The sequence below is a fragment of the Bacillus sp. RC242 genome, assembly GCF_044908245.1.
Taxonomy (GTDB): Bacteria; Bacillota; Bacilli; order Bacillales; family Bacillaceae_G; genus Bacillus_A; species Bacillus_A mycoides.
The window spans coordinates 115,344-173,014 of the sequence record NZ_JBIYCZ010000007.1; the positions used below are offsets into that span (position 1 = coordinate 115,344).

Consider the following 57,671-nt stretch of genomic DNA (forward strand, 5'->3'; position numbering starts at 1 on the left):
GGAGTTAAACTAGGTAGACCTCAACTCGATAATGACAAAATAAGGGTGGCTTTACAGATGTACGACTCTGGGGATTACTCCATTAAGGACATCGTTAGTCAAGTTGGCATCTCACAAGGGAAACTCTATAAGGAGATTAATAAAAGGAAACTACAAGGAGACAGCTAACTAGTCGGCTACTCCTCTTTTTTTTGTTTGCCGAGGAAGCGAGCTATATAGATATAGGTCTGTTTGCACCTTACTCAAAAATGAGTCCATCGAGGGGAGTGTAAGCTATTTAGTACCTACCTCCTCTGTTTTGACCTGCACTAAACATTATTGAGACCAGCTTTTCGTCTTCATCTACACTTGAGAGTACCTACTCAAAAGTATTTCTGTGGAGGTTGTTGCAAAAAGGACTTGACCAATGGATATAACTCCTTTAGTATTTTCCGTAAGAAACTCTAATTGAAGTAGTTCTCAATGAGAATAATAACTTGAGAGCCTTAATACATATAAGTTTATTGACTCCCTTTCTTTCATCTGTTAAGAAAATTGTCTTGACAGGGTGGAGGTCGTGAGTTCGAGCCTCTCCGGGGTCATACATTGGTCGTAAGCTGCGCCAAATTAACGTTTGATGCGGTTTTTTATTTTCCGTTGACTTAACGCTGACTTGGCACAGGGTGGCGGTCAGCTAAGACGGACAGTTATACGTCTCTCATCTCGTTTTCAAAAACGAAATAGGAGGCGTTTTTTGTATGGCATCTAATAATGAAGGAACAGTTTCAAAACGTAAAGGGAAACGTATAAAGAAGGATTCACGAACATTTACTACACCAACGATTGACGATTTGTTCGAGAAATTTTACCACGCTAAGGTTGCTGAAGGACGCGCTGAACGTACTTTGCATCAGTATAAAGAAAATTTCCGATACTTTACGTATTTTCTCGACCACAAAGGTCTTAACAGGAATATCGATACAATTACAACTGATGTGATCCGTAATTACGTAGTATTTATGAAGAACGAGAAGATACAGTTCGAGGACCATAACTACAAGCCAAATAATTGTAAAAAGGTTGGTCTCTCCCCTTCCACTATTAATACACGGCTGAAAACATTACGGGTGATGTTCCGTTTCTTTGTTGATGAGGAGTTGCTTGAGAATAACCCAATGAAGCAAGTGAAAGACGTAAATGAACCGCAAGAAGAAATTGTCGTGCTTACAGTGGATGAATTACGACGTTTACTTGATGCTCCAAATAAACGAAGCTATAGCGATTTTCGAGATTACGTTATTATGAATCTTTTATTAGACACATTTTTGCGTATTAGCGAAGCACTATCGCTTACCAACAATGATATTGATTTCTCTACCAAAGTTATTACAGTTCGTGCAACTGTTTCCAAAAGTCGTAAAGCACGTATTGTCCCGATTAAGAATACGACTGCAAGCTTACTGAAAGATTTGATAAAAGAGAACGAAGAGTTTGAAACGGATTACGTCTTTGTTACGAACTATGGAGAACAGATGGATCGTAATCATTTTCGGAAACGACTGAAGAAGTATGCGAAAGAGACTGGCATTACGAAGAACGTACATCCCCACTTATTCCGACATACTGGCGCTACGATGTTTTTAGAAGCCGGCGGAGATATACGTCATTTGCAGATGTTACTCGGTCATGCTGATTTGCGTATGGTGATGCGGTATACACATTTATCGAAACAGGCTTTAATTAATCAGCATGATAAGTTTTCACCGTTGAATGCTGTGATTGGAAAGTTGAATAAGGAACGCAAAATATTACGTTAGACGTCATCTGAGTGTGCCGTGGATATATAGTGCATCTTAACGACCATGTTCATTATTACAATACACTATGACATCGTATATATATCGACTAATTTTAAAAAAAGCCGACGTATTAAACGCCGACTTAGGATGCGTAAAATAACGTCCTTGACGCAGATTTACGCTATCTTATAATTACTTTAAGAGCGAGAAAATGTATGCTAACTGTTTTGCCTCTACTTCACTTAGATTCAAATCAAATCGTTTATTGTCCAGATAAACGACATAGTGATCTCCAATCATGCTTTGTGAAAAGTCGAGGTTAGGACTTAAAGGTAGGGATGTTGGTGCATCTCTATCTTCTTTCTTTTTTAAACCCTCGAACAGTTCTTGAATCGACTTAATACCTCTAGCTATCTGTTTTTTTTCATTTTCAAATCCAACTGCTTTACCTTTTGAGAGTTTCCGAAAGTTTATTGCACGCAAATCAGTAACATCATCATTGAAAAATATAACTTCTTCAAGGTCACTAGCTTCCATTAATAACCGATGTAGTTGTTTCTCTTTTCCATCTTGGCATACAGCTATTACTACATATCTTCCACTCCATTTGCCATACCTGATTTTTTCTAAATGAACTACTTTTTCCTGAAAATATTCTAAATCACAAAATACATCAATTTCGCCATTTCTGCTGAATGCCTTGACGACAACTAGCTGTAACTCATGATATATTTCATATTGATTTTTCAAATTCACTTTCTCCATGGTCTTCACCTCCTCAAGGGAAGATTTTACTACGGAGATTTCGACATAGATAGCGTTAAAATATTACATTTCATCTACTTTGGATAGCTAATCATAAAACAACGGACTATCTTGCATAGTAAGCCTATACACTTTCCCATGTTTACAAGTACTTCCGCTAAGTCTCTCTTATATAGCTTTAGGAAGAAACTCGTCAGAAGACGTGCCCGGCGTCCTGGCCGCCAACCGACGAGTGGTACGACTACTACTTCAGCAAACCTTTCAGATGTACGACCGTGTCGACTAAATATTCCGGATGATTCATTACCGTTACCCCAATAAACACCGATAACACGACAGTTGCGACTCCCCAAACACTGATTTCCCATCCGTCTTTCGTCTTCTTAATTTTTAAAAATTTCATATGTAAATACCTCGCTTAACGTATTCACCCGTACTTCTTTTCCGAGTGTACACCTATATGTCTAAAGTTTTTTAAATACCCTTTTTTCGTTAGCGAAGTTTTTCGTAAAAATTTTTAATTTTTTTTGCGGCATACGTTATTGCATTGATCGGCCGTTTGCAGCTGGGGTGGCACCCATGGTACCAGACGCAGTCGCCGTCGACGTTCGAGATTTTTGGCGTGAACATGCGTCATACACCAGGCGTAGCGCTTTTGCGGTGTCGGTCGGCTCTTGTGCTAGGGTGGCGGTAGCGTTCGTTCCCGTTGTGGTGCGGTTTCTATCCGTTTTCAAGTCGCTTTTCTTCCTATATCGTTCACAAGCCGAACGGTTCATGGACTTTCGGTGGTTTGGTTGTTCTTTCTGCTTGTGTACATAAGTTCATTTAGTCACCGCTACTCATCTATGCTAATTATTTGTCTTTACCAATCAGAACCAGCTTTTTCGTCAACACCCACTTTATGGTCGATGTCATACTGTTAAGTGTTTTCCCTTTACAATTAGTTCGACTTGATTAGCAGAACCCTTGGTACACCTAGATTTTTAAATGTAAATTAACAATCGAATGTACTCCTCGATATTTTTGAAAGTGACGTTTTCAGACGAGTTGCACCAAGTTAATTGAAACAATACTCATAGCGCTTCAGCTTCCTCTTGATCCGACCTAAACTCCTTCTTACCTGCTCCATATGAATGCCGAGTATATCGCTAATTTTCCTATAACCAAGATTCGGATTCTTATATATAATTTCTAAAATCTTCCGTTCCTGCACACTTACTAATTCATCATGTAGTATCTGCTGAACCAATATTCTATCAGTAGCCTGCTTCTCAATATCTTCATCGCTAGGGTACAAATTATTAGCTTTACTTAATAACGGTAAAGAATCCGCGTTTATTGCTTGTTTTTTTGTCTTTGTGTATTTCCGTATAACATCAATGCTCTTACGCTCCAACGCTAGCAATAGTGTCTCGTATAAATAGAAATCTTGATAGTGATTATATTTTTCTATGCAGAGCGTCCAAGCCGTAATCCAAAATTCATGCTCAAGGTCTTCGGCTGAAATCTTTTTGTTTATCCATTTCTTTGCTAGCGCCTCTGCTTTCGTTTGAATGGTAAAGCGTAATTCTTCTAGTAACCTTTCTAATCGTTGCTCTCGTGCTTCTTGATTAAACTCCATAGCAAATTCTTCCCATAACTTCTCAATCCTTAAGATGTATTCTGCCTTTTGTGGGTTTCGTTCCAATAGCTTCAGTTGTTTATGTTCCGTAAATGATAGCTGTTCTTGTTCTACAGTTAAATCTTCTAATGTTAGTAACATGATTTCTGCTCTCCTACAAAAATATTTTTAATTTTTTATCAAAAAGTGTGTCAGTTATCTACGAAATTACGAATAAATATATGTATAGGACGGGGATAATACTCTTTTAAAACTTAGTAATACGAACCAATGATACGCGTATATTAAGAACGTAATAACATATATAACGGCATTAATCGTAACTATAGATATGAACTTCTGAAGAAAACACTATAGACGGCTCTCCGTTTAATCTCTGTAAATGACAACGGAAAATCGCCCGTTCATTAATTCTTTAGTGCCACTGCTTTCTTGAGCGATTTCTTTTTCTTTTTATATGGATTAGATGTACGGAAAAATATTCGCACTTCCTTGATAACAGCTGTCACATGCTGTTCATTACGTCCACGTGGTAAAAATACATCATAAATCTGTTCATCCGTACATTTCCCGTTTACCACCATGTCAGCAATCTTAGCGTGCAAATTTAGCTTGACGTCGTAATCAAACGTGCCGTAATGTACTCCATTAACCTCAAGCCGAAACCAAAAATATCTGTCGTGCAATTTCTTATTCCTCTCCGCTTTAGTCAGAAGATGAACTTTCACACCCTTACTTGGATCTCCGACAATTGGTTCTTTAGAACGCTTCTTACACCTATGTTCACTGCGTGTCAGCACTTCCAAGTTTTCTCGGATATTATTCAATCCGTTTCCGTCTATATGGTGGACTTCCATTCCCTCAGGTTCACCTTTCAGTAACCGATGTACATACTTACCATTACTACGAGCGTAAAAAGTACGACTACCCTTGTCATAATGAATACAAATGTTATAACCACGGTTTTCCAGGATAAGAAAGTCTTCCGTACTAATACGCATCTCAAGAATGCGATCAAGACTTTCAATATAAATGGACGTAGTACCGTGCGCATGGTGGATATACGCATTTTTCATAGTTTTTCGTTTTTCAACTCCCTTCACGTATTTGCCGATTGTATCTTTGGATACACCAACCTTCCCGGCTAATTGCTCCTGTGACCATTCGCCTGTTGCGTATAACTCGCGAACCTGTTGTATTTGCTCCTCTGTTAACTTCCTCTTACATTGTTTACTCATCTCAATTCCCTTTCTATCAATGACTTAGTAGATTTCTAACACTTAATTAACGTTTAAAAAGGAGAAGTAGCGTCTCTTATTCCCCTAACTTACTCTGTAGACATACGATATCCATTAAAACGGAATCATTTATACCAACAGCTCGCTTAAATCGTTTGATGAAATTGGATGTGATTCGTTTGCTCCTTTTCTCAATTGCAGAAACTAAACTTGCGCTAACGCCCATTCGTTTTGCTAATTCTGACTGATTAATGTCTAGAAACGCCCGTACAATTTTAACTGTTGTCGCTGTGGCCATCGAATATCCACCTCCAATCGTTTATCAAGTTGCCTTGCACAATATTAAATCCGACCCTAATTCGTTTTTGTAACGGAGAAATCAAAAAAAGTGCACAAAAAAAAGAGCTGCACGAATGCAACTCCTCTCCCTTACTTAGAAAATATTTATCTCTCATCCTCATATACATGCCTCACAAAATTGTATATCAAAGTCAGTAATTTTTACTTCCCCATATCCAGTATTGAATCCCATTACCTTTATATTAGAATTCTTTTTTAACGTGCTTATAAAAATGCTGTTTCTGTTCTTTAACTCGCTTATAATCCTCTAACTCACTATAATCTGATTGAATATATATTAAAGGGTTATAATTTATCTTTAATAAGCCTAAACGACATAAATTATCTAAATATAAAAATAATAAATCTGAGTACATGCAATTAGCTTTAAGAGGAATAATCCAAAAATCAGATATAACTGGCACTTCCAATTCCTTATCACTTGTAGGGTTAACCTCACGCATGTCTATCTTCACTTAGTGGTATTTCTTTTAAAAAATTCTTATTATGTACTTTAATACAATTTATAAGTGCTTCGCCATTTAAGTTTTGTGCCTTAAATGTATTTATAACTTTCTCAACAAATGAATTATACGTATCTATTTTTTCAAAAGTCGCCGTTTTCCATCTCATAACGCCCAATACTCTCTATAAAACTCCATTTTTAGAATATGTATTCAATATTGTTTTTAATTAATTACATCACAATCTATCTTATTTTGACCAGTTGACTTTTCTAAATCATAACAAACTGATTGACCACCTGAGTTTTTCTTATTAAAGATTAATTGATTATTGGAAGTAAGGGTAACTTGAAATATTCTATTTGTTACCACTTCCTTTATTTTCTTCCCTTTAGCATCATATCGATACTCCATATCGGTCTTAACGTTATATGTACTAGAATTCCCTATTCTTTCAGGCGCTTCTTTAAGTGTAATATCATAAAGCTCTACTTTGAATTCCTTAGTATAACGCTTTATGTAATCTTTTGTAGATACATATGGAGTAGTTCCCTCATCATAAAATTTCTTAACTAATGAAAAATCTCCCTTATTATGTGCTTGCATATACTCCTTTGAATAATCTTTAAGTTGTTCCTTAACAAGTTCGTAGCTATTCGTAGCCGTTTCTTCTTTCTCTGAAATGGTTAAATTCTTAATAAACGGAAGATTTGGAGCGATAACAAGTGCTAAAGGTATAAGCATAAGTGTACCTATAGATTTAGCTGTTCCATACAACACTTTTTTAAAATTGGACAATTCGAACCCCCCTAAAATTATAATTGCAGAAAGAATTATAACATTTAATCTCCATATATATAAAAAACTTTCAAAAAACACCAAATATATATATCAACCTTTTTATAATTACATACTGCAAAATTAGAGTTACTAACATCCCGTCCAATTTGTAACCATCGCCGATAAGTGGTAGGTTGTAGAAAGGTTATTTCTTTTTCTTAGAACTACCTCTTTTACGTTTATTACTTAATTTTGAAACTATATGGTTTGCCGACGCAGATGCAATTATCGCTAAAAACACCTTAGCAGCAGATAGACGCTACATTATATCCATTTATACGAAATTTAAAATTAAATAGATACTTTAAATTAACTTGGGCTTCACATTCATCTTACAGTTAAATTAACATCTGATAATACACTGCAAAATTCGATATGAAAATTAATCAAAAAAGGCAGCAGTATTGCGCCCTAACGACTTGCAGTGTGGCGGTGCTACACGCTATAATTAATAATAGAAAACGAGACGGACGTATAACTATTCAGCCACAAACGTTGATATGACTGCATTCGTGACTAGCGTTGACTTGCGGTTTGATTTACGTAAAACTAACGATCCTTAGTGACACCTTGACAGGGTGGAGGTCATGAGCCCGAGCCACCGGAGTCATACAACTACTTTCAAAACAGTTTATATCTTATAAAAATCTGTCTCATTATTTCTTATTTCAGACCTTAATTTTTAAACTTCAAACATAAAACTCCCACGGTTGGAAGATCCGCCGGGGCCCACTTTAACTCCAATAAATTATTAACATGAACCCATATCAACTCGGCATGCTCAAGCGCTTTAGGTATACCGGACTCTATGTGTGCCTTATAAGTAGCAAGATGAACTATAATATTCTCATACTCATGATCCACTTCTTCTATTTTTTCACCAACAGTAATTAAACATCCTAATTCTTCTTTGATCTCACGTATCAATGCATCTTGCGGCATTTCCCCTTCATTAATTTTTCCACCTGGAAATTCCCAATAGTTCGGTAATGACATTGTAGGAGAACGTAATGCACATAATATTTCATTCTTCTCATTAAAAATGACCGCACCAACAACCGATACTTTCTTCTTCATGAACCATCACTTCTTTCACATCTTATTTAATACATATACTCTCTATATCTCGTCTTTTTGCTTATATCGCGCCAGCTTTTTCTCTAATTTCACAACATCTTCATGTAGATTTAAAACATGTAGCTTCCGATGACAATTCGCACATACTCCAACAGTATTATAAATCGTATCTTCTCCATCCTCTGATAGCCATTTCACATGATGTGCTTCTAAGTATGGATTCCCTTTTTTATCTTGGAAAGGAGCATGCTATTCACATAACCCCCATATACCTTGCGCACGTCTTTTAGCTAGCTCAGCTACATACTCATTACGTTGATATACTGTATATTTTGTAAAGCACCTATTATAACCATGAAATACTACCTTTGTAGCTCGATCCTTTAATTTGTTTTAACTTATTACTCCTAACAATTTTTTAGCCACTTAAGCCTGAAATTCAATCTCTCTATGCCATTTCATATATTGACGCTGCATTTCATTCATTTGGATCTGTAACTTATCATGTATATTCAAGAAGATTTTTAAAGTTTCGTCTAAACTGTTCGAAATTAAAATTCTCCCGTCATCTCCAAAGCTAATATAACCTTTATCAAATAAAGCATCATGGTTAGGACAAAGTAGTAGTCCATTGTTTAAATCTAACCTTTCCCTATGATTAGATTGGCTCCAAGGCTTAATATGACTTGCTATTAGAAAACGTTTATCAGAGACTCCACATAGTTTACATTTCTCTTCATTCTTCAACAAATTCTTTTTAAAAATGGATTGTCCAATTCTAGATTTTATAACTTGTTCTTTTTCAGTTTGATCTAATACATACGACAAATCCTTCTCTATTTCTTCCAGAATAGTTTCTTCATCACTACTTCCTATGTTTGATAGCTTGTTCCAAGTATCCCTATTTTTTTCTTTAACTATTGTTAATAAATAATCAGCAAGTTCTAGAGTTACTCTAAACAGGTAACCAGTATTACCACGCCCAACCTTATTAAATGGAGCGTATTTTTCACCCTGTAGCTTTAATATGTTTTCTATGAAATCTTTATATATAATAGGAATCTCCAAATCATGGTATTCCACATTTACAATCCATCCTTCTTTTTCCCAGAGCTCAGTCTGTTCCAATCCAATTGGCTTATCATGAACCTTATAATCTTCTTTTGCAACCAAAATTGATACTAGCCTTCCTTTAAAACTATTAAAAATGATGTCACCTTTTCTTATCATTTTCATATCTGTCCAGTGATGAAATGTTTGTCCCTTGTTATTTTTTTGTGGCGCCCAGAGAAATCCTCCCTCCCTCTCTTCCTTATAACTTTTATTTTGAAATACAAGAAAATAATTCATTTTTCTACTCCCCATATATTAGATTGGAAACTTATCTTATCAATATTTAAGTAACTGTTTATATTCAAATAAAATATTATCAAATCTAGTACTCTTTTTCACATGAAACATCTAAATTATTCCTTATTGCTTTTTATGGTACTTCATTTCATGCACAAAATAATTTACATCATCTTGTCATTGACAATAACGAAGTAGCAAATTTGAAATTAGATCTTAGTGAAGCAATTGCTGTGAATGGAAATGTAGATTCTTTTAAAGTTACCAATAACAAAGTATATGATAACAACAACATCGGAATTGTTTTGATTGGACATGAAGGAGTATCTCCAATAGCTGCTTTAGATCAAGCGCGGAATGGAATTGTTCGTAACAATATCGTCCATCACAATTCATCTTTCAATAATACTAGCTATAATGAATATTCAGCTGATGGTATATACGTGGATGGTGGGAAAGAAATTATCATTGAGCAAAATCAAAGCTATGAAAACGACCTGGGTATTGAAGTAGCAAGCGAACACGTAGGAAAAAGCGCAAGCCAAATTACAGTTAGATACAATACAATATCCAATAATATAATGAGCGGAATTACAATTGGTGGATATGACAGTCAGCAAGGATATGCTGAAAATAACACAATTATAAATAACATTATTTATAAAAATGATACAAATGATCAAGAGAGTGGCCAAATCGAATTGAATTACGATATTCGAAACAATGTGATTACCAATAACCACATCTATGTAAGTAATAGCCGCATCTTTATTAGCAATAATTTCAATAAAAACACAGGAAACAAACTCGATTACAATCATTACTATGGTGAATTCGATCAAAGTAATGGCTTTTGGCAATGGAAAAGAAAAACGTATAAGGGATTTTCATCTTATCAAGCAAGTATGAATCGAGAAGGAATTGAACAACATAGTGAGTTTAGCAAACTCCTCCTTGATTCAAAGTAAATCTAAAATAGAGGAAATTAACTAAAACATCTCTACCTTAGTTCAATTCGCCTCCCTATTAAAGGTAAAGAAAAATTAAAAGTTGTATTTTCAATTGAAACTACAACTTTTCTATTCATATACCTGTACATGTGAAATAATATATTTCTTAGCTTATTAGGAACTTACTTTAAAATCCACTAACAGTACAATATAAACTCTTATGATAATAAAAGGGTTTTTATTTTAGAAAAACATAAATCCCTTTTTCAAATGGACGATATTTTTTCCTATTCCAATTCTTTTCCTAATTTTTCTGCATCAGACTTCAAGCATAAACGCATATTTTTTGTCAGCTTCAATGGAATAATCCGTCCATTTTTAACTAATACATTTAATCTAGAACGAGTCATATTCATTACTTCCATTGCTTTTGAAGTTGTTAAAATAAAACTCATTATATATAGAATCACCTCTAATTAACCTTAATCCATATATAGTCATCCTCATATTTAACATTTAATTTTAATCGAATCCCCTTCATATAAACCTCTAATTGCTTTATAAGATCCTCATCATCAGGGCTTTCATATCTATCTAAATCTAAATCTAACTTAAACATATTTCCCTTCGTTAACTCAAACTCCCATTTTAGAAAGTTATGTAGCATATTTTCTTTATTCATATAATTGTTTGCTTCCATATAATCTAGTAATTCATATAAATTATAGTATACTAAGCTACTTGGTTTAAGACCTTCGCATCTTGGGCAAAATTCTCTATATCTGTCTTGTAATTGCATAATCATTTCTGTTCCACATTGATTACAGTTATACATATAACAACCTCCTCTACTAGATAACTCAATTTCTCTCCCTTATTTCCTGTCCTTGAAATTATAAATTATACTATTTTGTTTAACAAATATTTTTCTTATGCAACTGAAAGTATAATTTATTCTCCAGGTGAATTTCTATCTTAGTTTTTGGTTTTAATCCAAATATCAATACCTTTTTGAGGTTTAGGTTACTGTGATGTATAATTATCTAAAAATCTAGGGAGTTATATATATGGTTAATATAAAAATAATAGCTGAGGTTTTTAGGATAGGCTTACAAATTGGTTTATTTTCAAAAACTGAAGTAATCGAGTGGGCTTATCATACAATTGAAACATTTGATAGTCCTTCTATTGAAATTATAGAAGTTTCTTTATCCAGTAATGATAAGTTAGTTGATATTGTATCTAAATTAAAAAACATAAAAGGAACGTATGATAAAAAATTACCCGTAAAAATTATACTGGGACTGTTATGGGAGAAATTTATGAAAATGAAGAAAATGTATTGAAAATAAAACCATTTATATCTAATTTGGTACATAATAATTGCTGTGAGGGATTCGATTATGTAGATGAACAGCTGTATAATTTTAATGAAGAAATTAATTTAGCCGCAGATAATATATATGGGAATCTAGAAGATATTAGTCAAGAAATAAAAAGCTTTTTATCGATTTATAAAGATTTTAGTATGTAGTTTCGTTTACCTTATGGTGGGCTGGATGATGAATAAAAACAACAGGTCTCAAAGACTCTTAAAACTTCTTGAAGCAAATAGAAAAAAGCATAAACCTACTCCTTCACCATTTTCAAAAATGTATCCAACGGCATAACTACCAACCACGGTTTTCTATCCGCTTTTATCGCTAGTGCATCTGGCTGTTCACGCTCATCCTCCAACCAGTTATATAACGTCTTGAATCCTTCTTTCCTCGCTTTTATATCCCATTCAAAACCTAAAACCCTTCACATCATTTGAATACCCGTCCATTGCACCAGAAAGCGGTACACGAGCACCACCTATCAAACTAGCAAATTCCCTCTCCCGTCTCATTCCTTTATCTCTTTGACTTTTCCCCATTTATTAATCTCCATTTCTTTAAAAGGTTTATTTTATTAAAATCTTCATAAGCCATAACTTCGAATTCTTAGATCCAAATGAACCTCTAGACGAATACACCATATGCTAATTTAAATACTTTCTAGGAAAGCAGGTGAATACTATGCCAACAGTTGTAGCAAACCTTGTCGTACAAAATAGTGCTGGTTCTTTCAACTTAGGCGATTTTTATAACGTTTCTCCAAAAGAGAATACAAAATCTTATAATGGTTCAGGGGCATCAAATGTTGGTTTTGTTGTCAATACTTTTAGCGGTGTTAGTGCAACAAACACATTTGATGCTGATGTTGCAGACCAAAATCAAGTTGGGACAGCTTAAATTTATTCACTTCCTTCTCCCTCCTGAATAAAATTTAATAATTCGCAAATACTATACACAGGCGATAAGCCAGAACTCATTTAACTGTCCCTGTAGTTCTTCTCTTCTCTTCTCTGTATTAAGCAGTTAGCTTTTGCTAGCTGCTCTTTTTCTGCAATTGGTTACATTTACCTGATGTTTTCAACGTAATATTACGTTAAAATATAAAAGAATAAAATATATTGAGCTGTTATACCATTACCCTAGGAAACTAGGGTTTTTATTTCTACAAAATGAAATTTTTATTGAGTTTCTTCATTCTGAATAATATTTCCAAGCCCGTTTATACTAAAACGGTAACCTTAAGTTACAGATTATGAAACATTGCTTGTAGGGCCTAATTTTCTTTTGTACAACAAGTGGTTAGCTGATTAAGTTGGCTACTTTGTTGTGCCATGTGATTTTTTCTCAACATCTAACATATAGAAATCAAATTCCATTTTTGGTAATATATACATAATCTCTATATGCTTAGCTTTATTAAAAGGACCCACCCCCTCAATGTGGGTCCTTCTTTTTAAATGTTTTCTACTAAAATAGCGCTTTTGTTCGAAATGATGCCACATATATTTGGACACATTTACCAGTGTTTTTACCAAAAAATTCATGATATGGTTAATTAGTCGAGTACGTCATTACTTGACGATTACCCTTAGAGGCCCCGCAGACAATCGGGGTTTCTTTTATTTAAATAACGATTTTGTTCACTTTTATAGCTTACTATTCCTCATAGTTGTGTTTTTCTTCTAGGACTTTTATAAAGTTAAAGTGTCCATCGAGATAACAATCATTGATATAACCCCCAAAATATATTTCATTAACTTCGCTTAAAGTAAAATTTTCATTTTTTCATTCAACCAAGTTCATAACATATTCTTTTCCTCCGATAAAATAATGATTAGGTGCCCCACGCGCATTTTATCCACTGGAAATAACACCTTTTACGTACTTAACTATTAGAAACTTCATTTCTGCTATTTCTGCAATAGCAATTTTGTTCACTTTTTCGATACATTTATGAAACATTCATATGTTATCTTCAGCATGTTCAATCCTTTTTATAAAACCGTGTGAGATATACCAAAACAAGAATCCCTAGAGCCCTAACTCTAGGGACTCTTGTTTTTAAATAAGGATTTTGTTTAATTACTTCTAGATTCTACTTGACCATTTTCTTCAGTGACAGGCTCAATAGATCCAAGTAAGGAATACAATATTAAAAATTTAATCATAAAAATCTGATTACAATTTTTATGATTCTTTCTTTTTCATGAGACATTCACCTACCTTACTAAGAGTGCATATAAAAATGTGCTCTTTTTATTAACCATTTCTATTACTTCGAATACATTATTATCAAACCAAGAAATATATAGGTTTCTCTGGACCAGTTACCTTGTATTCCTTGTACACAGAATCCGTTTATAACAAACGGGTTCTTTTATTTATTCAAAATAAAAGAACCCTTTTATAAAAATACATGTAAGCCCCACTACCAATTTTCATATATGAAGTAATTCCTCCATATATTAAGAGGAGCTTAAAGAAAAATGAACGGAGGATACGAATGACCACCACAAATATTTATGACATCATGGTTAAACATGGACGTATGCCTCACTTTAACGCTGATTTTCCCTTGGTCCTTTTCTGGAGCCAAAAAGGTGGCTGCACTTCATTAGCACATTGGTTCTTTTACCAAATTGGATTATTTAAAGAAGCCATTAAATACAACTCATTTATTCATAACTATGAATACGATATTTATAAGAATTCAGTTCCATACTTCATACAAGTGGCTACTGAATTACAATTAAAAGAAAAGCACACTTATAAACTTGTAAGAAATCCCTATAAAAGAGCAGTAAGTTCATTTCTCTCACTAATCCCCCCACCACATATCGAGCATCCAGAGTGGCAGCCAATTAGACAATTTTTATATCATGATGAAAACTGTAATAAAAAAATCTCCTTTAAACTTTTCTTATATTACTTAAAAGCACATATGAGAAATTTAGATGCTGTGAATCCGCACTATGCGCAACAATATGTTCAAGATGAAGAAGAATTTGTTACCAACTATATTTACCTTGAAAATTTCTCTTCTGAAATTTCAAATTTGATTAATATCCATTATCCTGTCTCTCGAAGTTTTCCGCATTCTTCTCCTTATACGAATCAATTACATCCTCATAAGTAAATCCATACAAATAACAAATACGAAAGAAGATGCCAAACGCTCTTCTCAAATACCCCATCGTTGTAGTTAAATCTCTGTACTGACACCATGCCCTTTTTGCAGTCAACACATCTTGCATATACCATTCGAACAGCATATTTACATTGCTTGTATCTTTCCTCATAATTGATTGCATACTGAACGATGGAATAAGTTCATGTCTCCATGTACATTTATCTAGCTCAGATTATTTTGTTAAGTTTCGATATGCAATATTACATATTCTGTATGTCAGATTTATAAACATGTAATAATTGGTTTATAAAAATATTTAAAATTAATATCGAAAGGAGAATACTAAATGTCTTTCTTTTCTTGGTCTCCTCTTATTTTCTTAATAGTTGTTGCAATCATCATTTCTATTAAAAAGGCTACGAAACAATAACTTTATATAGTTACAACAATTTATTATTAGGAGGTGTAGTTATGTCATTTGCAGCATGGAGTGCAATTTTTATGACTTTAATCGGAGCAATGTCCGGGGCAATCTTTGGTACAATTTCCTCTAGAAATAAAAGCAAAAATACCAACTAAAAAACCTAATAATAAAAATTAATATCTATTTTAGTGACAGCTGATACGATCTTAATATTTCAGCTGTCATTTTCTATTCAAATAACTATTTTGTAGTAATTCTTTATAAATCGCTCTTAAACTTATATAATCTTTATATAAAAATATTAAAAATCATTTAATTATAGGGGGAGCTTCGTATGCTATAAGGAATTAATCATATTTGTTTTTCTGTTTCAAACTTGGAAAAATCTATTGAATTCTATCAAAAAATACTTCAAGCAAAATTATTAGTAACAGGTAGAAAATTAGCGTATTTTGATTTAAATGGATTATGGATTGCTTTAAATGTTGAAGAAGATATACCAAGAAATGAAATTAAGCAATCTTATACACATATAGCTTTTACTGTAACAAATGAAAAATTAGATCATTTAAAAGAAATATTAATTTAAAATGAAGTTAATATTTTACATGGTCGAGAAAGAGACGAGAGAGACCAAAGATCTCCTTACTTTACAGACCCGGATGGCCATAAGTTTGAATTCCACACTGGTACTTTGCAAAACCGCTTAGAGTACTATAAAGAGGATAAAAAACATATGACCTTTTACAAATAACGCTTTTGTTATAATTTATGAACATATTTTAGACCTAAAAATCCTACCGAATATTTTCAGGATAAATTTACCGGGTGAGTTAACAGAAATTTCGTGTTATTCTAAACGTGTTGAATAACCCAATACATTCAACAATGCTCCTGATTGCATACTTAGTATGCATCACCTATACAGATACCTTAGCTAATACGTCCCCCTAATCGTCGTTATTGCTAAGGTATCTTTTTATACGCCCTGTGTGCAGGGCTTTTTTATTTCAGTGATGATGCTCTTTTTCCCATCTTATTATCGATGCTTTTAGTCCGATTTTTTATAAAATTCAAATTTGATTTATATCCTTTATCCTGCCTATCAAAGTTTTCCGCATTCTTCTCCTTATAAGAATCAATAACTTCCTCATAAGTAAATCCATACAAATAGCAAATACGAAAGAAAATGCCAAACGCTCTTCTCAAATGCCCCATTGTTGTAGTTAAATCTCTGTACTGACACCATGCCCTTTTTGCAGTCAACACATCTTGCATGTACCATTCGAACAGCATATTTACATTGCTCGTATCTTTTCTCATAACTGATTGCATACTGAACGATGGAATAAGTTCATGTCTCCATGTACATTTATCTAATTCAATTACAATGTTCATGAGAAAATGGAGACCATCAATTAACTCTTCTAATAGTCCATTCTTAGGAACTCCAAATCCTGTGCTCCACATCTTAAACGCTCGAGTTTCATTCCATGCTTCACTGATTTCTACCAGTAATGCACGAAATAACATATCCATTTTGTCATTTCCTTTATATCCAATTCGTTTATCCAGTTCTTTTTGCATTTCAAATAGTCACGTAATATCAAAGTTTTGTTTCTTCTCTTCAGATGTAATTGTGTGTAACTGAATCATTATAAGTTCACTCCAAGTTTGTATTTTAATAAGAATATAGTCACACCGATTAAAAGCCAGCTGACTAAAATAATTGCCATTTCCTTTTTAAAGCTCACTCTGCTCCCTCCAACATTTCCACTAACTCCTCAAACGAGCATTCGAACAAATCTCGAAGCCCGTCCTTGGATTTATAAATACCTCTATCAATCAGTTGATCTATGATGTGTTGATGCAAAATTACCCCACCATGTCCTCGACACAAAATTGTAGTTCCATACTTTTTGTAGGAAAGTAATTTACTGGAGCATCTTTCTCATTAATTGTTACACAGCCTAAAACACCCTCAAATTTATTATCTTCAGTCTGAACAGAAACGAATGTAAAGAATGGAAATGCACACGGTATAGCTGTCTATGATACTTCTTCTCATGCACAAAATAATTTAAATCATATTGTCTTAGATAATAACGAAGTAGCAAATTTGAAATTAGGACTAAGTGAAGCAATTGCTGTGAACGGTAATGTAGATTCTTTTGAAGTTACCAATAACAAAGTACATGATAACAACATTGGAATTGTTCGTAACAATATTGGCCATCACAATTCATCCATCAATAATCCTAGTTATAATGAATATTCAGCTGATGGTATTTACGTGGATGGTGGGAAAGACATTATCATTGAGCAAAATCAAAGCTATGAAAACGACCTCGGTATTGAAGTAGCTAGCGAACATGCAGGAAAAGGAGCAAGTCAAATTACTGTTAGAGGAAATACAATATCCAACAATATAATGAGCGGCATTGCAATTGGTGGATATGACAGCCAGCAAGGATATGCTGAAAATAACACAATTACGAACAATACTATTTATAAAAATGACACAATAGATCAAGAGAGTGGCCAAATCGAATTAAATTAAGATATCCGGAACAATGTAATTACTAATTACCACATTTATGCAAGTAATAGCCGTATTTTTATTAGCAATAATTTTAATAAAAACACTGGGAACAAACTTGATTACAATCATTACTATGGTGAATTCGATCAAAATAATGGTTTTTGGCAATGGAAAAGAAAAACGTATAAAGAATTTTCATCTTATCAAGCAAGTATGAATCAAGAAGGAAATGAGCAACATAGTGAATTTAGCAAATCCCCCCCTTCATTCAAACTAATTTCAAAATAAAACAAATCTACTAAAACTTCTCTATTTCCGCCCAGTATCTCTCCCCTATAAGACAGAAATTAAATATAAGCCAAAATCAAATGAGTAATTATGTAACTGGTAAGTCTTATCCTCCAGTAGACAAGCATTTGAGTTAGCAAAATCATTCGATTGTAGGGTCAATGATTTATACGAGGTACAAGATAAAGACCCTGCTTATTAATTACTAGCAGGGTTAAGCACGTATTGAGGTAACGGTTGTCCCTCAATAGATTCCATATACATTTCAGCCAATCTCGATCCATCAATTAGCTGTACATTCAGTTCTTCAGCATAGTGCTTTGCATTTTTTGAAAAACCACCAGTTGATACTACATAACCGCCTTTTGCCCCTTTTTTCGTGATATTACTATGCACCAGGGCAATTGCTTTATAGGACATGTCGCTACACATACACTTCACCTGACCAAGATATAATTCACCGTTTACCGTATGTTCAAAGTCTACACCATAATCACCTGTAGCTACCGTTACTAATGCAGAACCACCATAATACTTTTCAATTACATCAGCAACAAATACTTCAAATTCCAATGGTGTTTGACGTATAAATACTGATGAGCACTTTTCATTTTCTAATGGCTTCATAAATCGATAATAAAGCCCCATTGCTAAAGTACGTTTAAACTCTTCATCTTTATTAAAACGCGCGATGAGCTGGTATAAATGATGGTCTTTTCTTCTTTTGTAGACATACCATGAAATGTAAAGTAATCCTGTTATGATTAGAAAAACATATAACATAGACACACCTCCATAGAGATAGTGTTTCTTACAAAAGTTACTTTTATCAATAAACTTTATGTAAAATTACCTTTCAATATCTAAATATACTAAATGTTGAATTTACAGTACATAGGGGGATAAAAATGGCAAAGTCAGCAAATGAGAAAGAAGAGAAAAAACGCCGAGGGTGCGGATGCTTTGGGTGTTTAGGTATTATTATTTTATTAATTATTTTAATAGGTTCTTGTGCTAAAGGTTCAGATGATGATAAAACTGAAAAAGCCACTACTGTTACTAAGCAAGAGGAATCCAAAAAATCAGAGGAAGTAAAAGAAGAAGAGAAAAAACAACAAGAAGAGCAAAAGAAACAGCAAGAATTTCAGAAGCAACAAGAAGAACAAAAGAAACAAGAAGCTGAACAAAAAAGACAACAAGAACTTCAGAAGCAACAAGAGTTAAAGAAACAACAAGAGCAACAAAATCAAAATAAACAAAAAGAAGCAACTCCTCAACAAAAAACTAATCAAGCATCAGAACAGAATGGTACTTGTAATATTAAAGGTAATAAAAATAGTAAAGGCGAGAAGATTTATCATATGCCTGGTCAACAGTTTTATGATAAAACGAATGCTGAAGAAATGTTTTGTTCAGCAGCTGAAGCACAAGCTGCAGGATATAGAGCATCAAAAAGATAACACTAAAAAAGCCGTCTCTATTTGAGATGGTTTTTTCTATTCACTTTTTTTCTATTCACTTCTTTCCTCCTCACTATCTACACAAACCCCATGTTACTGTCAAATCATGCCTCCCACTCTTCACATAACATGTACTAAAAAGGAGGTACATGCTTAATATCTCAAACTATTATTACGATTGGTCACATAAGTACTACCGGAAGACGCATAAAAAATACGACTGTGAATGTCAATGTGAGCCTCGCTACCAAACGTATACATCAGGCCCTTTATTCCGTAATGCGGACACGGGCTTCATTCAAGTTTCTGCACTTAATCAAACAGACAAACCACAAACTGTAACTATAGCGGTACAGCATTACCAAGATACTTGCGATGGTGACGTATACCCTTCTTATGGATGTCTTTGCGGAGAACTAGTTAACGACGGAGGTTCGGACAATCGAGTACGCAATGTTGACGACGGTGGATGCATTTATTGCGAGTCGGAAGGAGCCAATTGGTTTGTTGGACCGGTTACTGTTTGATTAAAAAATTGTTCTAGACTGAGTATCGCTGGTTTAATAGGATTTCTTTGGTTTTATTTTCCTGTTTTAATTAAATAAGGATTTAGACTAATGAATAGTTTTTATTTAGAGAAAAGAAATTTTATTAAAATAAAGTATTAGACTAGATAGTAGGGTTTATTCTATCAAACGTATGAAAACGCATCTCACGATAAAAGCGGACGCACTTTGTAATTTTGAAATAAAATAAAATAAATATTTCAAAATTATATTGATTGCACATTCCATATATTGTATTTTAAAAGTGATCTTACTTTTGCTAACTGAAAAAAGGGGGCTTATTCATGCCAATTATTAAAACAAAAAACGGTGAATTTCACTACGAGTCTTTTGGACAAGGGGAACCAATCCTTTTTTTACATGGAAGCGGGGCATCTTGGAAGATGTGGAAACCACAAATCGAATCATTCTCTAAAGAATATCAAATAATTCTTCTCGATTATCGTGGTCATGGAGAATCAATAAAAACCTTTCCTGATAATGTATATGATTACGACTTAATCGTATCTGATATCATTTCATTTTTAGATACACTAGGCCACACACCTCTTCATGTAATCGGCGTTTCACAAGGAGCAGTTCTTGCGACATTAGTAGCCATTCATCATCCTTCATATGTAAAAAAATTGGTCATTTCTAATAGCTATAGTGAATTCCCAACTAAAACTTCTAAATGGGTACTTCAACTTTCCAATTGCATCTTTAGCTTGCTATCATATTCAACAATTATTGATTTGATGATGAAAATTTACAAACACGAACCGTACACGCAACAAATACTACGCGATTCATTTTCAATAGACAAAAAAATGTTATTAATGATGAAAAAAGCAAAATTTCCTGTTCATACTTCTTTATTACATCTCATTCAATCCCCTACTCTAATTCTATCTGGAGCAGGAAAAGTTGTAACAGGTGTTGATGAAGGAAAAGCAGCTAAAACAATTCACCAGCATATCCCAAATAGCACACTTGCTTTATTCCAAGATGCATTCGATCCACTCAATGTAATGAGAAAAGATATTTTCAATGAGATGGTCCTCGATTTTCTTAGAGACTCTTCTCTACATGAGTATGAGGAAGTTTCGTACGGATAATAGTTAGATTCTATCTAACAAATAAACTTCTATATGTTTTGTAGAGTAATTATCTACATATGTATCGTTAAGCATACTAGATATGAAACAGCTATATCCTAAAGAATAGGGATTTGGATGGTTCTAATTCACGTTCTATCACATGGTCAAAAAAGTCTCGGTTTGGTCACCAAGACTTTTTTCTTGTTCTTCCATATGTTATTGAATTGGTTTTATGTTAACAAAAGGTTCATTTCTGGACAGAAAACACCTTTTTAGTCTACAACTATTTTTTAATAGTCTAATACTTTATTCTATAGTCTAAAACATTTTTTTAATAAAACAGTTACATTTATGCTTCCACCTCGGCAGTTGTTTAGCGTAAGGATGTTTCTCCTAACTGACCCACATATCCCTACCGCTCCTGGATTCCCCGTCAAAATAAACACATGGGGCATTAACTTTGCTGGCGTGATTCAGCAAGGAAATACAGTGCTTCATCGAGATTTTACAAGGCATCCAGGTGACCCCATTTAACCTATAAAAAATAAGAACTGCCTAATTAAGGACAGCTCTTATTTTACTTCACATACACAAAAGCTTCATTTGCTGTTACATAGTATGTTTTTTCCTTTGCTATTGTGAACTTTATATTGTGTTGACCCATTTACACTTACTTTAGCATCAACAGTAAACCCTAAACCTGCATCTACAAAACAGCCACGTCTTTATACTGTCAAGATGGAGCATTGTAGAAACGTAGATTGTTAACTTTAGAAACAACGCGCCTTCCAACAATCGAAGAGTCCACTGTGCTTTTCTTATCGATTAGCAACAGATACTTCCGAAAGATATGAACTAAATCGTAGTAGGGGTTATATTCACAGCTGTAATTTTACAAGTTGAAATAGCAAACCTAACGGTTGTAGTTGGATTTATAGGTAATGTCCCTAGTACTATACCAAGTCCTGTTTGTTCCACGCTAAAATCTGCTGCAATAGAACCATTACTTGCTAAAAGACTTACTGTAGATCCGATAAACGCATCCAGTAATTGTCTAATTGGTCGTTCACGACATTCACACTCGCATCCTACATCGACGGGTGGAAGTAATGTTATAGGTGGTCCTGGTAGTAAAAAGCCTACCCCTGTTACATCAGAAATATTAACCACGAAGGTTGTGGTGCCATCTGTAACTGTAACTAAAAAATCATTCACGGAAGTGATAGTAAATAGAAAGAAAAGTGGGGGCGTGTTGGGTGTGTCTGCAATAGTGCCAAGAATCACAGTTTCTCCAATAAGTTGTGGTAAGACGCTTTGCATAGGGAAAACACAACAATCACAAAGACAACCTTCAGCTGCTCCTGTCGGACCAGTCATCCCTGTTGGGCCTGTCTCTCCTGTTGGACCAGTTCCTCCCGTTGGGCCTGTCCCTCCTGTTGGACCCGTTCCTCCCGTTGGGCCTGTCTCTCCTGTTGGACCCGTTCCTCCCGTTGGGCCTGTCTCTCCTGTTGGACCCGTTCCTCCCGTTGGGCCTGTCTCTCCTGTTGGACCCGTGGGACCGGTTGGTAAAGTAAATGGTGGGATTGGGGGAAGTGTAGGGCCAATTAAATTTGGATTTAATGCATTAGCTTGAAGTATCCCATTTATTTTTTGTATTTCATTTTTATCAAACACATAACTACCTCCTATGAGTGTACTATACTGTAGTAATACAGTTATCTTACATATACATAAACTTCATTTATCTTAATATAATATGTTTTCCCTATACTATTGTGCACCTTAAATTGTAGTGAACCATCTACATTTAACTTCCCATCAATTGTAAATCCCTCACCTGCATCTACGAGACCAGCAACATCTTTATCCTTCCAAGATGGAGCATCATAAAAACGTAGATTGTTAACTTTAAAAACAACACGCTTCCCTACAATAGAAGAATCCACTGTGCTTTTCTCTTCAAACTTCACATAAGATCGATCGTTCTTAATCCATTGTTCTCCACCAAGATTTAACCAAACATCCTTTTCGCCCCATACAACATAGGCTGCTGGCTGATTTAGTTGACGAATATTAGAATAGCTTGTACCTGGCCCTTTACGTAAATTAAAGTTGTAGCCTTCAATATAAGCGATGTCATCTGTGATAGCCGTTGGAACTTCTGCTGGTTTAGATGGCTTCTCAGGAACAGAAACATCCACACTAGAATTAGTGTATGCTCGTTGTACATCAGCGTGGAATTGAGCTTCTGATACACCATGAGATTTTAAATAATCAAGTGAGTCTTCATGATCTGTTCCACCAAATTTATAGGTAACATCCTTATGTGTCCATAATCCCTTAGAAGGATGAATATTTCGTTCTCGCAAGATTTCTCCGATTAACTCTATATATCGTTCATAAGAGCGTTTGAATTTCAATAAATCACTTATCTCACACAGTTCAACATGAACGAATCTTGCATTTGCTGCTGGACCTGTGCCCCATGCCCTATATTTTGTAGATGCTATTTGAACCTTTTTATCCCAATCAACTGCATAGTGAACAAATGCTGACCGAAAAAAAGAGCACGCCCCAGGGATAAGCAAGAACAAAAAAAGATGTCCTAGTAACACCCCTAAGACATCTCCTTCATTTTATTTATCTTATACATAACTTATCTAAATCTCTAGACCCTATACAGCTCTAACAATTAAACAATCATTAAAAATATCTTCTACCTAAAACATCGTATTATCATTAGCCGCCTCACTTGTGATCTCCTGAATTATATCCCAGTGTTCAACAATCTTACCATTCTTTATAAGAAATATATCGACTATAGCAACTCCCTCATCTTGAGAATTAGCTCGAGAATGTACATGAAGAGCAACTGTATCTCCTTCAGCTACTACTCGTTTGATCTCTGCAGAGGAATTAGGATTTTTAACAAAATCCTAATTAAAGAAATCCATGAAGGCTTTTCGTCCATCAGCAACAAAAGGATTATGTTGCTGATAATCTTCGCTTACATATTTAGGGATAATATCGATATTATGTTTGTTAAAAGCTTCATTATAGAAATCAACTACCATCTTTTTATTCTTTTCATTTTCTGTCGCTTCTTTTGATACTGAGGCAACATTCTCACTCTTTATTGAGTTAGCTTTGCTATTACCGGTGGAAGCTTGAAATATCAAAGTCGACACAATTCCTAAAATAAACACAGAAATAATTATTACTAGTGAACTACCCGCCACTTAACGTCCTAACGGACTGTTTGAAGTGGGGGCTTGTCGTTACTTTTGATAGCTAACGAATTCGTCCTAAGACGGCCGAGCTAACTCCCTTGTTCCAAGGGTTGTTTTATTGCTATTTATGCTAACGCCAATAGGCGTATTGCTTCATTTTTGATATTGATAGCTGCGTTATAATCTCTATCGAGATTTACACCGCATGTACAAGAATATACTCGCTCAGACAAAGATATATTTTTCACATTTCCACAACTGCTACATGCTTTTGTGGAAGGAAACCATTTGTCTATTTTCACAAGCTGTTTTCCTTGTTCATTTAGTTTATAAGCTAATAAAGAAGTGAACATACCCCAACCATTATCAGCGACACTTTTTCCAAAATGAAGTGCCTGCGACATTCCTTTCATATTTAGATCTTCAATAGCTACAACATCAAAATGAGTAGCTAACTCTTTAGACTTATGATGAAGGAAGTTTTTACGTTGATTCGCTACTTTTTCATGTAACTTAGCTACACGGATACGTTGTTTATTCCAACGAATAGAACCTTTTGTTCTTCTTGATAATACTCGTTGTACTTTTGCTAATCGGTCTAATATTTCACGGTAGAACTTGGGGTAATTGGCTTTCTTATCCTCAGAACTGACGTATAATCCATCCATCGCAAAGTCTAATCCAACAACTGTTTCTACTTCTTTTTGTACAATCTCTTTTTCGTATTCAGTCAAGATGGACACATAGTATTTACCAGTAGGTGTCATAGAAATCGTACATGACTTGATTATATGGTCTTGTGGTATTTCTCTATGCTGTTTGATACGTACCATTTTCAGTTTTGGCAATTTGATATGACCGTTAAGCAACATAATATTTCCGTTCACTACATTCGTTGTATAAGACTTTCTGTCTTTTTTGCTTTTGAATGTTGGGAAGTCATTTTGACCACTAAAGAAATTCTTATAGGCAGTTTGCAAGTTTAGCTGAGCATTTGCCAAAGCTAATGAATCAACTTCTTTTAACCACTCAAATTCTGCTTTATATTTCGCAGGAGTTGGTGGCTTTTGTTTCTTTAGTTGTTCCTTTTCACCTTTGTATTTTTCGTACGCTTCTTTCCGTTCAGCTAACATTCTGTTATACACGAAACGTACACAGCCGAAGGTTTTACGCATAAGATGTGCTTGGTCTTCTGTTGGATACAAACGGAATTTATATGCTTTATTATGCTTTGTCATATCATTTCACCTCACTTTTCATCTTGATTTTCAATATATTTTTTTACTGCGTCTATTGGTGAACCACCAGTAGTTAGTAAACAAAAACTTCTTGACCAAAACATCTCTTTCCAAAGTTTCTTTTTTACTTGTGGAAAGTCTCTCTTGATTAGTCGAGAGCTTGCACTTTTATAAGCATTGATGAATTTAGTCATTTCTGTATTAGGGTGTGCCTTGAAGAAAATATTAACATGGTCTACATCATGATTCCATTCAACTAATGTGATGTTATAGTTTTCAGATAGTCGAACAAACATATCTTTTGCATAGTCTGACATATCATCATCAAACACATTTCTTCTGTATTTCACGACCAACACAAGGTGATAATACAACAAGAATACTGAATGGTTATTACTATCTAATTTCATTGATATACCAACCTTTATAATTTATAAGACTGATTATATTAGAGACAAAATAAAAAGGAAAACCTTTTGGCTCGCCAAACCGAAATTCATCTCCCACCTACCGTTGGGCTACGCCCTTCACACGTTTGAGGAAGGAGAATTCTTTCGGGGAATTCGTTAAATTTTTCTCTAATTTCATATATACCTACCTCTTCTAATCATATAAATTATCTTCCATAACACGCTTGAGAAGTAGAAACCTTCCCAAAAATGTAATGTGAGGGGTAATGTTAGGAAATTTAGTTTATCCTAACACTACCCCTTATACAAGGCATGTTAAAAACTAATAACTCTAACTCAATACCTCATTAACAGTTGCACTGTCCACAATTTGAATAAACTTCTTAACCTTATCGTTCTCATCAAACTCATACAGATGACAAAAATCTGCTATGAACGATTTCCCTGTATCTTTATATGTTCCACTATATTTTCCATAAACGATAACAGTATTATTATTAAATGCATAAACTTCATCCTTTGCACTATAGTTATCCCATTCCGTGCCAAGGCGTTCATGTACATTTTTCACTACTTCATCTGGACCTATATAAGTCCCCGCATATGGAAACCCAGCAGCTTCTGTCCAAGATACATTTTCGCTTAAATACGTTTTGAAAGCATCTAATTTTCCTTCGCCAGTTAACACATACGTTTCATGTAATAGTTTTTGATATTTGTTCATAGCATTAACCCCAAGGCATTTCTTTTGTTACAACTTTTGCACTTAATTCTAATACACCTTTATTTGCATAGCCTGGATATGCTGCATCAAGTTTCGCTACAAAATCTTTTGAAGTTTTACTTTCCTCAGAAGCTTGAATCGCAGTTCTTAGATAATCCATTGTCGCAGTAAGGGATTGATTATTTAAGGATTTTTCGATTGATCCATGGCTAGGTACAATTATGTCAGCATTTAATGCTTGTAATACTTTCAAGTTCTCAATCCATGCCTCCATAGCCGCTTTTGAGCTAGTATCCGCTAAGAATACATGTATTTCGTTAAATACATCAATACCACCAATTAATAATTTTAGCTCTTTATTAAATAAGCTAGTTCTGTAATGATCTAAGCCTACTAGTTCAAATGTTAACCCCTGAAAATCAATCGTTTTTTCTTTAAACACTTGAGGTAATACTACGTTGCTTGGCGCGTTTTCTCCTAGGGCGCCTTTCCAAACTTTTAATTTACCTAAGACAGAATGAACAATATGTTCAACAGTAGACTCTGTAGCATACGCTATGGCTTCTGGGTAAATAGCCTTTATACTTTCCAATCCAAAGTAGTAATCCGGATCCCCATGAATAATAAAGATTTTATCTAAAGATAAGTCGTTTTTTTTCAGATACTCAACAATTTCTTTCGAATTCATTTTAAAAGTCCCTTCTTCCACCAATTTTTGATATGAAGGACCAAATTCTGCACCTGTAAGTTGATTAATTCTTTTATTCCCCTCTTCTATATATGAGAAATTTTTTATTGGTAAATCATCTAAAAATAATCCTCCACATAAAACTGTTAACGGCACTTCAGTGTGGTTTTTGTAAAATCCTTTAATACTTTCTGAAAAGCCATAGCACCATCCACAATAGGCGTCCCATACGTAAATAAGGTTATCTTGTTTTGTCTCCATTTAAATTTCCTACCTTTATTTTTATTATCTAGCTCAGCTAACTTTTTGGTTTATATAAGTACATCTTTTTATACCTTGTTCTTTTTGGGATACCTTACTATATTCTCCAAAAACTAATATTTCCAAAGAAAGATTAACCAAGGTTTTTAACAAAAGATTACGTTGCACATTATTGCCCCGTATCAGAAAATACTAAAGTTGGGATTATACATTAATTTCAATGCATTAGTAACTTTCTACACCGGGTGGCAACGTGTGGACCACCATCCTTAATTAAATATATAAATCATATTTTTATTTTAAGCAGCAATTAGTTGTAACTAATTCGATTACAACCTTTTGTAACTATATTAGTTACAACTATAGTAGAAGTCAATTCTTTTTTAACAAAAACAATAAATTTCTACCCTAACGCTTTTAGAATTCTATTATTAAAAACTGGCTTCTTGTTCTTAAATTTGTTAAAAAGCTTAGTAAAGCCCTTAAAAAATATATGCTACTGAGTTGATAAGAAGCTATGTTATCCATTAACCCTGTATCCGGCCCTGTATTTTCTATAGGGTCTTTATTTATTAGTTTTATTTTTAGATTGTTTATAACTAACAATAAATTCCCAAAAAAAAGATTTTAAAGTATTCTATGCCAAACAAGATAGTTAACAACATAAAAATGGTGTTTACTACCTTAATTGAATATTAGTAATAGTGTAACGCGTTTTATATAAATAAAAAGGTACTCTGCGCTTATGTTGTATATCACACTCTCGGAATAGCAAAAACCCTTATAAAATTACTTACACCCCTAATATAGATAGTAGTGCTCCTTTTAATATTTAATATTTAATATTTTGATTCTATAACAATTTAAATTTTGTTTATAAATTACATATTTTCTAAAAAATATGTAATATCGAGATATTTTGGTATATAATAGTAAAAAAGGGAAAAGGGGTAATTTATGTATGAGTGAATTAACAATTAATAAACATTTTTCTAACCTTCCAGATGAATTTCCAACCAGTGGCCAGGATTGGGCCAATCATATTGCGGGTTTTTATAATTCAGACACTCCAATTAAAGTAGTATTAGAATTTGAAAGTCACTTAGATTTATATATAATGAAAAAAGCAATTAGATTCTCTATTGATGCTGTACCAGTCCTAGGTTGTAGCTTTGAAGAAAGAGACTCAGCACCTGTTTGGAAACGATTTATAAATATTGACGCTATGGAATGGTGTTTATTCGAAGAATCTCAAAATCAGCAAGCTTCTTTAGAAAACTTCCTTATTTCATCCTTTCTTCCAAATAACCGGCAATTCCAAACAAAATTAATTCGCACAGATTCTAATGATATACTTTGTCTAGTTTTCAATCATGCTTGTACTGACGCAGCTGGTATTAAAGACTATTTAAATATACTATCAGAAATTTATAATAACTTTTTAGAAAATAAGGATTATTATCCGGTATCGAATGACTTTGAAAACATGGATACTCAAAAAATTTTCAACAATTTAGGTATATCTAATTTAAGCCAGGCTTGGAATCCTAAACAAGAAGCCTCAACACCAACGTGGGCATTTCCCTATAACAAAGAAAAAAAACAATCTCTAAAAGTAGCTATCCATAAATTGAATCAAAAAGAGTTTAAGTCACTGTATTTATATGCTAAAGAAAGAGATGCGACAATTAATGATCTGATAATGACCGCTTTTTATCGAGCCTTGTTTGCTCTTATTAAAACTAATGATTTGGAACCAATGGAGATTACGACGACTGCTGATTTACGCCGATTCCTCCCTACAAAAAAAGCTCAATCTATTTGTAATCTATCTGGGAAAATAAATATGAAATTAATGAAAATAAATAATGAGACATTTGATGGCACATTAAATCGAATTTCACTCATGATGAAGAACCTTAAGAAAAATAATCCTGGTATAAATAATGCAATTGCTATGGAGCTATTGAGAGGAATGGGATATAAAAATGTTTCTTTATTTTTAGAGAATTCCTCAAAAAAGGCGATAGCTAACGAAAAATCGTCTCCCCTTTTCTCTAATATGGGAATTATCGCTAAATATCCTTTAAAAATGGGAAATACGCTTGTTAAAGATGCATATATTGTATCACCAGCGGGATATCCTCCTAATTTTATTTTTGCCTTTGGAAGTTACAATGATATACTTACAATGACTGTAAGCTATTACGAACCTACAACAAGTACAGAGGATATTACTCATTTTTTCAACTTATTAACTAATGAACTTTCTTCACGACTATAAAATAATATATATAAATATATATTATAGTAATTCAAAAAATGCGAATCATCTTACTTAATTAATCTCTAAGAAAGTTGATTCGCATTTTACTAAAATTAATTATATTTGAGTAAATGTTTCTTCTATATTATCCACATAGTTTTTCATACTTTTCAAATTAGGTATACTTATATCTAACTTTATTCCTGTATTCAAAATATCATAATAAACTCTCTTCATTTCTTCCGTTCCATTATATAGTTCAAAAATCTTTCTTTGAGGTCTATTTTTTTTCATTTCAACCCAAAATCCCGTAGCAGCTAGCCAAGATGGTAAAAAGAAAATTTTTGCATCAGTAAATTCTTTTATATTGACTCCTCGAGCTTTACACACTTCTAAAGCTTCACGTATATTGAGTACCCCTTGCTGTAAATTTTGTATATTATCCATAAAATTTACAGCACTTCCTGATTTGACCGTCATACTACTAATACCAGCATTAAGTGCAAAGTGTTTCCAAAGCCAGTGTAGCATATTATTTTGAATATCAGTTTGTATACGAGCCTTATTAAACATTTTTGTGATCTTCTCAATACGTGGCGTTTTCTGTCCATCTACTTCTCCTAGAAAGACCTTATCCATTATTACTCCATTTAAAATCACACTATCTGTATTATAAAAACCTCCACCAGCACTAGGAAATCCCCACAAATATTTTTCACGTGGAATATAGCTATCGATTTTTTCAAAATCATCCCACAAGTGGTTGAAAAATAAAACATCTGCTTTTCCCATTTTCTTTGAAATTAAAGGTAAAACCGATTCTAATTGGTAATGTCTAACACTAACTAAAACTAAATCAAACTGATCAAATGAAGGTAATTCATCAACTATCTTTAGTTTATAAATTTCACTAGTATTTTCAACTCTTTTTTTGTCTCTACCATCAAAAAGATTTAATAAAATACCTTGTTCTAATTTTTCTACGTTCTTTGGACGAACATAATGAGTTACATCAAATCCTGCTTTAGTTAATACGTATCCATAAACACTTCCTATCACGCCCGCACCAAATATTAATATTTTCATTTATTCACTTCTTTCTAATCATATAGTGTTAATTTAATTTATTGTAACTAATTTTAGATACTATATATTACATAACAAACTTTCGCGGAAAGGTCTATAAACATATGTTATAAGTACCTTTCCGCTACAGTTTATTAAAGCAACAATTAACTTTAAATTCTAAATAAATTGAACTTCTTTAGCATACTCTAACATTTGTTCTACATGATTTTTTTCTATATTTGGCCATGAAAAACCCAGTCGATCCAATATTAGTTTGGTTTTATCGAATACTAAATGGAAGTTTGTATCTCTAAGATTACCCATCAGACCTGCATGTATAATAATTTTCATGATATTTTCTTGCATTTCTGGATTCTCAAAATTAGCAAACAATTCGCTAACATCCGTGATATTAATACTATCATAACCCGCACTTTGTAAGAATTGGCCAAGTTCAAGACTACTTATTCCATTATAATTGTAGACATGATGTGTTTCATTTCTTAAATCATCTCTATTAAACAATAATATAATCGCCTTACTCACATAGTTTACAAATGAAAAATCAATGACTTTTGCATCTAATGCAGGGACCATGTTCACTTTGATAAAAGATTTAACAACAGAATAAAATGCATTATCAGCGATATTTTCTTGGAACTTTAAAGTACTTGTATTGTAGTTAAGGTTTCCTACTCTATAAATAGTAGCATTTAGTCCTTTTTCCCTTGCTAAAACAATTAATCTTTCAGCCTCTAATTTAGTCCTAAAATAAATATTTTCATCTTCTTGTCCCACATAATGATCAAATTCAGTAAATAAAAAGTTATCTATACCCTCAATTTTCCCGAATGCAACTAAAGGTGTTGAAATATGATGTAAATCTTTTTGTTTAAAATTAAATGCAAATTCAATTAACCGTTCAGTTCCTTTAACATTAATTTCATAGGATTCTTCAAACTTTCCATAATGGCTTACATTAGCAGCTGAATTCATGACACAATCTATTATTTTTGCTAATTCTTCATATGAGTCTTTTGATAATCCAAAAGTCTCTTGCGATAAATCTCCACTATAAATAAATATTCTACCTTTATATTGCTCATAAAAAGAATCATTGAAATAGAATGCTAGTTTTCTCATTAATCTCTTTTGAGAATCCTGAGTATTTTCACCTCTAACTATTACGTGAATGTTACTCGTAGTTTCTTTTAACATATCATATAACATATGTGCACCTAAATAACCTGTAACGCCGGTCAATAATATATTTTTATATTCTTTAATGCTTGATAGGTTTATATCATTATACTCAGAGACTTTATTATGATACTCTTCTAATTTCGATTGAACTCCAGCATCCGTTTCGAAATCATCTTCATTTTTTGATTTAGCAATAGATTCCTTCTTATCAAATAGCGATAATAGGTAATCTTTATTAAATGGTATATTTTTCGCAAAACTCTCGATTGTATCATACTCAAAAATATCATTTAATTGAGCTTCGAATTCCATTGAGATCTTTGAAATTACTTGAATACCATCTAAAGAAGTACCTCCAAGCTCGAAGAAATTATCAGTTACACTAATTTTTTCTATTCCTAAAACCTGTTGCCATATCTCTGCGATTCGTTTTTCAGCCTCATTTCGTGGTGCAATGTATTCACGATTATCCTTATTTCCAATAAAATTCCCCTTTTTAGGTATGTCAACAAATAAATGAGCCGAATGCTTTTCTAATGGAAGTAAATATTTTTTATGCAATAAATTCTCTTCATTTGTTACATTGATACTCCAAGTTCGACCTGATGAGTTGTTTATCGATTTAGTTTCATCACTAAGCATGCTTTTATTTAAATCTTCTTTATTATTTTCAATTTGCGGCGTATCTTTCTTTTCATACGTACAATTATAATAGCAATCAATTATATCCATTGATTGTATAGTTTCTATAGGAATACGATAAATAGTACAGCCCTCAAGGGTTTCTACCTTTTCCCAATTTGATCTTTCAATGAAATTTAAGAAAGGTTTATTCTTTGCTGTTGGATAAAATTCAGCTTTTAAAAACTCAAAATCATTTTCTTTACAATATTTTGCCAATCCATACAATATGGCATCTTCAACAGTTCGTCCAAGTACTCTACAGCTTAATAGGAAAGTATCAATAAAAAGTCTCTTTTCTTCTTCTTTCGTAATAACTACTCCTACTAAACCATAATCTCCAAAACGATCCGATACTTCGATAGTCCAACAAATTACATCATCACTTTGCATGAAAGCTTCTATATCAGATTCTGACATTCTCTTTGTACTTAAATTAAATTGATTTGTTCTTTTAGTTAACTGTGCTACCCTAGCTATTTGCGATTTCTCAACCTTATTCATACTCATCTTTAATCCTAAACCCTTTAAGAAATTGGGTAGTGTTTGTGCACTTTTTTGCATTTCTTTTCTCTTCTGTTCAGAAACATACATTGATGTCCGCTTTCTATCTTCTTCTGTCACTATAAATCTATCAAAAGCCCATACATGTTGGAGATAAGATGACATTTGATTCGCATCTTTTGGTAAATGTAAAGTAAGAACTTCTGGACAATTCATCATAACTTCTGAGCATTCAGCAAAATTATCATCAATAAAAATAAAACTACTTAAACCTAAATTTAATTCCTGAGCTAATTCTATTATATTTTCAGATTTTGGGGACCAATTAATTTTGTGATTAACGAAATGCTCCTTCTTAAGAACCATGTTCGGGTTCTCATTAAAGACTTCCCAAACATCACTTTCATTATTCTTACTACAAAGTGTGAGTAGCATTCCCTCATCATACTTTTCAAGCATAAATTCTTGAAGCTTTTTAAAGTGCTCATCTACTTCTACACCTAAGGCACCGTCTTCACCGCAAACACCTTTCCACAGAGTATTATCACAATCTAATACAACCACTTTAAATCCCTGATTTTTCCAAGATTGTAATTTTCGAACAACCGTTGCTCCTAAAGCAGCATAATACTCATCTGTAAAAGGAATATGGCCTTCAGAGTCTTTTAATTTATCGAAAACCTCAGTTACATCATATTCATCGGTTACTTTTCTAAAGTCTAGAATATGAACGTTTTCCATCGCTTCTATCTCTTTTACCCATTCTAAATTCAATTCTTGAATACGTTCAGCAATCTTTTGGCTTAAATTCAAATGAGTTGAGATTGGAAAAACTCCTACAAAGAATGGAACATTTTTTTGTTTGTCTTTCAAAATAGATACCAATTCTGTATAGTTCTTGTCTAAGTTTGCTAAGATTGAGTCATCATTCTCTAAAGTTTCATTACGAATCCAGTCTTCAAACCTAATTAGAAGCAAATTAGCACCTGTATTGGATGAAATAAGACTCGCTGGATCAAGCAGTTCCATAAACACTTGATTATATGGAGCAAATTTAACATCTATATCCATGCCAAATTCATTTCCCCACCAATTTATGTAATCTTGAATAGGTTCAGCAGTAAAAGTAGCACTTATTGCTAAATCTAATTTAGATTGTGCAATTATACCTTTTGAAACTTCTTCATTTTTCAATCTACTCTGTTCTTCATCCCTGTCTATTGATACAAAAAGATCTTTTATTTCAGACACCGATTTACTAATTAATTTATCTAAAATTGCCTCGAAAACTTTTATAAAATCATTGATAGTTTCTTCCTTAAATAAATCTATTTTATACTCGAGCATACAATTTAATTCATTCAATTCATTAATATAAATATCTAATTTTACGTCTAATTGTGATTGATTTGTGGGCAAAGTCTTCACAGAAAATGGTACTTCTGACACTTTTAATTTGGTATTGGAGTCATATTCATTATGAAATAGTAATGCTGTATCAAAAATTGGGTTTCTTGTTCTATCAATTTTAATACCGCATTTTTCTATCATACTTGTATAATGAAAATCTTGATTTTCATAAGCATTCAAAAGTACATCATTACATTCCTTAATAAAACTTTCAATTTTATCATTAGGATTAATTACATTTCTAATCGGTAATAAATTAACAAAAGCACCTATAATATTATCCGTTTGTACATGTGTTCTACCAGACACCACTGTTCCTACCACAATATCTCTTTGTTCCGTATATTTATTAAGAAGAAGAGTGTATGCCCCAAAAAGTAACGTGTTTAGGGTTACATTCGTTTCTTTTGCCAAATCGGTTAATTTCCTTACTATATTACTCGAAATATTAAACTCAATAGTTTTTCCTTCAAAACTACGACTTTTGCTTCTATCATAATCTAAAGGTAATTTAAGTTCTGGTATGTTTTCTTTTAAGACTTCTTGCCAATAATGCATTTGCTTTTCCATTTGTGGAGTCTTTTCGAATTCCTCCTGCCAAATAGTAAAATCTTTATATTGAATATCTAAATTTGGTAATTTTTTTCCTTCATATAGATACATAAAATCCTTAATTAGGATATCGAAGGATACACCATCAGATATAATATGATGTAAATCAATAAATAAAACATCTCTTTGATCAGAAACAGTAAAAAGTACAACTCTTGCTAATGGTGCTTGATTTAAATTAAATATCTTAATTTGCTCGTTTATAGCCTGATCCAGCTCTGATTCAGAAACCGCTACTGTTTCTAAGTGCCACTCCACTTGTTTATGAATTTTTTGAACTAAATCCCTATCTGAGAATGTAAAACTTGTTCTTAGAGCCTCATGCCTCATAATAAGTTGGGTAAATACATCCTTAACTCGCTGCTTATCTAGAGTTCCTTTAAACATTAGTAGAATAGGAGTGTTTAACGCAGTTCCCATTTTCTTAAACTGTGATTGAGCAAAAACCTGTTTTTGTACTAATGATGCTGGGTAATATTCTTCTTGTTCTACCGGTCTTATAGTAAGGTCTGTAGCAAAGCTCGGTTTATTCTTCAATTTATCTCCATTTATTGATTCAGAAAACCTTTTAATAGTTGGATTTCTTAATAAGCTAGTTACTTCTATTTTAACTCCAAAGATATCACTAGCTACATTTACGATTTTAGTAGCTATTATTGAATCTCCACCTAATGTGAAGAAATTTTCTTCAACGTCTATCTCATCAAAACCTAAAAATTCGCCCCATATCTGAGCTATCCTTGTTTCAATTTCAGTATAAGCCCCATTCTCCCTACCTAGGAGTTTTACATTGGTTTTATAATTCTCTGTTTTCCCATTGAAGCTACTCGCCACTTTTTTATTTTCATCTACTTCTAGCCAACAGCGTTTTCCATTAAATTGATATACTGGAATTGATACTTTTTGAATATTGGAATCTCTATACCATGTATCCCACTCAATTTTAGCTCCTTTAATATAGGACATGCATATACTTTCTAACAGCTCTTCATTTGCTATATTATTAAATAAATTCTCCTGAACCTTTTGATTAACAGCATTACTTAATAATCGAATTTCTTCTTCCGTAATTTCACACTCATCACTATTTTTATCAGTAGAATCTACTACAACCTTGAAACTATTAAAATAAATTTGTTTATCCGCATTATTTTTTAGACCAAACTTTTTAAGATATTGAATTTTATCCCTTAGATCTTCTATATTATTTACTATCATTGCTACCCTATAATTAAAGTGTTCTCTCCCAGTATTTGCGGTATAACATATATTAGCAAAATTAGAGACTTTCTCTTCCTCAATAAAATTTTCATACTGACTTATTAATTCTTGCAATGATTCTTTACTTTTAGCAGAAATGGTTAGTATTTGTTTTTCATTACCGCTCAACTTACAGTCATCATCTAACTTTGGTGCTTCTTCTAAAATAACGTGACAATTTGTCCCACTTAATCCAAAGGAACTAACTCCACTTCTCCTAGGATATCCTTCATATTCCCATTTTCTTAATATGTTATTTACATATACAGGTGAATTTTCAAAATCAATTTTTTTATTTGGGTACTTAAAATGGACTGTTGGAGGTAATTCCTTATACTTTAATGCAAGGACAGCTTTTATTAATCCAACTATTCCAGCACCAGCATCCAGATGACCTATGTTTGTTTTTACAGAACCCACAGCACAAAATTGTTTTCTATCTGTATATTTATTAAATGCTCGAGTTATTCCAGCAATTTCTATTGGATCACCTAATCTCGTACCTGTTCCATGACTTTCTATATATGCAATTGTTTCTGGATTGATATTAGCATCTTCCCATGCCTTTAATATAACTTCTTCTTGTCTTAAAGCATTAGGAGCTGTTATTCCTGCAGAGCTTCCGTCCTGATTAACGGCACTTCCTTTTATTACAGCATAAATATTATCACCATCTTTAAGCGCATTACTTAAAGGTTTTAGTACTACTGCTGCTACTCCTTCGCCTCTTCCTGTACCATCAGAACTTTCGTCAAAAGTTTTCGCTTTTCCATCCGATGCTTCTATACCTAATTTATAATCATCATTTTCTAAAGGAAATAAATTTATTTTTACACTCCCAGCAATAGCCATATCACATTCGCCATTTCGAATATTTCGACAAGCCGTATGTATAGCAACAAGAGAAGAAGAACATGCTGTATCTATCAACATACTTGGACCTTTTAAATCTAAAATATAAGAAATTCTACTTGCAATCATTGAGTTTAGGTTTCCAGGTATAGCCATAGAAACTAGTGAGGTATCTTGTTCAGCTATAAACCTCGAATAATCATAATAAGTGTCTATAAAAGGTGCTGTGTTGTGCCCCAAATATAATCCGGTATTAGTTCCTTTTATTTTTTCCCCTCCATAACCTGCATCTTCAATGGCCTGCCATACATTTTGTAAAAATAATCTTTGGTTAGGGTGCATCAAACTAGCTTCTTTAGGAGATATTCGAAAAAAGTTATAGTCAAATTTATCTATCTCTGTTAAATAGGCACCTTTTCCAAATTTAATATTTTTTTCTTCTATACCTATAGATTTTAAGTATGAAGTAGAATCCTTTTTTCTTTTCTCTGGAAAGTTCCCGATACTATCCAAACTGTTTCTAATATTTCTCCAAAATTCTTCTATATCTTTAGCATCAGGTAAATTCACTGATATCCCAATAATCGCTATATCCTTTTCTGAAACTTCTTTAATTTCGGAAAAATCTAACGATGAAAATTCTTCCAATTTAATTTCATCTAATTTCAACATTTATTTTTTCCTCCCTTGTTATAAAGTAACTAATTCTTCTTTTTGCTTAATCACATGGTATCGAGTTAATTCCGGTATAATTAAATGTGCCTCTGTTTGTTCAAGTAATTCTAAAAATAATTGTTCTTTTTGTTCCTCCTTAACTTTTTTAGTAGTTAAAACCATATTGAGCATTTCAAACGCGGAAGCAATCTGTTCATCAGAAGGCATTTGCTTATTCATTTCCAGTGTTTCATACATATTTGTTATATTCCTATAGGGTTCAATTACGCCTGTTTTATAACTTTCTAAATCCCAGTTTAAGTTTTTTGAACAAATAGCGGTTCTAATACAGCTAGCAATTATATCTAATTTATTGTTATAAACAAGTTCCTCTTCATTATAGGCGGAGTGTGCTAATACTGATTTTAGTTTTTCGATATCCTTATTACCCTCAAATTGGAACACAGTTAATTCTTTCAAATTTTCTTTCATTAAATTTTTCAATACTGTTTTTGGCCCCATCTCAATTGCAAGTTCCACTTCTTGTTTTTTTATATATTTTACAGAATCATGCCACAAAACAGGACTAGTCATTTGTGCAGTTAAATTCTCAATAAGTTGTTCACGTCCCTCATAAGGCAATGCGTTTACATTAGAAATAACTTTCCATTTCGGATGATTATATGTGTACTTATGAAGTTCCCTCCTTAAACCTTCAGCTGCTTGTTTCATCATCGGACTATGAAAAGCTGCACTGACCTTAAGTGGAAATATAGTGGCACCTAATTTTTGTAATCTATTAATAAGTCTATCCACAGTAAGTACATGACCTGAAATTACACTTTGATTCGGTGAGTTATAGCAGGCAACAACTACCGGTTCCTTTTCAGTAGAAACTTTTTGACATTCCTCGTTAATTACTTTAACGTCAATACCACTTATAGCTGCCATTTTACCTTCCCCTAATTCTGCAGCTTGTTTCATCAATAATCCTCTTTTTCTAACTATCCTGAGTGCATCAGAAAATCGGATTGTATTACTACAAGTTAGCGCAGAAAGCTCTCCAAGACTATGCCCTGCTAATATAGACGGATTAATACCAATTTCCTGAATATATACTCGAAATGCTGCTACACTTGCCGTAAGTAATGCCGGTTGAGTATTTTCTGTTTGAGTTAATTTTAAAATATCCCCTTCAAAACATAAGGATGTCATATCAAAACCTAAGACATCATTAGCCTCTTCAAAAGTATCTTTGACTATAGCATATTCTTCGTACAATTTTTTACACATACCTACAAATTGAGATCCTTGTCCAGGAAATAACAATGCTATTTTTTTCATCTAAATTAGCACTCCTTTTGTTTCTTCAATATAGTGGTTCACAAAAATTTCTACTAATCTAATGTAGTTATTAAAGAGTTTCTTCATATTATCTTTGTTTAATCTTTTACAGTCGTACTGAAAATCCAAATCTATCTCATTTTGATTATTGTTACTACACAATATGAAGTCATACACATTTAACAATCTACATTCTGAGGATACTTTACTGTTAGCGCAAAATAATGGAATAACTTCTTCTTTTCCTTTATTCACTTTTCTTTTTAAAATATCTTTAACGCTATAAGTTTGCAGCAACTGTATATTACTTTCTTTTTGATTTATAAGTTTTAATACATTTAATATGTCTTTATTTTTATCTATAGTTATATTAAGTTGTTGAGCTTTATTTTCATTTTCGAACATTGTTTGAATTGTAATGCTTTCATTTATTGACACCTTATCTAATAGAATCAGAAAATTCGTTAATAGAAATTCATTTGTTCCTATCTTATAATCGGTGCACATATTCTGAATAGAATTTGTAATAGATTCATTTAATTTATATTTAAATACTGCTCCTTCTTCCCTATTCTTTTCAGGATTAAAAAACACAGCAGGAAATTTTATAGGAGTTAGCTCAATTTTTTTATAATCACCACCGCTGTTTTCAATATATTCCGCCATTTTGGAAATTGTAGGATAAGAAAAAAGGTCTGTGATAGTTACTTTTCCTGGATATAATTGTTCAATTTTTTCATGCATTTGTACTAATAATAATGAATTACCTCCCAAATCAAAGAAGTTTTCATTAATACTAATTCTTTCAACCTTGAAAACTTTCTTTACAATGGTTACTAATTTTTCTTGAATCTCACTAATTGGTCCAATAAAATTCTGTGTTTCGTAGGTATTAGTATCTAATTCTTTATTATTCATATTGGTAAACTGTGATTTTTCAAGATCCTTTAGCTCATTTAGTACATTAGTGAATTCTCCGTCCAAATACATCTTTCCTAATTTATACCTTTCAAATTTCCCACTCGTTGTTTTAGGTATTTTTTTCACAGGAATTACCTTATAAACATCTAATCCCATCTGTTCACTAATATATTTTTTTAATTTTTTACTTAAATGAATAAAGTTTTTTAAATCTTTTTTGTATAAAACAAATAGTAAAGTCTTATCGCTTTGTTCCTTCGGATCCGCTACTCCGCAAGCTACAATGTATCCTAATCTAATATCCTCTAGCCCTTCTGCAACTCTCTCTATATCATGAGGATAAAAATTTTGTCCATTAACAAAGATAATATCTTTTCCCCTACCAGTAATCACCAAACGCCCATTATTCATAAAGCCTAAATCCCCTGTATTTAACCAACCTGCTCGAATAGTTTCTTCTGATTTTTTCTTTTCATTGTAATAACCACTGGTAACATTTTTACCTTTTATTTGTATGTACCCAATTGTACAATCCTCTAATTGGTCCTCTTTTTCATTACATATTCTCATTTCAATCCCTTCAAGAGGATAACCTACATCAACAAAACTTACACAGTCATCAGACTCACTACTTCTTACTTTCTGACCAATTTTTAAAGAACTCCGATCTAGTTGAACTGTAATAAATTCTTCATTTAAAGTAGGAAAAGCTGCTCCTAAAGAAGCTTCTGCAAGCCCGTAAACTGGAAAAATAGTTGTTTTCTTTAGCCCATACTTTGATAATTCTTTTAAAAATTGATTACACAAACTTGGGGAAATCGGCTCTGCTCCATTAAAAATAAGTCGCACATGTGATAAGTCCCAATCACTTGCTATTTCAGGTTTATAATGCATTAAGAAATAACTATATCCAAAGTTAGGAGACGAAGTGATTGTCACTTTATGCTCATTAATCTTGATAAACCATAAAGTAGGTCTTCTGATAAACAGAGTAGTAGGAATAAAATAATGGATAGCATTCAAAGCAAAAGGAACAAGATGCATACCAATAATACCCATATCATGTGTCAATGGCATCCAACTAAGAAACGTTTCTTTAGCAGTCATATTTGAACCATTGATCATTTGAGAAATGTTTGTTAATAAATTTTCGTGAGTTAAAATGACACCTTTAGGATCTCCTGTCGAACCTGATGAATATTGAATAAACGCTATATCTTGTGGTACAGAAGTGAACTCTATACCTGGCGATGAAGATATTAAATTATTATCTGTAAGAACTGATTTATTTAAAACCTCTTTAATAAGGCTCAAATTATTTTTGTTTGCATATTGCTCCAATCCTGCAATTATTTTCTGGCTAGAAATTATATATGGATTATTTAATTTACTCCAAATTTTAAAAATTTTCATTTTATGTTCGTTATTATTCCCTATAGAAACAGGTACTGGTATAATACCTCCTAACAAACATGCCCAAAAAACAAGTATAAAATCTTCATTATCCTCAACTTGTAATATTAATTCATCGCCTTTTCTAATTCCAAATTGCTGTAGGGTATTTAATATACAAAGCGAATTTAAATATAAATCGCGGTACGTCAAAAATTTTTCGCTATTATTCCCATTTATAAAGCCAATCCCATTATGATTCTGTTTACCATTTTTTTTCAGAATATCGACCAATGATTTGAAATTTAACTCTTTATTCATTTTTTCCCTCCTAAATTGGCAATTAATATTTCGAATTTAAAAACCATTAAATAATACTTAACAGTCAATTCTATCTTTACTCAAAATTGGAGAATTAATTATGAACATTACCCAATTCAACCCTTTCTATTGTTTGGTTTACTTTTTCTATAATCTCATTTAGGTTATTATTAATAAAAAAGTGGCCTCCTGAAAACTTATGTACTACGGACTCTCCTGTAGTAAGATTTTTCCATCCATACACATTATCCAAAGAAAAATTATCTTCCTCTCCATACAGAATGGTTAAGTTCGTTTTCATTAGTATGGACTCATCCGAATATTCATATGTATCCATGGCCTTAAAATCAGATTTTAAGATTGAAAGAAAATAATTCAATAAAGATATATCATTAGCTATTTCTTGAGGAATTCCATTAAAATTTAAAACTTCTCGTTTAAACTCTTCCATTGGCAAATTATAAATATTTTTTTTCTTAGCAACAAATTGTGGAGCCTCCAAAGATGCTGTAAAAAAATGTACTGGCTCTTTATGACCATTTCGTTTCAACTTTTGACACAATTCAAAACCTACTAAACTTCCCATACTGTATCCAAAAATAGCATAAGGCTGTTTATCTATATGATTCTTTATCAATCCATATATATCACTTACAATTTCATCTACATTAGTAAATAAAGGTTCATCTACTCTTTTTCCCCTTCCCGCAATTTCTATAGGATAAAGTTCGATGTATGGACTAAGATATTTTTTCCATTTTAGATACATCACCGCGGAACCACCAGCATTTGGAAGACAAAACAATGTAACCTTCCCCATATGAATTCTCCTTTTTAACGAATTTACCGAAAGAATTCTCCTTCCTCAAGCGTGTGAAGGGCGATATCTCAACGTTAGGTGGGAGATGAATTTCGGTTTGGCATAGCCAAAAACTTTTAATAAACTAACTATATGAAGTTCTTTGATAACTTGATATATGAGGTTGCAGGAAGAAAATAGAGTGCGAAAACCAAGCCATTCGGTTCCTGTGTAAAATATCAACCGTACCAAAAGAGCGTCCAAGCGTTGGACATCTAGGGATGGAACACCCCGAAGTAACGCTCAGGGATACGAAAGGTTGCTTTCATCTTGGAACTGAGAAGCTCCACTATAAGCTTTGCTAAGTGGCGAGTAGTTCACTCTAGCACTTGTAATTTAATTCTTTCCATTATACGAAAACTTTTTTTATAACCTATTAGTAATTTTAGATTATCTATTTATTTCACTGATCTAATTTATTACATTATATTTTTATTTTTATTTAGAGCTTTCTCTTTCTTAGACACCTTATTAGAAAAAGATGGTAACCACCAATTCCATTTTCCTAGTAAGACCATTGAAACCGGAACTAAGACCAATCTAACTATCGTTGCATCAAGGAATATACCGACTGCTAATCCTATACCCAAAACTTGAATAGGCAACATTCCTGAAAACGCAAAACCCGTAAAGACAGCAATCATTAATAGCGCAGCACCAGAAATTAACGGCCCTGTTTCTTGCAAACCTACAGCAATACTTTGTTCGTTATTATTTGTTTTTCTATATTCTTCTTGTACCCTACTCATTAAAAACACTTCATAATCTGTACTTAATCCAAATAGCAAGGCTAATAATAGCACCGGTACAAAACTTACAATGCTATCGGCTACTTCCACCCCTAATAAATCTGCTCCATAACCCTTTATAAATATTAAAATCAATATTCCGTATGTAGCTCCTATAGATATTAAGTTTAATAATATTGCTTTTAATGGAAGAAGAATACTCTTAAAGGTAATTAAAAGTACTATATAAATAAGACCCAACATTAATAAGATTGATGGTAAAAGGCTGTTAAATATTTCATTATTATGATCCAAACTTATTGCTGTTTCACCACCAACATAAACCTTTAATCCTTTTGGCATATCCATTTTTGACTTAATATCTTTTCTTAAATTCTCAATTAAGTCACGCGTCTCTTTAGAAGCCGCAGTTTTTTGAGTAATAAATTCAACAACCATGTATTTTCTATCTTTGCTTATAAAATTATTAATTTCTTCCTGCGCATTTTTAGGCAACTGACTAGATGATAGCATTTGTGGTATCTTCTCAGTTGGAACACCTTCAAAAGCTGGTAAAACTGTATTTACTTCCTTAATTTGTTCCATATTATTTAATTTCTCTACCAGATCAGAAAGATATTGAAGATTATTTTTATTAACAATGTCTTCCTCCGATTCTAGTACAACATAATGCGGACTCAATTTTCCTTTTCCAAATGTATCTTGTAAAAGTTGAAAACCTTTTTTCACATTTGATTCTTGAGGTAAAATTGTCACATCTGGAGAGAATAATTTTAATTGAAAAGATGGTATTGCTAATGAAATTAATAAGATCAATGAAGCCATAAGAAATATAACAGGTCGTTTCATCACTAGGTTTGACCACTTTATCCAGCCTCTTGAATTCTTATTATTTCTTCTTGAAGACCGCTTTAACGTTCCCCAATTAATACGTTCTCCTAGTAATAATAATATCGCTGGCAATAAGGTTAAAGTCGCCAGCATAGCAACAAACACTACAGCAATTGCTCCAAATGCAAGTGATTTAATAGCAGGAATATTAACAATAAATAATATAGACATTGCACCAATCACTGTAAGACCCGAAAAAATTACTGAATGACCTGCTGTACGCATGGTTACCTTCAATGCTTTTTTAACATCTTTTTCTTTTTCTAATTCTATTCGAAAGCGATTAACCATAAATAATGAGTAATCCACCCCAACACCTAGACCAAGCATCATAGTAGCGTTCATAACGAAAACTGACATTTCCATATAGGAAGCCGCTATACCAATGATGCCAGTTGCTCCTGTAATAGAGAGAATTGTTATTATAAAAGGAATTAAAGTTGCCACCAAACTCCGGAAAATGAGAAATAGAATTATAAATATAAGGGGAAGTACTATCATTTCAGCTTTCACAAGTCCAGATTGACTAAAAGTAGCCATATCCCCCATTACTGCTGCAGAACCTACTAAATACGCATCAATATCTATATTTTTTGCATTTGTATTAAACCTTTCCTGAATTTCTGGTAAGACTTTAACTGCTTTATTTTCATCTATATTTAATTCAACATATGAAATTGTGGTTTTTTCATCGCTCCCAATCATACTTTGTTTTGTTTTATCATCTACATTAAAAATACTAGTAATTGATTTAACTTCCTTTTCTTGTTCTAGTTTTTCCAAAGTATTTTTCAATTTATCCTTATATATAGATGAATTAACTTTATTTTTTTGATCTTTTACCACTAAAAGAAGAGAAGGCCCTCCCCTTTTCTCAAATTCCTGTGAAAATATCTCTTTTACTTTTACTGATTCCGAACCTGGTACATCTCCACCACCACCAGTTAATTTTTGAGAAGTATCACCACCAGTTATGCCAGCAATAATTAAAATTAATCCCCAGGTCAATATAGTTATCCATCGGGTTCGAAAAATAAACATACCTAATTTACTTAGCCATTGTGCCAAAAAATCTCCTCCTAAATAAAATTAACTTATAACCAAAGGCCTAAACCTTTATAAATGTATTTTCTTAATAAATTAAATAATCGTTATATTTTTTATGGTTACTTTTAGTAGTATAACTAAATAAATCATTGTTAAGTTGAATAGATGCAGTTCATTAAAGTTTAGACGGTTTAACAAATCAAGAAAATCTTAATATTATTAAATTTATTTATTAAATAATATAAAATTATTAATTTAAAATCATAACGTCTCCGAATCAATAAACTGAAAAATAACACTTTTCGAAAAAAATAGTAATAATAAATATACAACCCATACGATTTCAGTTTATCATTTACTTGTAATTTATTTACATGTAAAATATTACTATCAGCTTATTCTAATGTCAATATTTAGTTATTGATTTTTTTGAAAATTCATGTCTTTTAGCTTTTTTTAAATCTTACAGAATGTTTCCAAAGAAGTTATGTTCAGATAACATGCAGTAACTATAATTACTTATCCAAAAACGGCAATTAAATTGTAGTTGTAATATTCCATTTCTCTCAACTAAAAAAAGTAATTGCAGGGTATTAGAAGTTATGAAATCTTATTAAAGTAAGAAATGTATCGTGCTAAGTATATCAGTTGAAACAAGGAAATTTATTACCAATTAAATACATCGAAAACAAGTACGATTTAAAAATTTGTAGCAATATTGTTTATAAAAATCCATCTGTTAACATAAAAACTAAATAAAAAAAATTAAGTTTAACTACATTTTAAACGTGCTTATTAAGCAAAACCTAACAAATATATTAATAAAATATTTTTATAGTTTTCTTCAAAATATTCATACTTACATTTAATATATTTAAATACACAATATGTTTTGAAATATTTTTATTACAATAGGGGGTATTTATGAAATTATGATAAAAATACAGGCCTTTTATATTCCTTCTCACATAAATCCATATTTGTTCAAACGTCTTTTAAAATTAGTGGATCTAGATAAACAAAAAAGAATCAATCAATTTACTTCAGTCAAAGATTCCTATCGATCATTAATAGGCGATATTGCTATAAGATTATTAGTATGTCAAAAATATCACATTAATAACAACGAAATATTCTATCAATACAATAAATACAACAAACCTAATATAGCTCTGTATCCTCCATTTTTTTTTAATATTTCTCATTCCGGTGATTGGGTTGTTGTCATTAGTCATACATCAGAAGTTGGAATTGATATAGAAAAATACCAGGACATAGATATAAATATTTCGAGTAAGTATTTCACTTATTTTGAACATCAAAATTTGCTATCATGTAAAGAAGAAGATAGAATACCATACTTCTTTGATTTATGGACATTAAAAGAGAGTTACATTAAATTTGTCGGAAAAGGTTTATCTATACCGCTTAACTCTTTCCTTATAGAGAAAACTTGTTCAGAACAATTTAAAATCAAATCCACTTATGAGAATTTTGACTATATTGAAAATGTATTTTTTAAGCAATATATTTTAGACAGCAGCTATAGCCTTTCTGCTTGTGCATCAACACCAAATTTCCCTAAAGATATTGAAATTTTCACCATAGATGATTTGAAAAGTTTAATCCTTCGACTAGAAAAATAATATACAAAAATGACAGATTACTAAAAAGTACATGCTATACGCGTAAGTTTACTGATTGCAACATATTTTGTGTAAAGTGTTTATATTAATTATTTATATATTACAAACCAATGTATCTTGTTAAATAACGCGAAAGCCATATCTCATGGTATTTCTAAATAAAGTTTGGGGACATTGTTTTTTTATTACCAATAATACGATAAGATAGAAGTGTGCAGTGACCCTTATGGTGATTCCAACCTAAACTGGAATGGGGCTAATTTACTTTGACCTTTTATATAGATGTGAGGCACTGCAAACTTTAAATTAAGTATAAGATTTTTAAACCTGTCATGTTCGACAGTTTTTTTGATTCGAGTTTTTCACTAGGTGGCGGTATTTATGATATTTATATGAAGTCCAGCTAAAAAAAATTGATGGAATTTGAAAAGAAGTTGAAACCTAATAGAAAATAAAAGAGATGAAATGTTTCACGTGTTTCAGCATCTGCTTTGCTGTATATATAAACAAGAACTTGTAATTAAACTATTTAGTACTGGAGATTGCACAAACAGCATATTACTTTAATTTGGCTTGAGCTACTCACCATTTAACTGCTTATATTATTAAATGCTTCTATACTATATTGTTTAATATCAGAAATATTAACTAAATTATACGCCTGTTTCATTGTATTAAAGCAATTATCTATCTCCTCTTTTTCCATGATAGGTTTACTGGAATCATTATCTTCTAATTCTGGATCAGTTACTTCCCATGGTAAGTCAAATAGAATCATTTTCTCTAAACTTTTCCCACTATAACAGCCTAATGTATTGATTACACAATCTAATATTTCCTTTTCTATCAAGTTTTAGTTGAATACTTTCGAATGATTTAAGTCTCGTCTTAATATGCTCAATTTGATTATGGTTTTTTAAATACTTTGCTTCTTCAGCTATAATATTAATTTTGGTAGTCATTTCATCTAAAGCAAACTTATATGGTAGTAAAAATTGACCCCATTTTCTTACATCTTCCATGTTAGTCCCCCTCTTATTTCAACTTTTCACATGTATTGTTCAATTGAATCAATCACATTAAAAACGTTCATCAGATAGACAGAAAGAAGATGCCTTAGCTACTTCTTCATATGGCATACCATGTTCAAGTGTTTCAAAGTAATCGACAGGCATTGTAGAACTACTTTCATCTGATGGAAACTGATACTGCACAATATCAACTTTATCCTCATTTTTTTCCGTATCAACCGCTTTGTTTTCGTTATCCCTTGGCACATTATCATCCAACTTTTCCGCGTCCTTCTTCACTTCCTGCTCACTCTTAGGCGTTTCTTTCTTGGTAGAGTCGTTCTCCTGACCAGACCCCACTAATAAACTTGACAACAATAATCCTAATACTAGATATCTTTTCATGTCCATTCCCCCTGTTTGCGCTATATTTATACAATAACAATAGCCCATTTACCTTATATTACCTTATCACCTTTGTAATATTATAATAAAATATCACAATATACAACGTATTGATTCTCTACTATGCTGTCTATTACTAGCTTAATTCTGTCAGTCACGCTACGGCTTTCTAACACTTCTTTTGCACACTTTCTTCTTCCCCCAAGATGCACCTCTAGTGAAAACAAATGAACAAAATTTCCGTTAACCTGGTATGTATAGGTACTTATACAAGTCAATCATTAATATGTTCGCAGTATTGACCAGTCAGACATTTCAATTCACTCCAATATTCATCCTAGCATGCGTTTCTCAGTGTAAATAAGAAAAAAAGGCGAACCCTCCACGTAGGAGAATTCGCCGTCATAAACAACTGATTATTTCATACCTATTTTTTCTTTTGCTTTCGTAGGAAAATCGTCTTACTTCACTTTCTCCCATGCTGGTATACCTTTTTTATTTGAGTAATATACACATAATAATGCTTCTTTACGAAGATTCCAGTTGTACCAAATGTATCATCTCACTGTTTACAAAATAAAGTAAGGCTCAAAATGCTTCCACTTGGACAACCATTTTGTTCCATACCGGTTACAAGCCTTTGTAGAGTAGCAGTATGTCCAAATTTAATATTTTTTTGTACCAGAATCCATAACTATATTTGGTTCAACTGTTCTCATCACTACCATATCTTTATCAGTGATTATCTTCATCGTTTAATCTTAAATTATACTTTTTTCATAATATATGCAGAAGAAATATAACCTACTAGTTTTTGATCTGCAGTTTTAACTGGATACCATACAAACTGATTGCTACTATCTACAGATTCATCATATGCAGCGTTTCCTTGAATAATCAAGTTCGTATTTTTACTTAACGGTTTCCCACTTGAAGCGGAAGTAGGTTTAGATCTTAAATTTACTCCATCTCTTGTTACAAGTACTTGATCACCTGTTTTTAGGTGATAGATAGAAGAATATGGATTTGTTAGTATGTACTCCTTCTTTTTAAATACAATATTTTTACTCGTGTTAGGATCATATTCGAAATCAGCTGTACTGAAAGGAAACTGCCCCAATTTTGTATCATTTAAAAAACTGTATTGTTCTAGAATAGAAAACACTTTTTCTTGGTAAGCATTTAAATTTTTTTGACCGGTAGCTTTATACAAAGGACTGTTTGCAGGCTTTGTTCCATTATAAGCCATAACAGAGAAGTACCAGTTTTCGATTACTTCTGGTCCAGCAGCCTTTACCTTAGGAAGATCTGTTCGCTGATACATACTACGAAGAACTTTAACACCTGCTTCAATATTATAATTAATATCATATTTTAACTTTTGTTGATCGAACTGAGGTTGATTGGTAATTTGCATAATCCCAATTCCACCATCTTGCGCTATGATTGGCTGGCCGTTTCCATCAAATTGTTTCCATCCACTTTCTTGTGTAGCTACTGCTTTTACAACCTCAGGAGGAACATTTTCTTTTAATGCTGCGTTCGTTAGTAGGCAATTTATGTGCTGACGAGAGGGATTTTGGTTCGGCTTAATTTCACCATATGGCTCACACGTAGATGCAGCAGAGACATCTTCATAGGACCAACAAAATATCATGAAGCAAGCCAATATCCCTATTCTTAGTAATTGTACTTTCATTCTAGTATTCTCCAATCTATTTAATAATTTATAGTTATACACATTTTATCATAATATATTTCTAATATTCTATATTTTAAGAACCCATAGGGTCAATTACGAGAGTGGTAATGGGACACCACGGTCTTGCACGTCAGCGATAGCAGAAATGGACTTCGCCTTTGGTAGCAAGAATCCTACTAACGTTAGTCAACTTGCCTATTTAGGGATAGGAGTTTCACTTTAAATAATGCGTTCTGAGACACTACTCTTCTTCTAAAATAGCGTAATAATATTCATCCCACCATTCATTCCCATGTGGTATACACTTTCTGAAATAGCCTTCTCTTCTCATTCCAATCTTCTCCATCACTCGATATGATGGGATATTTTGTGGCTGACATGTAGCTATAATCCTATGTAATTTCATTTCCTTAAAGCCATATTTTAATGTAGCTTGTGCTGCTTCAGAAGCATATCCTTTATTGAAGTATTTTGGATTGAACACCCAACCAATCTCATAGGTATGCTCACCAAAACATTTATGAAATACTATATGACCAATCAGGATATCTTCATCTATTAATACCACAGGAAAGTTCTTAGCATTTTTACCAATGTTTTCATTCACAAAGTTCCTTGTATCTTCTTCAGTAAAAACCCCTTCAGGTATGTATTTCATAACATTGATATCTGATGTATACTCATGGACAGCTTGCCAATCTTTGAACTCAAATTTTCGTATTACTAACCTTTCTGCTTTTACAAACATGTACTTTTTCCCCTCTCAAAAAATTGTAATTATATTTTAAATCCACATATAACCCTTAAAACAAAAAGAACCTGTAGGAATCTCTACAAGTTCTTTTGAGTTTAAGATGAATATACGGGGCAAACAAACTATCTTACAGATTCATCATAGAAACTACAGGGGTAATACTTTGACAAATACATTATATAACAAATATTAACATCCATAGATTTTAATTTTGAAAATTATGTGAATTAATAAAAAACTAGTTTTTTTATTAGATTTTCTTATTAAAAACTGACGGTATCATTATATTTCATTCTGCAACTTATTTAGAAGAGTTATGTGCATTTTGAAGAAGCTCTTCAATAAGTTTTGTTTTTTCATTTACCTTTGTGGTATATGTGAAATCACCATAACAATATGGGTACCTAAAATTATTTTTATTTCCACCACAAGTGTACAACGCTGGATTTTGATCAACTTTCATCTTAGAAAACTTTTTAGCCGAATCTTCCGAGTGTTGTTTAACTTCTTGACTGGCAATAAAATCAATATACCCTGGTCCCATATTATAGCTTTGAATAATTGTCTCCATGCTAACATCCTTGTCCGTTCCATATTTGTACATTTTAGCAAAGTGCTTTACCCCTTGTTCAATGCTCAAGCTTGTCTCTTGAATTTCATTTGGCTTTAATCCAAGTGATTCAGAAGACTGCATAGGATCGTTTCCCTCACCTCTACTCTCTTGATACATAATTCCTAATAAAACTGCTGTTTTTTCTCCTAAATTATATTTTTCTAATTCTTTTTTCAAGGTAGACTCATATTGCAATACACGTTTTTCTGTGGCTAGCGCTTTATTTTGTTGAATATTGGTTTTATGATTAAAATATAGCATTCCAAGTATTGTTCCTAAACCTAAAATACTAATAAGGAACACTTTTATAATTTGGTTTTTACTTATATCCTTCATATATTACTCCTCGTATAAGAAATTCAATTTTCCAAAGATAATTGGTTATTTACAAACTATGTAATGAACATCTATCTCCCGCACTTTTTTAGACTCAAACATCAATACTTTAAGGTTTTAAGTTTAATATAAAAATTTAAAGATAAGGTAAAGATAAGATAAAGATAAGATAAAGGGCATTTTTTAGCGTACTTTAAAAGATATTGGTACAAAGTGATATGTGGGACAACTTGTTGATATGAATGGATTTAGTGATAATTGAGAGGTTATCGTACAAGTTATTAATTTTGGAGATATCATTCCAGAAGATTTACCCTATCTTTGCAATATGCTTTATATAAAAAACTAAAACATAACATATAATAAAAAACGGCGAACCCTCCACGTAGGAAAATCCACCATCACAAATAACTGATTATTTCACACCTAGTTTTTCTTTTGCTTTCTTTGGGAGCTCGTCTTCCTGCACTTCCTCCCAAGCTGTTACACCTTTTTTCTCTGAGTGATATACACGTAGGAATGCTTCTTTACGAAGATTCTTTTGTGCCATAAATTCTAACTCTTTTTCTTTACCTTCCTTATCAAAACCCGATAATGTATATTCATACTCCTTTCCCATCACTTTACCATCCATAGATTTTGAAACTCCCTCTTTTCCATCCATTGTAATTTGAACGTAATATTCATCTTTACCCATACGATTGATATCACATCCAACTAGTAAACTTGCAAATACAACTAAAAGGCTTAAAAGTGCCATATATTTTTTCATATTGTTCACCTCATTGATTTCTATGATACTGTAATCTTAATCTGTGTTCGTTTGAAGAGAAATTCAAAAACATTACGTCAACATTACATTTTCGAAAGATAACAAAATTACCTATATCAATGTTTATAAATGAGATATTCGCTTAACCATTAAAAATTATTTAAACAATTACTTTTTTTATTTTTTTTACTATTTCATAACTTGCTTCAAATTCACTCTTCGCATTTATTGCCTTTTAACAATCATCACACATGACTTAATACTTTATTGAAAGAAAAAAAGCTCTGCACTATGCAGGCTTTCTTTATGATTTCACTACTAAATTATTCATAAAACTCTCTATAGAATTCGCCTGGAATATACGGAAATAAGGAGATTGAACGTCGTAATATTTGTCGGTAATGATAAGAATTGAAGGAAAGAATTTAGAAGTTTTCGGTTGCCAATATTCATTATGCCATTCTTGACTATGGAAGTATAACTCATATCTGTTTATCTTATCTTGCATTATCTTTTTACTGTACACTGACTTTTGAACTTCAATAAAGAATGGCGACCTACGCCATATAGTAAAAGCATCCGGCTCCATATATTCCTTCCCATACTTTGGTTCCACTTTGAATAACTTAGGATTTTCATAATGAACAAGTTGTTTGTATACGTCCACAATACCAAGGAAATGAGGGATTTTTTGACTCGTCTTTCTGATAGAACTAGGTTGCGGAAAATAAATGTATGGGTGTTGCAATATGTTAGCATCAACATGCCCGTCTCTTCTTAATCGTTTCATAACCGTATTACAGCAGGTTATCGCATTCTTTAAGCCTTGAAAATGCAAGTCAATAATATCGTCTCGGGACATGCATCTAAATTGCTTCAAATCATTCAGAATTCCTTTATCTCTACTCTTCATCATCTAACACCCCAAATAACGGAATTTCTTCTTGCGATGAATTCTTGAGTATCTTCTCCTCTTTAGACATGCGATATGGTTCAACAATTTTTTTCGCCTTACTTAATTCTAAATAAGGAGCTTGCACTTTCTTTAATCCGTTTCGTTTTAAAATCATTTGCCCCGATTGCTCTAGATGCTCTGAACCAGGAGTACCCATGATATTACTATTAATTACACTATCACATTTAAAGCCCATTCTTACAGTCATATTAAGTTTTAACTTACCATCTAACACCTTGGCATCTGGCCTCTGCATACTAAGCAAAAGAAAAACTCCAAGTGATCGCCCGACTGCTGAAATCTTTTCAATCGTAGACATACACTCTTTTTCATCTTTAAGCATAGCCACTTCATCAATAGCAAGTAGGATATATGGCTTTTGATGATTTGGATTTAATTTGTTGTACGCATCAATATGATCAACTTCATATTCTTCCATAAGTTTTCTTCGTTCCCTGATTTCCTTCCATAACTTTTGAAGCATTATTTTCATTTCGATTTCTTCCATACAAACTTCTTTTACATGCTTCACTCTACGCAAAAAATGAAATTCAGAGTTTTTTAAGTCACCAAGGTACAAATGTAACTTTTCAGGAGACATATATTGAATAAGTGTGGATAATACAACACGTACCATACTACTTTTCCCGCTTCCCGTTTCTCCTGCAATTAATAAGTGCGGTGAATTGGAAGCAATCATATCGTACGCTATCATTTTTCCGAATTGGTCCCTGCCGACCACAACAGGTAAACGGTAATCTTTTAATAGTGGCTTCCATTCTTTATAACAATAATTGTATGATTTTAGTCCAGCATTTGAACGAAATACATGTAGGACAAATTTTTTCACATCACCTTCAATCGTAATATTTCGTCCTAATATTTGCTGGAAACAAAACCACTTCTTTTCAATCTTCTGTGGATCTAAACCGTTTGGTATGGTAAACACATATCTCACACTTTCTGCTGAGGAAGAAACAGTATGTACCTTTGGATAAATAGATACTTTCCCCCCGCGTGTTTGATGTTCCGTATATAGACCTGCTTTTCCAAATACCTCTATAAGTTGATTCCTTAACCTTTGTGTATGAAGCCACTCCTTTATAATCCCCATTACTCCCTTCCCTCCTTAAAACATGATTACGATACGAACAAATACATATCCAATCAAGCAAACTCCACCAATTCGCGTTCCGTGATAAATAACTTCACTTACAAATTTAGCTGCTGATATATAGTCATGTCGCACCAAGTATTTTTCTAACATGACTGCTCCGATTAAAATCGTTCCCATAACTCCTAATGCAATGTAAGTATGTAATACCTGATCCGACATGTGAAGGAATGCGAAAGGACTTAATGAATTGTATTTACGTATTTTTTTTTCTTTATCTTTGTATGACCGATCCATAAACTCGCGAAAAGGAATTGTTTCTTTACTAGCACGCATTTAAATGCCCCCTTTATAAACAGAATTTAGAATGTAGATATTACATAGCTTCATCTACTTAATAACGTGGTAGTTTTACCTTGGTAGATATCTTGATAAATACTGTGGTAATCATTCGCAACTTACTTTGGTAACCTCGTATTCTTCTACCTTAATAAATAACGTGGTAGCTGCTTTGATACATCATATTGTGGACAGCTTGTACATTATGTAAAAAACTTTTTCCGTCTATGCGAATAGTTTTTTACATTTATGTCCACAATGTTGAAAATAGGTTCAGGAGGGATTTAAGTGTTTTGGAAATTCGGAGGTAAAAACCGAACGAAATTAGGTAATTTTTTAGATCGGAATGGCTTCACCCAAAATGATTTAGAAAAGACCGCGAAATTAAGTCGTCCTACAGTTTCAAAAGCGTGCAATGATAAAGAATACATACCTAGTCCAACTGTAATGAAAAAGATTTTAAAAGTTATTAGGCAAATAAAACCCAACGTTAAATCCACCGACTTTTGGGATATGTAAAAACTGGCTAACTAGAGTCAGTTTTACTTTTTTATAAAAAACCCTTTATAAAAGAACATATATTCGCATATAATAAGAACGGATGTTCTTTTATTTAAGGGGGAATAAAGGTGTATGACTACTCAATATTGCCAAATCGAATTGTTTTATGTGTAGATCTTCGTAGCTTTTATGCAAGTGTGTCCTGTATCAAGATGGGCTTAAACCCACTTCATACCAAATTAGCTGTAGTAGGAGATGTAAACAGGAGTGGCTCCATTGTTTTAGCTGCAACACCACCACTAAAGGCATTAGGTGTTAAGAAAATGGCAAGATTGTACGAAATACCACGACGTAAAGACATTCTTGTGGTAAACCCAATTATGGGAACTTATATCAAATGCTCAAATTACATAACAAAATTAGCTTTACAATACGTTCCGATTGAAGATTTCCACCAATACAGCATCGATGAATTCTTTATGGATATTACAAATAGTATCCATCTGTTTGCGAATGAGCCATATGAATTCGCGTTGAAATTCAAACGTGAAATATATGAAAAAACAAGAATTGAATGCACGATTGGGATTGGGCCTAATCCTTTAATGAGTAAGATCGCTTTAGATGTGGAAGCGAAGAAGACAAAAGACTGCATCGCATATTGGAAGTACGAAGATGTACCCATAAAATTATGGCCGATACGACCACTTAGTAAGTTTTGGGGGATTTCGGGTAAAACAGAAGCAAAGTTAAATCGAAAAGGAATATATTCAATCGGAGATTTAGCGCAATACCCGCTCAAATACTTAAAACAAAGTTTTGGGGTTATTGGCGAAGAATTACACTTACATAGCAACGGCATTGATTTTAGCCGCATTGCAGAAAAATACATACCAGCAACAACTTCAATTGGTAAAAGCCAAATACTCATGCGTGATTACACAATAGAAGAATTTCCGATTATCCTTCTGGAACATATCGAGGAAGTTTGTTATCGGATGAGAAGACAAAACAAACTAGCTCAAACAATCCATTTTTCCATTGGTTACAGTAAAAATTACGCTGGTGGTTTCAGAAAAACTCACACTATGAACCGACCAACTAATTTAACAATGGATATCTATCATATTTGTACATATTTTTTACATAAGTTTTATACCGGGGAACCAATTAGATCTATCAATGTTTCTTTAACCAACTTAATCAATGAAGGTGAAGAACAAATATCTCTTTTTGACAATGTAATACAACGAGAAAAAGAAATGAAATTAACGAAGGTAATGGATGAAATACGCACTAAGTTTGGTAAGAACAGCATATTAAGAGGAATTTCTTATACAAATAGTGCTACAGCAAGATACAGAAACACATTGTTAGGAGGACACAAATCATGAACAACGCTAATATGCCAAAGGGAAGAGGAATGGTGAAATGGACGCCATTTGCTGCAATGACAGAACAATTTGATGGTATACGTGAGATTATTAAGGAAAAGAATAAAGTAGCACGTCCAATCTTAACTTCTGAAGAAAAAGAACTTATCGAGAACATGTTATTATGCTCATTACTATCTGAAGAAGAGGTGTTGATTACATATTACGAAGATGGCTATTTGCTTACTAACTATATGACCGTAACTGATATTGATC

At 32.7% G+C, this 57,671-nt stretch carries 45 protein-coding genes and 16 pseudogenes (2 of these 61 cut by a window edge); 18 read left to right on the plus strand and 43 right to left on the minus strand.

The features are described 5' to 3' along the window. Together ABH957_RS15530 and ABH957_RS15535 are read left to right on the plus strand one after the other, a co-directional pair. Nucleotides 1-168, plus strand: the 3' portion of a protein-coding gene (locus ABH957_RS15530; protein ID WP_404511630.1) for a recombinase family protein. Its footprint begins 399 nt before the window's first position; only the last 168 of its 567 coding nucleotides appear in the window; its start codon lies off the left edge, out of view; its stop codon occupies nucleotides 166-168. Nucleotides 169-737: 569 nt separating this feature from the next. Beyond that, complete coding sequence (locus ABH957_RS15535) at nucleotides 738-1,796, plus strand: tyrosine-type recombinase/integrase (RefSeq protein WP_404511632.1); 1,059 nt, start codon at nucleotides 738-740, stop codon at nucleotides 1,794-1,796. A gap of 174 nt (nucleotides 1,797-1,970) precedes the next feature. On the opposite strand, the gene ABH957_RS15540 is transcribed toward ABH957_RS15535, so the two are convergent. The 11 genes and pseudogenes from ABH957_RS15540 to ABH957_RS15590 all read right to left on the minus strand — a co-directional run bounded on the left by ABH957_RS15540 (nucleotide 1,971) and on the right by ABH957_RS15590 (nucleotide 9,358). Continuing rightward, on the minus strand, nucleotides 1,971-2,543 hold the full coding sequence (locus ABH957_RS15540; RefSeq protein WP_404511634.1) for a hypothetical protein: 573 nt from the start codon (nucleotides 2,541-2,543) through the stop codon (nucleotides 1,971-1,973). 74 nt (nucleotides 2,544-2,617) lie between these two features. After that, the gene (locus ABH957_RS15545; protein ID WP_404511636.1) at nucleotides 2,618-2,911 is read right to left on the minus strand and encodes a hypothetical protein; all 294 of its coding nucleotides are present in this window, start codon (nucleotides 2,909-2,911) and stop codon (nucleotides 2,618-2,620) included. A 689-nt stretch (nucleotides 2,912-3,600) separates the two neighbouring features. After that, nucleotides 3,601-4,305, minus strand: a complete 705-nt coding sequence (locus tag ABH957_RS15550) for a sigma-70 RNA polymerase sigma factor region 4 domain-containing protein (protein WP_404511638.1) — start codon at nucleotides 4,303-4,305, stop codon at nucleotides 3,601-3,603. A gap of 266 nt (nucleotides 4,306-4,571) precedes the next feature. Continuing rightward, nucleotides 4,572-5,402: an HNH endonuclease gene (locus tag ABH957_RS15555; protein WP_404511640.1), complete on the minus strand. Its 831-nt coding sequence runs from the start codon at nucleotides 5,400-5,402 to the stop codon at nucleotides 4,572-4,574. A 76-nt stretch (nucleotides 5,403-5,478) separates the two neighbouring features. Then, nucleotides 5,479-5,700 (minus strand): helix-turn-helix domain-containing protein, encoded by a 222-nt coding sequence (locus ABH957_RS15560; protein WP_404511642.1) that lies wholly within the window; start codon nucleotides 5,698-5,700, stop codon nucleotides 5,479-5,481. 244 nt (nucleotides 5,701-5,944) lie between these two features. Continuing rightward, a complete protein-coding gene (locus ABH957_RS15565; protein ID WP_404511644.1) occupies nucleotides 5,945-6,205 on the minus strand; it encodes an Abi-alpha family protein in 261 nt (86 codons plus the stop codon). After that, a complete protein-coding gene (locus ABH957_RS15570) occupies nucleotides 6,198-6,374 on the minus strand; it encodes a hypothetical protein (RefSeq protein WP_404511803.1) in 177 nt (58 codons plus the stop codon). The genes ABH957_RS15565 and ABH957_RS15570 overlap by 8 nt, the downstream gene beginning before the upstream one ends. 56 nt (nucleotides 6,375-6,430) lie before the next feature. Beyond that, the gene (locus ABH957_RS15575; RefSeq protein WP_215551984.1) at nucleotides 6,431-7,003 is read right to left on the minus strand and encodes a TcaA NTF2-like domain-containing protein; all 573 of its coding nucleotides are present in this window, start codon (nucleotides 7,001-7,003) and stop codon (nucleotides 6,431-6,433) included. Between the two features lie 717 nt (nucleotides 7,004-7,720). Then, nucleotides 7,721-8,122, minus strand: coding sequence for a (deoxy)nucleoside triphosphate pyrophosphohydrolase (locus tag ABH957_RS15580; protein ID WP_404511647.1), 402 nt, complete (start codon nucleotides 8,120-8,122; stop codon nucleotides 7,721-7,723). A gap of 42 nt (nucleotides 8,123-8,164) precedes the next feature. Next, nucleotides 8,165-8,338: pseudogene (locus ABH957_RS15585) on the minus strand (HNH endonuclease); the annotation flags it as partial. Nucleotides 8,339-8,548: 210 nt separating this feature from the next. Continuing rightward, on the minus strand, nucleotides 8,549-9,358 hold the full coding sequence (locus ABH957_RS15590; protein ID WP_404511790.1) for an HNH endonuclease: 810 nt from the start codon (nucleotides 9,356-9,358) through the stop codon (nucleotides 8,549-8,551). A 239-nt stretch (nucleotides 9,359-9,597) separates the two neighbouring features. On the opposite strand from ABH957_RS15590, the pseudogene ABH957_RS15595 reads away from it, so the two are divergent. Continuing rightward, a pseudogene (locus tag ABH957_RS15595) lies at nucleotides 9,598-10,440 on the plus strand (right-handed parallel beta-helix repeat-containing protein); the annotation flags it as partial. A 269-nt stretch (nucleotides 10,441-10,709) separates the two neighbouring features. On the opposite strand, the gene ABH957_RS15600 reads toward ABH957_RS15595, so the two are convergent. After that, on the minus strand, nucleotides 10,710-10,877 hold the full coding sequence (locus tag ABH957_RS15600) for a hypothetical protein (RefSeq protein ID WP_404511648.1): 168 nt from the start codon (nucleotides 10,875-10,877) through the stop codon (nucleotides 10,710-10,712). A 17-nt stretch (nucleotides 10,878-10,894) separates the two neighbouring features. Continuing rightward, the gene (locus ABH957_RS15605) at nucleotides 10,895-11,257 is read right to left on the minus strand and encodes a hypothetical protein (protein ID WP_404511650.1); all 363 of its coding nucleotides are present in this window, start codon (nucleotides 11,255-11,257) and stop codon (nucleotides 10,895-10,897) included. A gap of 232 nt (nucleotides 11,258-11,489) precedes the next feature. Here ABH957_RS15605 and ABH957_RS15610 point away from each other — a divergent pair. Next, nucleotides 11,490-11,956, plus strand: a pseudogene (locus ABH957_RS15610) (hypothetical protein). Nucleotides 11,957-12,208: 252 nt separating this feature from the next. Here ABH957_RS15610 and ABH957_RS15615 read toward each other — a convergent pair. Further along, nucleotides 12,209-12,340, minus strand: coding sequence for a hypothetical protein (locus ABH957_RS15615; protein ID WP_404511652.1), 132 nt, complete (start codon nucleotides 12,338-12,340; stop codon nucleotides 12,209-12,211). 142 nt (nucleotides 12,341-12,482) lie between these two features. Between ABH957_RS15615 and ABH957_RS15620 the strand changes: the two genes are divergently transcribed. Both ABH957_RS15620 and ABH957_RS15625 read left to right on the plus strand, forming a co-directional pair. Beyond that, a complete protein-coding gene (locus ABH957_RS15620; protein WP_002144261.1) occupies nucleotides 12,483-12,698 on the plus strand; it encodes a spore germination protein in 216 nt (71 codons plus the stop codon). 1,606 nt (nucleotides 12,699-14,304) lie between these two features. Further along, nucleotides 14,305-14,871: pseudogene (locus ABH957_RS15625) on the plus strand (sulfotransferase family 2 domain-containing protein); the annotation flags it as partial. On the opposite strand, the pseudogene ABH957_RS15630 reads toward ABH957_RS15625, so the two are convergent. Next, nucleotides 14,861-15,160 (minus strand): annotated as a pseudogene (locus tag ABH957_RS15630) (dUTP diphosphatase); the annotation flags it as partial. The pseudogenes ABH957_RS15625 and ABH957_RS15630 sit on opposite strands and share 11 nt — an antisense overlap. Nucleotides 15,161-15,320: 160 nt before the next feature. Here ABH957_RS15630 and ABH957_RS15635 point away from each other — a divergent pair. Together ABH957_RS15635 and fosB are read left to right on the plus strand one after the other, a co-directional pair. Further along, nucleotides 15,321-15,510 (plus strand): annotated as a pseudogene (locus ABH957_RS15635) (hypothetical protein). Nucleotides 15,511-15,701: 191 nt separating this feature from the next. Further along, nucleotides 15,702-16,109 (plus strand): annotated as a pseudogene (fosB, locus tag ABH957_RS15640) (metallothiol transferase FosB). A 332-nt stretch (nucleotides 16,110-16,441) separates the two neighbouring features. Here the strand turns inward: fosB and ABH957_RS15645 are convergent. Continuing rightward, nucleotides 16,442-17,011 (minus strand): annotated as a pseudogene (locus tag ABH957_RS15645) (dUTP diphosphatase); the annotation flags it as partial. 94 nt (nucleotides 17,012-17,105) lie between these two features. Beyond that, a complete protein-coding gene (locus ABH957_RS15650; protein WP_404511654.1) occupies nucleotides 17,106-17,255 on the minus strand; it encodes a Fur-regulated basic protein FbpA in 150 nt (49 codons plus the stop codon). 108 nt (nucleotides 17,256-17,363) lie between these two features. On the opposite strand from ABH957_RS15650, the pseudogene ABH957_RS15655 reads away from it, so the two are divergent. Beyond that, a pseudogene (locus ABH957_RS15655) lies at nucleotides 17,364-18,185 on the plus strand (right-handed parallel beta-helix repeat-containing protein); the annotation flags it as partial. 198 nt (nucleotides 18,186-18,383) lie between these two features. Here the strand turns inward: ABH957_RS15655 and ABH957_RS15660 are convergent. Next, a complete protein-coding gene (locus ABH957_RS15660; protein ID WP_404511656.1) occupies nucleotides 18,384-18,968 on the minus strand; it encodes a restriction endonuclease in 585 nt (194 codons plus the stop codon). 125 nt (nucleotides 18,969-19,093) lie between these two features. On the opposite strand from ABH957_RS15660, the gene ABH957_RS15665 reads away from it, so the two are divergent. The 3 genes from ABH957_RS15665 (at nucleotide 19,094) to ABH957_RS15675 (ending at nucleotide 21,308) form a co-directional block, all read left to right on the plus strand. After that, on the plus strand, nucleotides 19,094-19,645 hold the full coding sequence (locus tag ABH957_RS15665) for a sunset domain-containing protein (RefSeq protein ID WP_404511658.1): 552 nt from the start codon (nucleotides 19,094-19,096) through the stop codon (nucleotides 19,643-19,645). Nucleotides 19,646-19,794: 149 nt separating this feature from the next. Beyond that, on the plus strand, nucleotides 19,795-20,172 hold the full coding sequence (locus ABH957_RS15670) for a hypothetical protein (RefSeq protein WP_404511660.1): 378 nt from the start codon (nucleotides 19,795-19,797) through the stop codon (nucleotides 20,170-20,172). A gap of 323 nt (nucleotides 20,173-20,495) precedes the next feature. Beyond that, complete coding sequence (locus tag ABH957_RS15675; protein ID WP_404511662.1) at nucleotides 20,496-21,308, plus strand: alpha/beta fold hydrolase; 813 nt, start codon at nucleotides 20,496-20,498, stop codon at nucleotides 21,306-21,308. A gap of 559 nt (nucleotides 21,309-21,867) precedes the next feature. Here the strand turns inward: ABH957_RS15675 and ABH957_RS15680 are convergent. The 8 genes and pseudogenes from ABH957_RS15680 to ABH957_RS15715 all read right to left on the minus strand — a co-directional run. Continuing rightward, a pseudogene (locus ABH957_RS15680) lies at nucleotides 21,868-22,113 on the minus strand (N-acetylmuramoyl-L-alanine amidase); the annotation flags it as partial. Between the two features lie 32 nt (nucleotides 22,114-22,145). Beyond that, nucleotides 22,146-22,964 (minus strand): exosporium leader peptide-containing protein, encoded by an 819-nt coding sequence (locus ABH957_RS15685; RefSeq protein ID WP_404511664.1) that lies wholly within the window; start codon nucleotides 22,962-22,964, stop codon nucleotides 22,146-22,148. Nucleotides 22,965-23,005: 41 nt separating this feature from the next. After that, complete coding sequence (locus tag ABH957_RS15690; protein WP_404511666.1) at nucleotides 23,006-23,884, minus strand: N-acetylmuramoyl-L-alanine amidase; 879 nt, start codon at nucleotides 23,882-23,884, stop codon at nucleotides 23,006-23,008. Nucleotides 23,885-24,010: 126 nt separating this feature from the next. Continuing rightward, nucleotides 24,011-24,529: pseudogene (locus ABH957_RS15695) on the minus strand (nuclear transport factor 2 family protein). 116 nt (nucleotides 24,530-24,645) lie between these two features. Further along, a complete protein-coding gene (locus tag ABH957_RS15700; RefSeq protein WP_404511668.1) occupies nucleotides 24,646-25,758 on the minus strand; it encodes an RNA-guided endonuclease TnpB family protein in 1,113 nt (370 codons plus the stop codon). Between the two features lie 11 nt (nucleotides 25,759-25,769). Continuing rightward, complete coding sequence (tnpA, locus tag ABH957_RS15705; protein WP_404511670.1) at nucleotides 25,770-26,168, minus strand: IS200/IS605 family transposase; 399 nt, start codon at nucleotides 26,166-26,168, stop codon at nucleotides 25,770-25,772. Nucleotides 26,169-26,499: 331 nt separating this feature from the next. Next, nucleotides 26,500-26,892, minus strand: a complete 393-nt coding sequence (locus ABH957_RS15710; protein WP_404511672.1) for a nuclear transport factor 2 family protein — start codon at nucleotides 26,890-26,892, stop codon at nucleotides 26,500-26,502. A 4-nt stretch (nucleotides 26,893-26,896) separates the two neighbouring features. Continuing rightward, nucleotides 26,897-27,841 (minus strand): cytoplasmic protein, encoded by a 945-nt coding sequence (locus tag ABH957_RS15715; RefSeq protein ID WP_404511674.1) that lies wholly within the window; start codon nucleotides 27,839-27,841, stop codon nucleotides 26,897-26,899. 961 nt (nucleotides 27,842-28,802) lie between these two features. Between ABH957_RS15715 and ABH957_RS15720 the strand changes: the two genes are divergently transcribed. Next, nucleotides 28,803-30,125, plus strand: a complete 1,323-nt coding sequence (locus tag ABH957_RS15720) for a hypothetical protein (RefSeq protein WP_404511676.1) — start codon at nucleotides 28,803-28,805, stop codon at nucleotides 30,123-30,125. Between the two features lie 99 nt (nucleotides 30,126-30,224). Here ABH957_RS15720 and ABH957_RS15725 read toward each other — a convergent pair whose 3' ends face one another. The 6 genes from ABH957_RS15725 to ABH957_RS15750 all read right to left on the minus strand — a co-directional run bounded on the left by ABH957_RS15725 (nucleotide 30,225) and on the right by ABH957_RS15750 (nucleotide 45,896). Further along, nucleotides 30,225-31,193 (minus strand): ketopantoate reductase family protein, encoded by a 969-nt coding sequence (locus ABH957_RS15725; protein ID WP_404511678.1) that lies wholly within the window; start codon nucleotides 31,191-31,193, stop codon nucleotides 30,225-30,227. A gap of 159 nt (nucleotides 31,194-31,352) precedes the next feature. Continuing rightward, nucleotides 31,353-38,369, minus strand: a complete 7,017-nt coding sequence (locus ABH957_RS15730; protein WP_404511680.1) for an HAD-IIIC family phosphatase — start codon at nucleotides 38,367-38,369, stop codon at nucleotides 31,353-31,355. 18 nt (nucleotides 38,370-38,387) lie between these two features. Next, the gene (gene fabD / locus ABH957_RS15735) at nucleotides 38,388-39,695 is read right to left on the minus strand and encodes an ACP S-malonyltransferase (RefSeq protein WP_404511682.1); all 1,308 of its coding nucleotides are present in this window, start codon (nucleotides 39,693-39,695) and stop codon (nucleotides 38,388-38,390) included. Then, nucleotides 39,696-42,329: a non-ribosomal peptide synthetase gene (locus ABH957_RS15740; RefSeq protein WP_404511684.1), complete on the minus strand. Its 2,634-nt coding sequence runs from the start codon at nucleotides 42,327-42,329 to the stop codon at nucleotides 39,696-39,698. It lies immediately after the preceding gene. A gap of 94 nt (nucleotides 42,330-42,423) precedes the next feature. Beyond that, nucleotides 42,424-43,149, minus strand: a complete 726-nt coding sequence (locus tag ABH957_RS15745) for a thioesterase II family protein (RefSeq protein WP_404511686.1) — start codon at nucleotides 43,147-43,149, stop codon at nucleotides 42,424-42,426. Nucleotides 43,150-43,607: 458 nt separating this feature from the next. Then, on the minus strand, nucleotides 43,608-45,896 hold the full coding sequence (locus ABH957_RS15750) for an MMPL family transporter (RefSeq protein WP_404511688.1): 2,289 nt from the start codon (nucleotides 45,894-45,896) through the stop codon (nucleotides 43,608-43,610). A gap of 911 nt (nucleotides 45,897-46,807) precedes the next feature. Between ABH957_RS15750 and ABH957_RS15755 the strand changes: the two genes are divergently transcribed. Continuing rightward, complete coding sequence (locus ABH957_RS15755) at nucleotides 46,808-47,521, plus strand: 4'-phosphopantetheinyl transferase family protein (RefSeq protein ID WP_404511690.1); 714 nt, start codon at nucleotides 46,808-46,810, stop codon at nucleotides 47,519-47,521. Nucleotides 47,522-48,110: 589 nt separating this feature from the next. Here ABH957_RS15755 and ABH957_RS15760 read toward each other — a convergent pair. The 7 genes and pseudogenes from ABH957_RS15760 to ABH957_RS15785 all read right to left on the minus strand — a co-directional run. Next, a pseudogene (locus tag ABH957_RS15760) lies at nucleotides 48,111-48,368 on the minus strand (hypothetical protein); the annotation flags it as partial. Beyond that, nucleotides 48,358-48,543: pseudogene (locus tag ABH957_RS15765) on the minus strand (GTP pyrophosphokinase family protein); the annotation flags it as partial. The pseudogenes ABH957_RS15760 and ABH957_RS15765, both read right to left, overlap by 11 nt. A 90-nt stretch (nucleotides 48,544-48,633) precedes the next feature. Then, nucleotides 48,634-48,936: pseudogene (locus ABH957_RS15770) on the minus strand (hypothetical protein); the annotation flags it as partial. A 461-nt stretch (nucleotides 48,937-49,397) separates the two neighbouring features. Further along, nucleotides 49,398-49,481, minus strand: a pseudogene (locus ABH957_RS29470) (YxeA family protein); the annotation flags it as partial. Between the two features lie 221 nt (nucleotides 49,482-49,702). Then, nucleotides 49,703-50,635 carry a transglycosylase SLT domain-containing protein gene (locus tag ABH957_RS15775; protein WP_098221335.1) on the minus strand — a complete coding sequence of 311 codons (933 nt, stop codon included), beginning with the start codon at nucleotides 50,633-50,635 and terminating at the stop codon, nucleotides 49,703-49,705. A 244-nt stretch (nucleotides 50,636-50,879) separates the two neighbouring features. After that, nucleotides 50,880-51,386, minus strand: a complete 507-nt coding sequence (locus tag ABH957_RS15780; protein WP_098883792.1) for a GNAT family N-acetyltransferase — start codon at nucleotides 51,384-51,386, stop codon at nucleotides 50,880-50,882. A gap of 307 nt (nucleotides 51,387-51,693) precedes the next feature. Beyond that, nucleotides 51,694-52,341 (minus strand): lysozyme family protein, encoded by a 648-nt coding sequence (locus ABH957_RS15785; RefSeq protein ID WP_098376810.1) that lies wholly within the window; start codon nucleotides 52,339-52,341, stop codon nucleotides 51,694-51,696. Nucleotides 52,342-52,558: 217 nt separating this feature from the next. Here ABH957_RS15785 and ABH957_RS15790 point away from each other — a divergent pair. Beyond that, nucleotides 52,559-52,678, plus strand: a pseudogene (locus tag ABH957_RS15790) (vancomycin resistance histidine kinase VanS); the annotation flags it as partial. Between the two features lie 78 nt (nucleotides 52,679-52,756). On the opposite strand, the gene ABH957_RS15795 reads toward ABH957_RS15790, so the two are convergent. The 4 genes from ABH957_RS15795 to ABH957_RS15810 form a co-directional block, all read right to left on the minus strand. Continuing rightward, on the minus strand, nucleotides 52,757-53,113 hold the full coding sequence (locus tag ABH957_RS15795) for a YxeA family protein (protein ID WP_000760453.1): 357 nt from the start codon (nucleotides 53,111-53,113) through the stop codon (nucleotides 52,757-52,759). 304 nt (nucleotides 53,114-53,417) lie between these two features. Then, a complete protein-coding gene (locus ABH957_RS15800) occupies nucleotides 53,418-53,993 on the minus strand; it encodes a replication-relaxation family protein (protein WP_404511792.1) in 576 nt (191 codons plus the stop codon). Between the two features lie 22 nt (nucleotides 53,994-54,015). Further along, nucleotides 54,016-55,182, minus strand: a complete 1,167-nt coding sequence (locus tag ABH957_RS15805; RefSeq protein ID WP_404511693.1) for an FtsK/SpoIIIE domain-containing protein — start codon at nucleotides 55,180-55,182, stop codon at nucleotides 54,016-54,018. 15 nt (nucleotides 55,183-55,197) lie between these two features. Then, nucleotides 55,198-55,518 (minus strand): hypothetical protein, encoded by a 321-nt coding sequence (locus ABH957_RS15810; RefSeq protein WP_404511695.1) that lies wholly within the window; start codon nucleotides 55,516-55,518, stop codon nucleotides 55,198-55,200. A 291-nt stretch (nucleotides 55,519-55,809) separates the two neighbouring features. Between ABH957_RS15810 and ABH957_RS15815 the strand changes: the two genes are divergently transcribed. The 3 genes from ABH957_RS15815 to ABH957_RS15825 form a co-directional block, all read left to right on the plus strand. After that, entirely contained in the window at nucleotides 55,810-56,040 is a 231-nt protein-coding gene (locus tag ABH957_RS15815) for a helix-turn-helix domain-containing protein (RefSeq protein ID WP_000498616.1), read from the plus strand. Between the two features lie 110 nt (nucleotides 56,041-56,150). Then, a complete protein-coding gene (locus tag ABH957_RS15820) occupies nucleotides 56,151-57,416 on the plus strand; it encodes a Y-family DNA polymerase (RefSeq protein ID WP_000272612.1) in 1,266 nt (421 codons plus the stop codon). Continuing rightward, nucleotides 57,413-57,671: the 5' portion of a YolD-like family protein gene (locus ABH957_RS15825; RefSeq protein WP_064472538.1), read on the plus strand. The gene runs 83 nt beyond the window's last position; only the first 259 of its 342 coding nucleotides appear in the window; it begins with the start codon at nucleotides 57,413-57,415; its stop codon lies off the right edge, out of view. Before ABH957_RS15820 ends, ABH957_RS15825 begins: the two co-directional genes overlap by 4 nt.

What these genes read in the sequence shown, in the direction of transcription:
- ABH957_RS15675 (WP_404511662.1), top strand. Translation starts at nt 20,496, where the DNA reads ATGCCAATTATTAAAACAAAAAACGGTGAATTTCACTACGAGTCTTTT.
- ABH957_RS15545 (WP_404511636.1), bottom strand. Translation starts at nt 2,911, where the DNA reads ATGGGAAATCAGTGTTTGGGGAGTCGCAACTGTCGTGTTATCGGTGTT.
- ABH957_RS15540 (WP_404511634.1), bottom strand. Translation starts at nt 2,543, where the DNA reads ATGGAGAAAGTGAATTTGAAAAATCAATATGAAATATATCATGAGTTA.
- ABH957_RS15555 (WP_404511640.1), bottom strand. Translation starts at nt 5,402, where the DNA reads ATGAGTAAACAATGTAAGAGGAAGTTAACAGAGGAGCAAATACAACAG.
- ABH957_RS15560 (WP_404511642.1), bottom strand. Translation starts at nt 5,700, where the DNA reads ATGGCCACAGCGACAACAGTTAAAATTGTACGGGCGTTTCTAGACATT.
- ABH957_RS15620 (WP_002144261.1), top strand. Translation starts at nt 12,483, where the DNA reads ATGCCAACAGTTGTAGCAAACCTTGTCGTACAAAATAGTGCTGGTTCT.
- ABH957_RS15710 (WP_404511672.1), bottom strand. Translation starts at nt 26,892, where the DNA reads ATGAACAAATATCAAAAACTATTACATGAAACGTATGTGTTAACTGGC.
- ABH957_RS15615 (WP_404511652.1), bottom strand. Translation starts at nt 12,340, where the DNA reads ATGGGGAAAAGTCAAAGAGATAAAGGAATGAGACGGGAGAGGGAATTT.
- ABH957_RS15780 (WP_098883792.1), bottom strand. Translation starts at nt 51,386, where the DNA reads ATGTTTGTAAAAGCAGAAAGGTTAGTAATACGAAAATTTGAGTTCAAA.
- ABH957_RS15810 (WP_404511695.1), bottom strand. Translation starts at nt 55,518, where the DNA reads ATGCGTGCTAGTAAAGAAACAATTCCTTTTCGCGAGTTTATGGATCGG.
- ABH957_RS15785 (WP_098376810.1), bottom strand. Translation starts at nt 52,341, where the DNA reads ATGAAGGATATAAGTAAAAACCAAATTATAAAAGTGTTCCTTATTAGT.
- ABH957_RS15570 (WP_404511803.1), bottom strand. Translation starts at nt 6,374, where the DNA reads ATGAGATGGAAAACGGCGACTTTTGAAAAAATAGATACGTATAATTCA.
- ABH957_RS15580 (WP_404511647.1), bottom strand. Translation starts at nt 8,122, where the DNA reads ATGAAGAAGAAAGTATCGGTTGTTGGTGCGGTCATTTTTAATGAGAAG.
- ABH957_RS15725 (WP_404511678.1), bottom strand. Translation starts at nt 31,193, where the DNA reads ATGAAAATATTAATATTTGGTGCGGGCGTGATAGGAAGTGTTTATGGA.
- ABH957_RS15720 (WP_404511676.1), top strand. Translation starts at nt 28,803, where the DNA reads ATGAGTGAATTAACAATTAATAAACATTTTTCTAACCTTCCAGATGAA.
- ABH957_RS15795 (WP_000760453.1), bottom strand. Translation starts at nt 53,113, where the DNA reads ATGAAAAAATATATGGCACTTTTAAGCCTTTTAGTTGTATTTGCAAGT.
- ABH957_RS15565 (WP_404511644.1), bottom strand. Translation starts at nt 6,205, where the DNA reads ATGCGTGAGGTTAACCCTACAAGTGATAAGGAATTGGAAGTGCCAGTT.
- ABH957_RS15745 (WP_404511686.1), bottom strand. Translation starts at nt 43,149, where the DNA reads ATGGGGAAGGTTACATTGTTTTGTCTTCCAAATGCTGGTGGTTCCGCG.
- ABH957_RS15700 (WP_404511668.1), bottom strand. Translation starts at nt 25,758, where the DNA reads ATGACAAAGCATAATAAAGCATATAAATTCCGTTTGTATCCAACAGAA.
- fabD (WP_404511682.1), bottom strand. Translation starts at nt 39,695, where the DNA reads ATGAAAAAAATAGCATTGTTATTTCCTGGACAAGGATCTCAATTTGTA.
- ABH957_RS15590 (WP_404511790.1), bottom strand. Translation starts at nt 9,358, where the DNA reads ATGAAAATGATAAGAAAAGGTGACATCATTTTTAATAGTTTTAAAGGA.
- ABH957_RS15665 (WP_404511658.1), top strand. Translation starts at nt 19,094, where the DNA reads ATGGCAAAGTCAGCAAATGAGAAAGAAGAGAAAAAACGCCGAGGGTGC.
- ABH957_RS15775 (WP_098221335.1), bottom strand. Translation starts at nt 50,635, where the DNA reads ATGAAAGTACAATTACTAAGAATAGGGATATTGGCTTGCTTCATGATA.
- ABH957_RS15660 (WP_404511656.1), bottom strand. Translation starts at nt 18,968, where the DNA reads ATGTTATATGTTTTTCTAATCATAACAGGATTACTTTACATTTCATGG.
- ABH957_RS15715 (WP_404511674.1), bottom strand. Translation starts at nt 27,841, where the DNA reads ATGGAGACAAAACAAGATAACCTTATTTACGTATGGGACGCCTATTGT.
- ABH957_RS15605 (WP_404511650.1), bottom strand. Translation starts at nt 11,257, where the DNA reads ATGTATAACTGTAATCAATGTGGAACAGAAATGATTATGCAATTACAA.
- ABH957_RS15550 (WP_404511638.1), bottom strand. Translation starts at nt 4,305, where the DNA reads ATGTTACTAACATTAGAAGATTTAACTGTAGAACAAGAACAGCTATCA.
- ABH957_RS15600 (WP_404511648.1), bottom strand. Translation starts at nt 10,877, where the DNA reads ATGAGTTTTATTTTAACAACTTCAAAAGCAATGGAAGTAATGAATATG.
- ABH957_RS15740 (WP_404511684.1), bottom strand. Translation starts at nt 42,329, where the DNA reads ATGAATAAAGAGTTAAATTTCAAATCATTGGTCGATATTCTGAAAAAA.
- ABH957_RS15670 (WP_404511660.1), top strand. Translation starts at nt 19,795, where the DNA reads ATGCTTAATATCTCAAACTATTATTACGATTGGTCACATAAGTACTAC.
- ABH957_RS15755 (WP_404511690.1), top strand. Translation starts at nt 46,808, where the DNA reads ATGATAAAAATACAGGCCTTTTATATTCCTTCTCACATAAATCCATAT.
- ABH957_RS15535 (WP_404511632.1), top strand. Translation starts at nt 738, where the DNA reads ATGGCATCTAATAATGAAGGAACAGTTTCAAAACGTAAAGGGAAACGT.
- ABH957_RS15730 (WP_404511680.1), bottom strand. Translation starts at nt 38,369, where the DNA reads ATGTTGAAATTAGATGAAATTAAATTGGAAGAATTTTCATCGTTAGAT.
- tnpA (WP_404511670.1), bottom strand. Translation starts at nt 26,168, where the DNA reads ATGAAATTAGATAGTAATAACCATTCAGTATTCTTGTTGTATTATCAC.
- ABH957_RS15805 (WP_404511693.1), bottom strand. Translation starts at nt 55,182, where the DNA reads ATGGGGATTATAAAGGAGTGGCTTCATACACAAAGGTTAAGGAATCAA.